At 43.5% G+C, this 57,671-nt stretch carries 36 protein-coding genes and 2 tRNA genes (2 of these 38 cut by a window edge); 20 read left to right on the forward strand and 18 right to left on the reverse strand.

Annotated features, from left to right (window positions below; genetic code table 11):
* Positions 1 to 454 carry the 5' end (the start) of an IPT/TIG domain-containing protein gene (locus AC3WS5_RS06980; RefSeq protein ID WP_492466553.1) on the reverse strand. 884 nt of this gene lie to the left of the window's left edge, so the window shows 454 of its 1,338 coding nt (coding positions 1-454); it begins with the start codon at positions 452 to 454; its stop codon lies beyond the left edge, outside the window.
* Positions 455 to 690: 236 nt separating this feature from the next.
* Between AC3WS5_RS06980 and AC3WS5_RS06985 the strand changes: the two genes are divergently transcribed.
* Together AC3WS5_RS06985 and AC3WS5_RS06990 are read left to right on the forward strand one after the other, a co-directional pair.
* Complete coding sequence (locus tag AC3WS5_RS06985; RefSeq protein ID WP_492466554.1) at positions 691 to 3,816, forward strand: ligand-binding sensor domain-containing protein; 3,126 nt, start codon at positions 691 to 693, stop codon at positions 3,814 to 3,816.
* Between the two features lie 14 nt (positions 3,817 to 3,830).
* On the forward strand, positions 3,831 to 4,607 hold the full coding sequence (locus AC3WS5_RS06990; protein ID WP_492466556.1) for a response regulator: 777 nt from the start codon (positions 3,831 to 3,833) through the stop codon (positions 4,605 to 4,607).
* An 86-nt stretch (positions 4,608 to 4,693) separates the two neighbouring features.
* Here the strand turns inward: AC3WS5_RS06990 and AC3WS5_RS06995 are convergent, their stop codons facing one another.
* From AC3WS5_RS06995 to AC3WS5_RS07005, 3 genes are all read right to left on the reverse strand, one after another.
* Positions 4,694 to 6,997 (reverse strand): glycoside hydrolase family 20 protein, encoded by a 2,304-nt coding sequence (locus tag AC3WS5_RS06995; protein ID WP_492466557.1) that lies wholly within the window; start codon positions 6,995 to 6,997, stop codon positions 4,694 to 4,696.
* Positions 6,998 to 7,123: 126 nt separating this feature from the next.
* On the reverse strand, positions 7,124 to 9,121 hold the full coding sequence (locus AC3WS5_RS07000) for a RagB/SusD family nutrient uptake outer membrane protein (RefSeq protein ID WP_492466558.1): 1,998 nt from the start codon (positions 9,119 to 9,121) through the stop codon (positions 7,124 to 7,126).
* Positions 9,122 to 9,158: 37 nt separating this feature from the next.
* The gene (locus AC3WS5_RS07005) at positions 9,159 to 12,350 is read right to left on the reverse strand and encodes a SusC/RagA family TonB-linked outer membrane protein (RefSeq protein WP_492466559.1); all 3,192 of its coding nucleotides are present in this window, start codon (positions 12,348 to 12,350) and stop codon (positions 9,159 to 9,161) included.
* Between the two features lie 875 nt (positions 12,351 to 13,225).
* Here AC3WS5_RS07005 and AC3WS5_RS07010 point away from each other — a divergent pair.
* The 6 genes from AC3WS5_RS07010 (at position 13,226) to AC3WS5_RS07035 (ending at position 22,121) form a co-directional block, all read left to right on the forward strand.
* Positions 13,226 to 14,446 (forward strand): ROK family transcriptional regulator, encoded by a 1,221-nt coding sequence (locus AC3WS5_RS07010; protein ID WP_492466560.1) that lies wholly within the window; start codon positions 13,226 to 13,228, stop codon positions 14,444 to 14,446.
* A gap of 168 nt (positions 14,447 to 14,614) precedes the next feature.
* Positions 14,615 to 15,073 (forward strand): carboxypeptidase-like regulatory domain-containing protein, encoded by a 459-nt coding sequence (locus AC3WS5_RS07015; protein ID WP_492466561.1) that lies wholly within the window; start codon positions 14,615 to 14,617, stop codon positions 15,071 to 15,073.
* Positions 15,074 to 17,944, forward strand: coding sequence for a TonB-dependent receptor plug domain-containing protein (locus tag AC3WS5_RS07020; RefSeq protein ID WP_492467448.1), 2,871 nt, complete (start codon positions 15,074 to 15,076; stop codon positions 17,942 to 17,944).
* Positions 17,945 to 17,976: 32 nt separating this feature from the next.
* The gene (locus tag AC3WS5_RS07025; RefSeq protein ID WP_492466562.1) at positions 17,977 to 19,536 is read left to right on the forward strand and encodes a SusD/RagB family nutrient-binding outer membrane lipoprotein; all 1,560 of its coding nucleotides are present in this window, start codon (positions 17,977 to 17,979) and stop codon (positions 19,534 to 19,536) included.
* Between the two features lie 68 nt (positions 19,537 to 19,604).
* Positions 19,605 to 21,044, forward strand: coding sequence for an alpha-L-fucosidase (locus AC3WS5_RS07030; protein WP_492466564.1), 1,440 nt, complete (start codon positions 19,605 to 19,607; stop codon positions 21,042 to 21,044).
* Between the two features lie 141 nt (positions 21,045 to 21,185).
* Entirely contained in the window at positions 21,186 to 22,121 is a 936-nt protein-coding gene (locus AC3WS5_RS07035; RefSeq protein WP_492466566.1) for a phosphoribosylaminoimidazolesuccinocarboxamide synthase, read from the forward strand.
* Between the two features lie 70 nt (positions 22,122 to 22,191).
* Here AC3WS5_RS07035 and AC3WS5_RS07040 read toward each other — a convergent pair whose 3' ends face one another.
* Positions 22,192 to 22,632: a hypothetical protein gene (locus AC3WS5_RS07040; protein WP_492466567.1), complete on the reverse strand. Its 441-nt coding sequence runs from the start codon at positions 22,630 to 22,632 to the stop codon at positions 22,192 to 22,194.
* Between the two features lie 254 nt (positions 22,633 to 22,886).
* Here AC3WS5_RS07040 and AC3WS5_RS07045 point away from each other — a divergent pair, with 254 nt between their 5' ends.
* The 10 genes from AC3WS5_RS07045 to AC3WS5_RS07090 all read left to right on the forward strand — a co-directional run bounded on the left by AC3WS5_RS07045 (position 22,887) and on the right by AC3WS5_RS07090 (position 34,855).
* On the forward strand, positions 22,887 to 23,609 hold the full coding sequence (locus AC3WS5_RS07045) for a YebC/PmpR family DNA-binding transcriptional regulator (RefSeq protein WP_492466568.1): 723 nt from the start codon (positions 22,887 to 22,889) through the stop codon (positions 23,607 to 23,609).
* Positions 23,610 to 23,640: 31 nt separating this feature from the next.
* Positions 23,641 to 23,988, forward strand: a complete 348-nt coding sequence (gene ytxJ, locus AC3WS5_RS07050; RefSeq protein WP_492466569.1) for a bacillithiol system redox-active protein YtxJ — start codon at positions 23,641 to 23,643, stop codon at positions 23,986 to 23,988.
* Between the two features lie 192 nt (positions 23,989 to 24,180).
* Positions 24,181 to 24,254 (forward strand) — tRNA-Met (locus AC3WS5_RS07055).
* Between the two features lie 83 nt (positions 24,255 to 24,337).
* Positions 24,338 to 25,240, forward strand: coding sequence for a DUF72 domain-containing protein (locus AC3WS5_RS07060; RefSeq protein ID WP_492466570.1), 903 nt, complete (start codon positions 24,338 to 24,340; stop codon positions 25,238 to 25,240).
* Positions 25,241 to 25,905: 665 nt separating this feature from the next.
* A complete protein-coding gene (locus AC3WS5_RS07065) occupies positions 25,906 to 27,429 on the forward strand; it encodes a beta-N-acetylhexosaminidase (protein ID WP_492466571.1) in 1,524 nt (507 codons plus the stop codon).
* A 129-nt stretch (positions 27,430 to 27,558) separates the two neighbouring features.
* The gene (locus tag AC3WS5_RS07070; RefSeq protein ID WP_492466573.1) at positions 27,559 to 28,812 is read left to right on the forward strand and encodes a TolC family protein; all 1,254 of its coding nucleotides are present in this window, start codon (positions 27,559 to 27,561) and stop codon (positions 28,810 to 28,812) included.
* A gap of 1 nt (position 28,813) precedes the next feature.
* Entirely contained in the window at positions 28,814 to 29,752 is a 939-nt protein-coding gene (locus AC3WS5_RS07075) for an efflux RND transporter periplasmic adaptor subunit (RefSeq protein WP_492466574.1), read from the forward strand.
* On the forward strand, positions 29,752 to 32,778 hold the full coding sequence (locus AC3WS5_RS07080) for an efflux RND transporter permease subunit (RefSeq protein WP_492466575.1): 3,027 nt from the start codon (positions 29,752 to 29,754) through the stop codon (positions 32,776 to 32,778). The genes AC3WS5_RS07075 and AC3WS5_RS07080 overlap by 1 nt, the downstream gene beginning before the upstream one ends.
* A gap of 308 nt (positions 32,779 to 33,086) precedes the next feature.
* Positions 33,087 to 34,094 carry a MarR family transcriptional regulator gene (locus tag AC3WS5_RS07085; RefSeq protein WP_492466577.1) on the forward strand — a complete coding sequence of 336 codons (1,008 nt, stop codon included), beginning with the start codon at positions 33,087 to 33,089 and terminating at the stop codon, positions 34,092 to 34,094.
* On the forward strand, positions 34,088 to 34,855 hold the full coding sequence (locus AC3WS5_RS07090) for a hypothetical protein (protein WP_492466579.1): 768 nt from the start codon (positions 34,088 to 34,090) through the stop codon (positions 34,853 to 34,855). Before AC3WS5_RS07085 ends, AC3WS5_RS07090 begins: the two co-directional genes overlap by 7 nt.
* Positions 34,856 to 35,014: 159 nt before the next feature.
* Here the strand turns inward: AC3WS5_RS07090 and AC3WS5_RS07095 are convergent.
* The 11 genes from AC3WS5_RS07095 to AC3WS5_RS07145 all read right to left on the reverse strand — a co-directional run bounded on the left by AC3WS5_RS07095 (position 35,015) and on the right by AC3WS5_RS07145 (position 54,166).
* A tRNA-Ser gene (locus tag AC3WS5_RS07095) sits at positions 35,015 to 35,103 on the reverse strand.
* Between the two features lie 188 nt (positions 35,104 to 35,291).
* Positions 35,292 to 36,725: a chromosomal replication initiator protein DnaA gene (gene dnaA / locus AC3WS5_RS07100; protein WP_492466580.1), complete on the reverse strand. Its 1,434-nt coding sequence runs from the start codon at positions 36,723 to 36,725 to the stop codon at positions 35,292 to 35,294.
* 585 nt (positions 36,726 to 37,310) lie between these two features.
* Complete coding sequence (locus AC3WS5_RS07105) at positions 37,311 to 37,925, reverse strand: DsbA family protein (protein WP_492466581.1); 615 nt, start codon at positions 37,923 to 37,925, stop codon at positions 37,311 to 37,313.
* A 328-nt stretch (positions 37,926 to 38,253) separates the two neighbouring features.
* A complete protein-coding gene (gene clpB / locus AC3WS5_RS07110) occupies positions 38,254 to 40,872 on the reverse strand; it encodes an ATP-dependent chaperone ClpB (RefSeq protein ID WP_492466582.1) in 2,619 nt (872 codons plus the stop codon).
* A 387-nt stretch (positions 40,873 to 41,259) separates the two neighbouring features.
* On the reverse strand, positions 41,260 to 44,403 hold the full coding sequence (locus AC3WS5_RS07115; protein ID WP_492466583.1) for a glycosyl hydrolase: 3,144 nt from the start codon (positions 44,401 to 44,403) through the stop codon (positions 41,260 to 41,262).
* 42 nt (positions 44,404 to 44,445) lie between these two features.
* Positions 44,446 to 45,951, reverse strand: coding sequence for a glycosyl hydrolase family 39 (locus AC3WS5_RS07120; RefSeq protein ID WP_492466584.1), 1,506 nt, complete (start codon positions 45,949 to 45,951; stop codon positions 44,446 to 44,448).
* Positions 45,952 to 46,111: 160 nt separating this feature from the next.
* Entirely contained in the window at positions 46,112 to 47,614 is a 1,503-nt protein-coding gene (locus AC3WS5_RS07125) for a RagB/SusD family nutrient uptake outer membrane protein (RefSeq protein ID WP_492466585.1), read from the reverse strand.
* 11 nt (positions 47,615 to 47,625) lie between these two features.
* Positions 47,626 to 50,994, reverse strand: a complete 3,369-nt coding sequence (locus AC3WS5_RS07130; RefSeq protein WP_492466586.1) for a SusC/RagA family TonB-linked outer membrane protein — start codon at positions 50,992 to 50,994, stop codon at positions 47,626 to 47,628.
* A gap of 151 nt (positions 50,995 to 51,145) precedes the next feature.
* On the reverse strand, positions 51,146 to 52,216 hold the full coding sequence (locus AC3WS5_RS07135; RefSeq protein WP_492466587.1) for a FecR family protein: 1,071 nt from the start codon (positions 52,214 to 52,216) through the stop codon (positions 51,146 to 51,148).
* A 64-nt stretch (positions 52,217 to 52,280) separates the two neighbouring features.
* A complete protein-coding gene (locus AC3WS5_RS07140; RefSeq protein WP_492466588.1) occupies positions 52,281 to 52,874 on the reverse strand; it encodes an RNA polymerase sigma-70 factor in 594 nt (197 codons plus the stop codon).
* 251 nt (positions 52,875 to 53,125) lie between these two features.
* Entirely contained in the window at positions 53,126 to 54,166 is a 1,041-nt protein-coding gene (locus AC3WS5_RS07145; protein ID WP_492466589.1) for an isoaspartyl peptidase/L-asparaginase family protein, read from the reverse strand.
* 113 nt (positions 54,167 to 54,279) lie between these two features.
* On the opposite strand from AC3WS5_RS07145, the gene queG reads away from it, so the two are divergent.
* Both queG and purE read left to right on the forward strand, forming a co-directional pair.
* The gene (gene queG / locus AC3WS5_RS07150) at positions 54,280 to 55,227 is read left to right on the forward strand and encodes a tRNA epoxyqueuosine(34) reductase QueG (protein WP_492466590.1); all 948 of its coding nucleotides are present in this window, start codon (positions 54,280 to 54,282) and stop codon (positions 55,225 to 55,227) included.
* Between the two features lie 66 nt (positions 55,228 to 55,293).
* Positions 55,294 to 55,806, forward strand: a complete 513-nt coding sequence (gene purE / locus AC3WS5_RS07155; protein ID WP_492466591.1) for a 5-(carboxyamino)imidazole ribonucleotide mutase — start codon at positions 55,294 to 55,296, stop codon at positions 55,804 to 55,806.
* On the opposite strand, the gene bshC is transcribed toward purE, so the two are convergent.
* Positions 55,803 to 57,407, reverse strand: coding sequence for a bacillithiol biosynthesis cysteine-adding enzyme BshC (bshC, locus tag AC3WS5_RS07160; RefSeq protein WP_492466592.1), 1,605 nt, complete (start codon positions 57,405 to 57,407; stop codon positions 55,803 to 55,805). The genes purE and bshC overlap by 4 nt on opposite strands.
* 219 nt (positions 57,408 to 57,626) lie before the next feature.
* Positions 57,627 to 57,671, reverse strand: partial view of a D-xylose transporter XylE gene (xylE, locus tag AC3WS5_RS07165; protein WP_492466593.1) — the 3' portion only. 1,614 nt of this gene lie beyond the right edge of the window; the window shows 45 of its 1,659 coding nt (coding positions 1,615-1,659); its start codon lies off the right edge, out of view — the gene reads right to left on this strand; its stop codon occupies positions 57,627 to 57,629.

Raw genomic sequence — 57,671 nt, forward strand, 5'->3', positions numbered from 1 at the left:
CTGTTTGATTGTTAGCATTTTTGAAACCTGCGAGAGTCCCTACAGTCGGACGAAAATAATAGGTAAACGCCTGCGGAGCAACGACTTCCTGCTGACTGGCACTGGGTCCAATCAATACTTTTACCTCGCCAGTTCCGGCCCTCGATGGCACCAGAGCAAGTATCCTGGTTCCGTCGGAGCTAATAACAGGCGCTTGTTTGCCGTTCACCAGCACCCTGATCTGCGATGTATCCGTACCAAAATTGGTTCCCCTAATCAGCATTTGTGTGGAAACCCCTCCAGATTCCGGTGAGAAGCCTTGCACCGTAACCGGTTTGGTCGCATCATAAGGGATCACAGGCCTCTGTTCGGGCGTTATATTGGAACCCTTGTAACAACTGGAAAAGGCTAAAGAGAAAGCCATTAAGAAAGCAGACAGGTAAAAAAGGATCCACTTTTTAAGTAACCATTTCATATGATCATTTTTTATGTTAAACGTAATTTGTTGGTTTACAGAGCTCATGAACAAGCCGATCTTCTCCGGGCAAAATCGTTCTTTAAGCAGATACTCTAACTCAACTAAATCATTTGCGGGAGCAAAACTATCCATATCTTAAAGAAATGTTAATACAAATCGTATCAATGTTTCATCTTTTTGTATCAATCAAGTCTAATTTGCCGTGCTTGTGTATTTTTACATGAGTAAATGCTTTGAACCATCTCAATTTTAAATACAGGATTGTTGCTATTCTCCTGCTGCTTGCAAACCGCCTTCACAGCCAGCCGGTTTATTTCAGGCAATATCAGGTAGAAGACGGGTTGTCTCATAATTCTGTTATCTGCTCTCTCCAGGATAAAATGGGCTTTTTGTGGTTTGGCACAGCTGATGGACTTAACAGGTATGATGGCAGGAACTTTAAAATATTCAGGCACAACGAAAAAGATGGTAGCAGTATTGGTAGCAATGCCATTGAATACCTGCACGAAGATGCAAAGGGATGGCTGTGGATTGGCACCGCTAAGGGAATATTCCAGTATGATGTTGCAGGAGAAAAATTTACACGTCTGCCTGGCACGCTCGGAATGTCTATCCGTGCCATAGAAGACGACTTGGATGGCGGCATATGGTTCTCTGAGGGCGGGAATCTTTATCGCTACAATACAGTTAGTAAACAAATACTTTATTACCCCTTAAGGAATGTTACCGCGATCCTGAAGGCAAAGTCAGGCAGACTGTGGTTTGGTACATCCAAAGGAGCTATCTCCGTATTTAATAAGTCAGAAAACTCATTCACTACATTTATATTAAAAAATGCCGGTAATTCCATTGAGAAAATATTTGACACCGGCGAAGGATTCCTACTCCTGGGTACATCGAAAGACGGTGTCTTCAGTTTTGATCTCAAATCCGGCCGGTTCGCTCCTTTCTTCGATGAATCGGGAAAAAGCGCAGGACTCTTTGTGAGAGATATCAATCGTTTTTCCAGGGATGATTATTTGTTTGCAACCGAAAGCGGGCTGTATAGATATAAAATATCAAAACGTATGGCCACGTGTATCCGGAAAAACACGAATAACCCCTTTGCTATCAGTGATAATGCAATTTACACTTTGTGCAGGGACAGAGAATCAGGAATGTGGGTAGGTACTTATTTCGGAGGGATTAACTATTTCTCACTTAATGGTGAGTATTTTGAAAAATTTTTTCCCCAGGCACAAAGTAACTCGATTCGGGGAAACATTATCAGAGAAATAACAAAAGACATAAATGGCAACCTGTGGATTGGAACCGAAGATGAGGGCCTGAATAAATTTGATCCGGTCAGCCAAACTTTCAGGCATTTTAAACCCGGCGGTGACGGCTGCATTTCACATACCAATATACACGGGCTCCTGGCAGACGGAAACTGGCTTTATATTGGCACATTTGAAAACGGACTTGACGTGATGGACCTGAGAACCGAAAAAGTTATTGCCCATTACATGGCAGGCGAAACCAACACGACACTGAAAAGTAATTACATCAATGCCATCTATAAAACAAATCGTGGAGATATTTATATTTGTACTTCGCGCGGCCTCTATCAATTTGAACCAACTAAAGGTCAATTCCATCTGATCAGTCAGCTCCCCCTGAACGAATTTTATTCAGCAATTTATGAAGACAGGAACAGAACTCTTTGGGTAGGTACACACAACAGTGGATTATTTTTTCTTGACAAAGGCAATTTCAAACGATTACGAGTCATGAGGAATGGATCCGACCTATTGCAGGAAAGCCGGATACTATATATTTTGAAGGATAGTGACAATTATTTATGGGTTTCTACAGAAGAAGGACTCTACAAAATCGGAAAAAATGGCGCCAGGAAAATTTCAGAAAATGATGGGCTCCCAAGCCATCTTATTTACACCCTGACTGAGGATACGCTACGGAATATCTGGGCTACCACTTCGAACGGACTGGCGAAAATAGATCACGAAACAGGCACAGTGCGCGTTTTTCAAAAAGATGACGGGCTACTTTCAGAACAATTTAATCACCAATCCCTGTTTAAGGATGACGATTTCTGGATCTACGCGGGAAGTCTTAAGGGCATGATAAGATTTAATCCATATTTACACGATGAGATCAAATTCACACCACCCATTTATTTCACAGGTTTTCAGATCCACAATAAAGATGCAACATCAAATTCTCCCGAAGCACCCTTTCTCAAATCAATTTTGTTGGCCCCTCAGATAAAACTAAACCACAATCAATCCACATTCAGTATTGATTTTGCAGGATTAAGTTATAGCGCTTCAGACAAAATTGAATTCGCTTATAAAATGGCCGGACTGGATAATTACTGGACACAACCTTCTACTAACAGGCGAGTCTATTTTACAAATCTTCATCCAGGCGAATACGTGTTCTCAATCAAATCGACTGATACTTCGGGTCAATGGGCAAACAATGAAAAACAACTATTCATTGAAATTCTTCCCCCACTATGGCGTACCAATATCGCATATTTCTTATACGTGTTAACTTTTGCAGGTCTAATATACCTGGGCTTCCGGTATTACCATAGTAGGCAAACAGAAAAAAATCAGCGAAAAATGATGCTCTTTGAAATTGCCAAAGAAAAAGAGCTGAGCGCATCGAAAATAAGTTTCTTTACACGTGTCGCCCATGAAATCAGAACACCGCTAACGCTCATTAAAGCACCGGTTGAAAAGATCCTCGAACATAAGGATTCATTGCCACAACTTGCAAATTATTTGCATTCTATAGAGCGCAATACAGACCGCCTTCTTTCACTCACTAATCAGTTACTTGATTTCAGAAAAATTGAATCTGAAAATTATCCGCTTAATTTGGAAGACACGAATATTCCTGAATTATTGCGACAGGTGTTCCTGGGTTTTAGCGCGACCGCCGAGAAAAAAGGAATTGAATTAAGTTTTTCGCTCTCAAACCAACCTACGAAGGCCAGAGTAGATAGAGAGGCTTTCACAAAAATTGTAAGTAACCTCCTGGATAACTCGATCAAATACGGATTTAGAAAAGTAGGGGTAAATATACCCACCACAGAAGATTGCCTTACCATCGAGTTTCAAAATGACGGACCGCCGATTCCGCCAGAATATCATGAAAAAATATTTGAGCCATTTTTCAGAATGCCGGATAACACAAAGGCCAAAGGATCGGGAATCGGCCTGGCCTTAGCCCGTTCACTTGCAGAACTTCACCACGGGACACTAAACCTTTTCACGCGGGACGGCTATAACAGGTTTGTACTATTCATCCCTATTGACGGAAAGGAAAAACAAAAAACAAATAATGTATAACCGAATAATCGACTATGTCAAAAACTGAAAAACCCTCATTATTGGTCATTGATGATAACGGGGAAGTTGTAGAATTCCTGGTAAATGACCTATGCGATACTTATGAAGTAATCACCAGCTACAATGCAAGCGAAGCCCTCGCGAAAATGCGGAAATGCCCCGTAAACCTGATAATCAGTGACATTATGATGCCGGGCATCGATGGCCTCGAATTATGTAGTCAGCTGAAATCCGACTTTGAATACAGTCATATTCCGATCATACTCCTGACCGCAAAAAATTCCATTCAATCGAAAATTGAGGGCCTGAATTCGGGGGCCGACGCATATATTGAAAAACCGTTTTCTCCGCAACATCTGAAAGCACAGATCGTAAGCCTGCTTAATAATCGTAATAAACTGAAAGAATATTTTGCAAAATCACCATCTGTGGATATTCAGTCAATTGCACACTCCAAATTGGATGAAGATTTTCTGGAAGTCCTTCAAAAGCATATTGAAGAGAATATTGAAAATACGCTGCTGGACGTTGACCTCCTGGCAAACCTCATGAATGTGAGCAGGCCCACTCTTTACAGAAAGATAAAGTCTATTTCTAACCTCTCACCAAATGAAATGATAAATATCTCCAGGCTGAAAAAAGCCGTAGAGTTGCTGAGTAAAGGACAGGCGAAAATATATGAAATTGCCGATAAGGTTGGCTACAATTCACTCACCCAACTGGGAAGAAATTTTCATAAGCAGTTCAACATGTCGCCCACAGAATATGCAAAAAAACTCCTCCAACAATAAGTTACCGGTTGCTTTCAGTTAAACGACCGAAACCGCAACCGGTAACACTCATAAGTTTATCGTGAAGCTTAAACCCTTGTCTTAGCTTATTCCGCGATAATCTCATCCGCAAATATCCATACCGGCTTGCCCTCACCAGGGTGACCCTTGGGAGCAGTGGGCAGTATCTTTGCAGTTACCCTGATAAACCTAACTGTCTCTCCGGGAAAATTTACGCTAAAATCCTTGATCTGCGGATTGGTTTCTTTTGGTGAAATAGTATTTTGAACGCTACCAACCTCTTTGAAATTTGTTCCGTCATTTGATATTTCAAACTTTACATCAGTCGGCAGGAATATCCAGTCCCTGTAATGTTGAAGGCAACCCAAGGTAATTTTCCCGATGCTTTTTGATGTACCCATATCTACCGTGGCTACCAGATCTTTTCCGCTGAAACCATGCCAGTACTTTCCAACAGCATAAGTCCCGCGAATACCATCCACCAACGAATTCGGACCATCAGCCTGATAATAATTGCTTACAGGATTGACGTATGTCACCTTACTTCCTACAGCTTTGTGCATCACAAAAGCCTGACTGGCGGGCTCCACAACCATGACCCTGCCGTTTTCCGTGGTGACAGCCTTCACAACTACTGATGTACTAATTTCAATAGGTGATGTGTACTTTTTGCTGTCGGCCCCTGGGAAACTTCCATCAGTCGTGTAATGTATTTCAACATCGGGCATTTCAGAACTGAGTTGCACACTGAGTTTACCATCCTGGATTAGGGGTTTGATCGCCACGGTATAGTTTCCTTTTGAGTATCGGTAACCCAACTGCCCATAGGCTGTGAAATGAGATTTGAGTCTTTGCCTGAATCCCAAAAAATCCTTTTGCTCCAGTGGTGTCCAGTCCAACTCAGCTAACGCCGCCATCCGCGGCAATACCATGTATTCTACCTGCTCACGCGTTGTAATGTATTCGGTCCATAAATTGGCCTGGGCTCCCAGTATATGTTTTGCCTGGCCCGCGTTCAGTTCTTTGGGTACCGGATTATAGTCATATACTTTCTTCAGCGGGTTAAATCCTCCAAATCCTGCCGGTTCTCCCTGCGGTCCCGCCTGGTAATGGTCAAAGTAAAGCGGGTCACCGGGCGTCATAATAACATCATGCCCCATTTTGGCAGCAGCGATGCCACCGGATTCGCCGCGCCAGCTCATGACTGTCGCTTCCGGAGCCAGCCCCCCTTCCAATATCTCATCCCAGCCAATAATCTGGCGTCCTTTAGCATTGACAAACTTCTCCATTCGTTTGATAAAATAGCTTTGCAGTTCATCCACATTTTTAAGCCCCTCTGTTTTCATACGATGCTGGCATTTTGGACATTTTTGCCAGAACGACTTGTCCAGCTCGTCTCCGCCAATATGAATATATTTGGAAGGAAACAAAGCCATTGTCTCTGTCAGCACATCTTGCAGGAACTTGAACACCTCTTCATTACCCGCGCAATAGCTCGTTTGAAAATCAGGCGGATAGATCCCGCCCGGCAGAACCGTTTGCAGTTTCTGTATGCAGGATAATTGCGGATACGCGGCAATCGCTGATTCCGCATGTGCCGGCATTTCGATCTCCGGCACTACCGTCACACCACGCTCAGCAGCATAAGCTACAATCTCCCTAACCTGTTGTTGGGTGTAGAATCCGCCATAAGTGGGCTTTTCACCGTCCTTAGCAATTTCCCGGCTACCCCAGTCTTTGTCGGTTCTGTCCACCCGCCATGCTCCAACTGACGTCAGGCGCGGATACTTTTTTATTTCCAGTCTCCAACCCTGATCATCTGCCAGGTGCCAGTGAAAGGTATTGAGTTTGTATTTGGCCAGTAAATCTATATATTCCTTTACAGTTTCAGGCGAAAAGAAATGTCTGCACACATCCAGGTGCATGCCTCTCCAACTGAAGCGCGGGTAATCCGTTACCTCCATGCATGGCACCTGCAGTGCCGCATTGGTCCGGATGGCAGGCAATGTCTGAAGTATTGTTTGAAAACCATAAAGAATCCCCTGCCTGGAATGGGCGGTAATCGTAATCCGCTGTGGAGTTACCGCCAGCAGATAACCTTCGGGTTGAGGAACTTTTGATTTGTCAATTCTTAAAACGACCTGTCTGTCCCCACCCTGATTCATTCTCAGTGTTATACCGGAAATATCTTTGATGATTGCCGCAAAAAATCTGGCTGCTGCCTGCAGATCTTTGTCAGCTGAAAACTGAAGAGATGTTCTTGCATCGATATTAAAACTTCCGTCATTTTGTACGAGAGAAACCGGTTTAGGTATGATTGGTAATGTTGTTTGTGCACTGACTGACATTGCAGCGAACAACAGAATTACCAAAAAATTTCTTTTTCTCATAGAATATTTATTTAGTAATAATTTGAATGTCCTGATGGCTCCCAAAGATAGCCTACATTATACTGAGCAGATAAAATGAAGGTCGTCCCAGAACAGAACGACCTTTCAAGTGTGAATAGTGACCTCTTATTGAGTGGCACCCAAATTAGCCTCAGTTGGCCAATAAGGATTCTGATAAATAACCGATGTTGTTGGGTCAGACGGCGTGGTTGCCGTGATCAGGAAATGTTGTATTGCGATCGGCTCAAGGTAATGTGCATAAGCCCAGCTATAGCCATTCAGGATGAGGTTGCTGGATGTCAGGTTGATCCGATAGGGCCGCAAATACAAGCTTTCAGATCTTTTTGACACGTTTGCAGTTTTTCCAGCGGTACCTGCTTCAATGAGCTGACTGCTCCCATTTGCATTTTTATACCAGTTCTGCATGGGACCCCAGAGTTTTAATCCTTCGATAATATAAGGGCTCGATTTCAACTGATCGAGTGCACGCCATCTTTTTAAATCGAAATAGCGCAATCCCTCGGCCATCAACTCACTCCTCCTTTCTCTGCGAATGTTATAGAGGGTTTTGTCGGTAAGCAGCACACCCTTTGAATAAGCGGCGAAATCATTTTTTGCTTCCTCTGCCATATTGGTAGCCGCAATAGTCTTTGTATAATCGGGATCTACCCCTGCCCTGTTACGGATGGCCTTCCAATACTGATCAGCCTTCCCATCAATCGAACCCGTTTTCAGGTATGAAGCTTCAATATAGTTCAGGTAAGCTTCCACAGCTCTGAACACAATAGAACCTGTACTACCCGCGCTACCAACGGATTGTGCGGTGAGGTAAGATAGGCCTTTCTTGACAGGATATCCCGTAACGTAACGAACTTCCGGAATTCCCAGAATGTCCGGGTTGATTTCCAGAATGTTGTTTCCATCCAGATCTTTACTGTCCGTATATCGCAGTTCGCCCGGGGCCTTCATAAACAATTGTAACCTGTTGTCCCGCCCGGTCTTTACGAGTTGCACGGAATCATCTCCCTGGTATCCGGATCCTGGTGCGTAAATTGGCAGGCCGTTTGCCATCAGAAAATTATCCACAAATCCCCTGGTGTACCCGGTATTTGCACCATTTTGATTGATGTAGTGATTCACATTATGGTTGATTCCCTTTGTTGCATCATAAGCGCGCCACAAAAGTACTTCAGGATATTTTTCCATACTAAGATCAGAGAACATGGAGAAATAAGGATTAGCTGAAGAGTTAAACCCATCGTCTTTTGTGTTATTTACCAGAGAAACAGCATCGGCTACTTTAGAAGCGGCGTCCATGGCCTGAGTCAGGAAATAGTCGATTTCCCTGTCGATGTTAATAGAAAAATTCGCCACCTTTCCCGTGCCTGGCCATCCTGGGCCTCCCGGAACAAAAGCCGTACCCTTGTGGTAAGTTAGCCAGCTTCCTTCATGCAGGCCAACCCTGGATTTCAGCAAAAGCGCGACATTCTTGGAAATACGGTTTTTACCGTTCGGAGGAGCCGTCTGCAATAATGAAATCGCTGAATCCAGGTCACTGATTACGAAACGAGCCACTTCATTACGGGGCCTCCGCTTTGAAGCATCCGTAAGGGCCAGCATTTCATCGGGGAGTGTACTTTTGACGATCGGGAAATCGCCAAATGCCTGGATCTTATTGAAATATTCATAGGCCCTCAGAAAATAAGCTTCGCCAATGTAATGGTCAATATTTGTTTTAATACCGGAAATTCCGCCAGCTTTCCATCTTGGCAGTACGGTCTCAAGGAAGTAATTGATATTCCGGATTGCACCGAAGTTCCAGTTTCCACCACTTTGCGGAACGCGCCATTCGCCGGGTGCCCAGCGGGTTGAATAATCCGTTGACGCCTGGTTATCTGTGTTGTTATCGATACTGAAGGTGCCGGCTCCCCATCCACCATGGGTGGGAAAACTATAAGCCGCCACCGTGTACGTACCCAGGTCTGCTTCAGACAAAAGAAAGTTTTGAGGAGTTACATTAGACAGTGGGGACCTGTCTAAATACTTATTACAACCCGAACTCATGAAGACAACAGCCAGCAAAAGTCCGGCCCAATACTGGCCATATTTATTATATGTATTCATTTTAATCATATTTATGCTGATTAATATACTTATTTACTTAAAAGTTTACACTCAGACCTAATGAGACAATTTTACCCAGCGGGTAAGTCTTGCCATCATTCCAGCCAGACAATCCTACTGTTTCCGGATCGAATGTTTTGATCATTTTAGTAAATGTCAAGATATTCTCAGCAGATGCGTACAACCTGATTTTAGAAAGGGTGAGTTTGGATACAATTTGCTGCGGCAGGGTATATCCTAACTGGATATTTTTCACCCGCAGATATGCTGCGTTTTGCAGATACCTGGTCTGAGTATATTGGTTTTTGCCCGTGTTGAAATAAGGCCTTGGAAAATAAGCGTCCTTATTCACATCCGCCATTCCTGCTTTCACCATGACGGAATTTTCGTCTCTGAAATAGTCCATATGAGTTTCAAAACCCGCAGATTGCCACATGCCACCTGATGCTCCCCAGAAGTACGGACCATTAGGCATCCAGTCTCTTTTCCCTACACCTTGTAAAAACACGCGGAGGTCGAATCCTTTCCAATCTGCACCCAGGTCAAGGCTGTAACGGTACCTCGGCGTACTGTTACCAATAATGGTTCTATCACCGGTATTACCCAGAACGCCTGCACCACCATCAATCTTGCCATCGCCATTGATGTCTTTGTACATGATGTCGCCGGCTTTCCAGTTACTACCCATTGCATTTTGTTTTGTTGTTGCGAGGTGGGCATCCATTTCTTCCTGAGTCTTTGCAATACCAATGGTTGTGTAGCCCCAGATCTCGCCACTTTTTCTTCCGTTGTACCAGGTGCCGATATTACCGGTAGGGTTAGGGTAATTGGTTACTTCTTGTTGATCGTCTGCCAACACTCCACGGACAGAATAACCAAAGTCGCCAATACGATCTTTCCAGCTTGCTTCTAATTCAAAACCCCAGGATTTCATATCGGTGTTATTGATATTTGGTACGCTGGTTCCAAGTATAACCGGGAGTTCGGGAGCCGGGCCTACCATATCCAGGGTTTTTCTGACAAAGTAGTCGGCATTAACAGTTAACCGGTTGCGCAAAGCGGAAACATCCAGACCGAAGTTTCTGCTGGTCACCCTTTCCCAGGTAAGCAGGGTACTGATCAATCCGGGTGCATATGCTGTATTTGTTTTATCGCCATTCAGGAGCCACCCACCGTTTGCCACATAGAAGGGTTGAGTCAGGTAGAAGGGATACCAGTTGGAAGTGTTTTGGTTACCCAATTCTCCGTAAGAAGCTCTCAATTTGAAATTCTGGATATCCCAATTCACCGGCCAGAAATTTTCTTTTGCGATGTTCCAGCCCAAAGAAACGGAAGGGAATAGATTCCATCTTTGATCTCTAAGGAATCTGGAGCTTCCGTCGTAACGGGCATTTACTTCCAGTAAATAGCGCTCCAGGTAGTTATAGTTCAGTCTGCCGAAGAAACCTGCGGTAGCCCAATGCTGATATTGACCTTCGGTAGCTTTGCTTTCATTAGTCGCTGTATTAATAGTCGGAACAAGCGGCGTAATCAGCCCGGACCTTGAGCCGCCGAGGGTGCGATATTTATTGAGTTCTGAGTTAAAACCGATCAGTGCCTTAAAATCGTGTTTGTCTCGGATCTTAAAAGCATAATCACTATAAATGTTTGAAGCAAAATAGTTTTCTTTCCTGGCGTATTCATATACGTAAGTGTATCCGGCAGAGTTCCAGCCTACAGACAGCGGCACTGGTCTTCCCAACACATCACCGGAATAAGCGGGCAATATTTCCTGGTGATTGTTGTAATTGTTTATCCGGTAGTTCGCGTCGGCAACGATATTCCAGCCCTTCTTGGGGGTGATGGTCAGTTTACCCTGCTGATAAATCCAGTCCTGCTGATCCCGGTTTACGCCACCCTGCTCTAACTGGGCAATTTCGCTGGCATCGGAATAGTATTTGCCATCAGGTGTTTTAACCGGTATGGTTGGCCACCGACGGGCAATATTATGGTAGTACAGGTCGAACATATGCGCTGCGCGCTTGTAGTCTTCACGAACGAAGCGGGACGTATAGTCGAACCTGACGTAGTTGCTGAGCTGTGAATTTATTTTCCCCGTTACGGTATACCTGTTAAAATGATCATTCCCGTGCCTGGAGAGACCGCCCTGATCGAGGTAATTGGCGGACACATAATATTGAGATTTCTCTGAACCGCCACTAACGCTGAGGTTATGATCCTGGGCGAAAGCGGCTGGCTTGTATTGTTCCTTGAACCAGTCGGTGTTAGCATTGGAACCGGTGTACATGGGCCAGTTCAGTGAGGATCCTGAGCGAGTTGTACCCGAATCGAGTGTGCCTTTTTGATAGGCAATAATTTTGTCTAATATATTCTGGCTGAATTTAGCGCCTTCCCCGTCATTTTGAGCTGCTTCATTCCAATACAAAGCAAAACGATAGGAATCCAGCATTTTTGGCAGACCAAGCGGGCTGGTCCATCTCAGGTTGTTATTATAATTAATTGTTGCTTTACCACTGCGGCCCTTTTTGGTGGTAATCAATATCACGCCAAAAGGTGCGCGCGACCCGTAAATAGCCGCGGACCCGGCATCTTTCAATACCGAGATACTTTCAATGTCCTGAATGTTAAGGGCATTCATATCACCAGCCATCCCGTCTATAAGAACCAATGGTGCGGAGTTGGAGCCAGAACCGATGGTACCCCCACCCCGGATATTGACGGAAAGATTTTGATTCAGCTCACCACCCAATCCCGCTGTACTCAAATTGAGACCCGGGATCAAACCCTGAAGCGCCTGCCCCGTGTTAGAGACCGGCCTGGATTCAAGTGATTTTGCACTGACGCTGGAGACAGCACCGGTGAGGTTCGCTTTCTTTTGGGTTCCATATGCAACCACTACGACCTCATCGATAGTTGTGGTAGAAGCGGGCTCCAGCTTAACGTTCAGTGTACCTTCAGATGCCACTTCATGAGCGGTCTTGAAACCTACAAACGAAAAAATCAGGACGCTGTTCCTGGGGGCGCTTATGGAATAATGTCCACTAGCATTTGTTGTTGTACCGGTATTGGTACCCTGAACGGATACGGATACGCTGGGCAGTGGGTTCCCCACGGTATCAGTTACTGTACCTGATACCATGACGTTTTGTGCAAAAGTGACCTGCTGCAGCAGGGAAAGGCAGATCAAGATGAAAAAGCCTTTCAAAAATAGTAGGCGCTTTGTTCTCATAAATTCTATTTAAATTTTAGTAGTTCCTTTACCGCAGAATATGGCCCTTGGAAGCTACAAGCCATATTGAGTATTTTTATTAAGTATGACATAACAAAAAGTTAACAAAAATACAGGAAAATTTGAATTACCAAAAAGTTTTACAAGTTTTATTAAATAATTGTAACTTTTTTAAAAGTTTAAAATCTTCCTAAACTTTTATTCATTTGATCCTAATCCGCTTTTAACTAACAGCCAAACCGCTCGGAAATCGAATATTTCACGAGGCAGGATTTCTGTTTATCAAAGTCTGGATAATTGATACCCAATGTTTTAGTTCAGAACGGAGTTCATGTTTGCGGGAACCGGCTATTCCTAAGGAGCAAAACTAATTTGGGCGCCTATTTTATTATCCGCAGCACTTCGGTGCGCTTCGGCCAACCTGACTCATTCTGTAGAAGCTTATAAGTACCGAAAAGCCATTTATAATTTATTTACTAACTTTTCTTTATTATTATTTATTCACAACTTGTTCATAATATTATAAACAACTCATAGTGTATAAATCTTCACTCTTTAAGTCCTCATTCAAATCTAACTACCGTTGAAACTTATATATCGCCGATCTATCCTATTACGCTCCTTTTGTCATATATCCTTATTCATCAATGTTATATATATATTAATGCACTTCCATGCACATCGCTTTTAAGTATGCTGCTTTAGACACTGGCCTGTCAAATACGGACCTTTTGACCAAACATTAAACTTGGTAAAATTTTTCTTATCTATCAGGACTAACTACATCTGTGCAAATACTTCTTAATTTATTTAAGAAAAAATTTTGATAATTAATAATTCACTTTAACTTTACTTTCTGTTAATACTCCTCAAACATGTCAAGGTATATGTTGATCAAGAAGAACAAGTTGCAAAAACTGATAATCAGAAACTTATTCTACCATAAGGATTTGTCTTGCCCTGAACTCAGCGAGTTGACTGGTAAAAGCCTTCCCCTGATAACCAAGTACGTAGACGAACTGGTCAGGGAAGGAATAGTTGTAGAAAAAGGATATGCGCAATCCAGCGGAGGCAGACGGCCCCTGATGTTCGGCCTGAAAAAGGGAACTTTTTACCTCATAGCGGTTGCCATGGATCAACTGATCACCAGAATCGCATTGATCAATGATCAGAATGAAATTGAAGGTGAAATTGGCGCGTTTGACCTGACGCTGGCTAACAACCCTGACGCGTTGCAGGAACTAACCGAGATGATCAGCTCATTTATAACTGATCATGAAATTCCGGTCAAGAAAGTTTTGGCCATTGGAATAGGAATGCCCGGTTTTGTGGATGCCGTCAAAGGCGTCAACTACAGCTTCTTGCCGGTTACCGACGGAACCATTGTTTCAAATATTGAAGCAGCATTAAGCATTCCGGTGTTCATTGACAACGATTCCAGCCTGATCGCCCTGGCAGAACTGAAATGGGGAGTTGCCAGGAAAAAGCAACAGGTCATGGTCATCAACATCGGCTGGGGAGTAGGTCTCGGCATCATTTCCGATGGAAAGCTTTTCAGGGGACACGATGGCTTCGCGGGCGAGTTTAGCCATATCCCAATTTTCGACAATCACAAACTCTGTACCTGCGGCAAGTACGGTTGTCTCGAAACAGAAACGTCACTCATCGTGGTCGCCCAGAAGGCAATAGCCAAATTGAAAGATGGCGGGCCAACACTCGTCAGTGATATTTCTGAAACAGATTATGAAGATGCTGCCAAAAGGATTATTGAGGCAGCCAGAAAAGGTGACAAATTTTCCATTGAAGTATTGTCGGAATCGGCATATAACATTGGACGGGGCGTAGCCATCCTTATACATTTGCTGAATCCTGAACTGATCGTCATCAGTGGCCGGGGATCGCTCGCGGGTAAAGTGTGGATTGCACCGATTCAACAAGCGATCAATGAACACTGTATTCCGAAAATAGCGGAACACGCGGAGATAAAAATATCCACGATTGGTCAAACTGCGGAGCTGATTGGCGCAGCCGCGTTGGCCATGGATAATTATGAAAAAATTCAAACGACTCCAGAGCGGTCCAGACAAATGACGTAAAAATCGGTTCCCTGGGCCCGGATTGGTTTTATGGTAGTAAAGTTTGCAGATCGTTTCCCGCTGCCGGGAGGCGGGATATATGTGTACCCCCGATGGTGCCGGATCCCTAAAAACAAAACAAATTCTTCCACTTTGGACAAATAATTTCCTAATTCAAAATGCACAAATATGAATCAAGTATTGCAAAAACTACTGTTTTCAGTGCTGTTTATTTGCGTTGCAACGTTAACGTATGCACAGCAAAGAACCGTTACCGGAACAGTGACTGATGAACAGGGGACACCACTGGCCGGTGTTTCGTATACGCTCGTGGGTCTGAATGCCGGAGGTACGACCAACGAAACGGGCACCTTCTCGGTAACTGTCAGAAACAACAACACGTCTGTTCAGTTCAGTTACGTAGGTTATCAGACTCAAACCGTGAATATTGGCACGCAAAGCCGCGTATCTGTCACGATGAAGAAAAGCGAAGATCAATTGGAAGGTGTGGTTGTGACCGCCTTGGGTATCCGCAGGGAACAACGGAAACTCGGTTATGCAACTACAACCCTCACCTCCAGGGATATTATCAAATCAGCACCTACAAACTTTGCATCTGCACTCTATGGTAAGGCTCCCGGGGTATAGATCAATACGAACCCGGGTGGGGCGACCAGCGCAGTTGCGATCCAGATCAGAGGGCTGTCCTCAATTACAGGGCAGTCACAGCCTCTATTAGTAGTCGATGGCGTTGTAGTCAGGAACGGAGATGCAAACAACGAAGGGTACTGGGGCGGTAACCAAAAAATAAACGGAAATGGTCTGCTGGACATCAACCCTGAAAACATCGAAAGCATCAACATTCTCAAAGGCGCCGCCGCCTCAGCGGTCTATGGCTCAGATGCCAATTTCGGCGTCATCGTGATTACCACCAAGAGTGGAAAAGGTTTGAAAAAAGGTCTGGGCGTGGATGTAAACCTAACCGGAAGCCTCGAAGAAGCTTATATCCCCAAAGGTTATCAAAATGAATTCGGGCCAGGGTACGACCGGGGGACAAACGTAAATTCTTTCGGTTCCGACGACGAGGGATTCATACATCTGACCGTTGACGGCAAACAGGTAATACGGCCCATTTTCAGAGCTTATGCCCAATTTGGTCCAAAAATGGACGGACAAAATGTGTATTGGTGGGACGGCCAGATGAGATCTTATTCTCCGCAGGGTACCATCTGGAAAAAATTCTACCGCACAGGCAATAACACCAATGCAAACATTGCCATCAGCAACTCGTCAACGAATTATAATTACCGCTTCTCCTATACAAGGAACGACTACAAAGGCATCCAGATTGGCGGCGATCAGCAAAAGAATACGTTTAACCTGAACACTTCTTACAATATTGCCAAGAACCTGACTTTTGATTTGATCTCTACCTATATCAATGAAAAAGTCCATAACAGACCCAGGCAGGTGTATTTCCTGACCAATAACTACGGTGGCTTTATAAGCCCCGCTGACCGCTGGGATGTTTACCTGAACAAATATCAGACAACGAAAGGATATAAATGGGTAAGCTATAACTCAAACCTCGATCCTGATGAAAGATTAAAGTACCATATCCGGGGATATGATTTCCTGGACTTTTTATGGAATCAACTGGCAAACAGCTACGATGAAAGCACCAACCGCTTGATCAATTCTATGACCCTGAACTATAAAATAATGCCAGGGTTGACATTACGCGGTAGATATGGAAACGATTTCACAAGTTATTTTCAGGAACAAAAACAAAGAAGTACTCAACCCCTGTCATTTGGAGCTTCCGGCTATTACGGAACAACCCAAAACAGGTATATGTTCACTTATGGTGATCTGCTCTTGTCCTACCAGGGAAAGATTACTGATAAGTTGACTGTATCTCCGTCCGTGGGTTACCAGGCCCGGGTGGAAGATTACAGGTACAATAGTGCGGGCACGAGAGATGGACTAACCACCGAAAACTGGTTTAGCCTGAATGCATCCAAAACTTCGCCGCCCTCCGGTTCTTCGTCCAGAAGAAAACTGGTAAAAGACGGTCTATTTGGTATCCTTAACTTTGACTTCAATAATTTCCTTTTCATAGAAGGTACAGTAAGACAGGAAAGATCTTCAACGCTGCATCCGGATTTCAATACCTATTATTATGGTGGCGTAAGCGGAGCATTCGAACTTAGCAACGCTGTTAAGTTGCCCACTTTCTTTACCTATAGTAAACTGAGAGCAAGCTGGGGAACTGTTGGTAATCCACCCGGCCCTTACCAGGCAAACGTTGTATTCAACGCGGGCAACGCGCAGGGAATTCCCACGCTTTATCCCCCAAACAATTACGGGAATGAAAAATTGAAAAACGAGAGAAAAGATGATATCGAACTGGGTTGGGAAAACAGGTTCCTCAATAACCGGTTGGGTTTTGATTTTACCTGGTACCGTGACAAGATAGTCAATCAGATCCTTCCTCTTTCCATTCCTGCTTCAACAGGGGCCAATTCCGTATTCGTGAATGTGGGTACCATGCAAAGTTCGGGTTTGGAATTGAGCCTTTATGGCACTCCTGTGAAAACTAACAACGTAACCTGGGACTCCAGACTAAACTTCGCGGCTAACACAAATAAAGTAACTGCGTTGATGCCAGGCCTCGGACAGAGTTATCTGACCTTATCCAATATTGACAACGGATCCCTGATTGTGAAGGCGGAGAAAGACAAAAAAGCAGGGGAAATATTTATTTATAAGAGAAAAAAAGATGCTGCCGGCAATTACCTGATTAACGGCGATGGTTATTATATCGTAGACTATGATAAGCAAGTGTATGCGGGGAATATCCAACCCAAGGCTGTAGGTGGCTTTATAAACAATATAGCCTACAAAAATCTGTCCCTCAACCTTGTTATGGATTACAGTTTTGGTAGCCAGGTTGTTTCTGCCGGATTGTTATATGGAACTGGTGCGGGTATGTATGAAAACTCACTGCCCGGAAGAGATGCTGCTCACGGGGGTCTGCCTTACTACGTAGATTCAAAAGGTAATTTTGTTGGCGTATCTACCGGAACCTCAAAAGGTCCAAATGGTGAAAAGATCTACAACGACGGTATGATTCTGAACGGCATGACAGAAGCGGGTCAGAAAAACACTAAAATCATCGATGCCCCGAATTATTATCTGAATACGTACACCTGGGGTTCATGGCCCGGTTATGCATCCGGTAGCCTTTATGAAGGTGCCGTATTTAATAATGATTACATAAAAATGAGGGAAGCTTCTCTTTCATATGTTCTGCCCGTTCGCTTGGGTGCCAGGATGAAGATGCAGAATTTAACGCTGACGGTTTTCGGAAGGAACCTGTTCTATTTCCACAAGACACTGCCTTATGTAGATGCCGAAGACGGTGCAGGAACCAATTGGGTTAGCAGAGCTACTACAACCGGTAGTGCAAATGCTGCCACAAGATCTGTTGGTGCAAGTCTGCGTTTATCTTTCTAAATCATGAAGAACTTAACAATTAATCAAATAATATGAAATATAATATGAAATCGGGCATTTTATTACTGCTTATCGCCACGGTGATTCTGGGCAGTTGTAAAAAATCTGCATTTGATACTAACTTTTACAACCCCGAGAGTGCAGTCAAAGCAGATGTTCCCAGGCTTTATGCCGGACTATTTGCCCACGAGAAAGTTATGCCCCGGTATTGGAACCTGTACACTTTTCTGGTCCCGGTAATGGGTACATACAGTCAGACGGCCGGATATACAAATACCAAGGGCGTCTATGAACAACCAACTAACTATACTGGTAACAGGTGGGATTATTTTTACACCCACGATATAGCTATATTCCGTGAACTTGAAAAAGCATATGCCGCTCTTACAACGGATGGAGACAAGGAGGGTTATAAATTGTTTATGGAGACCGCCAGAATATTCCAGTATGATCAGGCTACGCAAATGGTAGATATGTGGGGCGATATTCCTTTTACCACCGCCGGAGGTCTGAACGCGACCGGTAATATCGTGCTCCCGGTATATGATAAACAAGCCGCCCTGTATACCCAGGCATTAACAGATTTGAAAAGAATATCAGATTATCTCACCTCAGTTAAACCCAGTGCATTTTATTCAAATCAACTTAAATCATACGATTTCGTCAACGGAGGAGATCTCACCAAGTGGAGAAAATATTGCAATTCTCTGATCCTTAGGTTAGCAATGAGGATTTCTTATAAGGATGAGGCAACAGCCAAAAGCGCGATCCAAACCATTTTAGGTAACGCGACAAACTACCCGCTTCCAAATACCGCATCTGAAAGTCTCGTTATTCAGGCCAATAGCCTGACCAGTAGTCTGTTGCCGAATGACAAAAACGAAGTACGAAACGGTTTTGGCGTCAATCCTTTCGCACCCGGCAAAATGGTCAACGATATAATGGCACCAGCAAATGACCCCAGGCTGGCGGCTTATTTTACCAAAAATGCATCCGGCAACTATAAAGGCATTGCTAACACTTTGACAGAAGCTCAGGTTACTGCCGGCGTTACAGCCAATGATTTTTCCCGTTGGGACTCTACAACCTTCACTGAAAACTATATGCTGCCTGGGATGCTGATTTCTACAGCCGAAGTTCAGTTTTTGAAGGCTGAAGCTTACCAAAGATGGGGAGGAGGCGATGCTAAAGCCGCTTATGAGAATGGCATCCGACAATCCATCGCGTTCTGGTATGGCGTAAACGCCAATAGTGCTTATGCGGCGGGCAAAAAAACTGCGCCGTCTGAAGCAGATATTGAAGCCTACCTCAGCTATCCGGATGTTGCTTTCGGCACAAATAATCTCAAAAAGATCGCCACGCAGAAATGGATAGATTTTAATATTTCACAGGCCAACCAGGCCTGGGCAGAATGGAGAAGAACCAAACTACCGGATTTATCTTTCCCAAGAGACAGCCGGTCCGTTATTTCTCCGGATGTCCCTACCCGCTTGTTATATCCAGGGACTGAAAAGGACCTGAATACGACGAATTATAACGCGGTAAAGAGCGCGGATAACATAACAACAAAAATCTTCTGGGATGTTAAGTAATAAATAGAGCCTTTGCAAAACCGCCTCAAAACAGAGGCGGTTTTATTTTTGCATCAAACTCCAATATCATGAAATACAGAATCCTTTTAATAGTCCTTTTCTTTTTTGTTACCGGATTAAACGCGCAGGAGAACGTCCACCCAATGTCATCCGGTTACCAGTGGCCCACAGATCCCCTGGTCAAAGAAAAATTGGAGAAATGGCGGGACCAGAAATTCGGCATTATCATCCATTGGGGACTGTATGCCGTCCCGGGAATCATTGAATCCTGGTCGCTCTGCTCCGAAGACTGGATCACCCGGGATAGCAATTCCTATTATGGCGACTATAAAAAATGGTATTGGGGACTTGAAACAGCATTTAACCCCGTTAACTTCAACCCCGACCAATGGGCGCAGGCCGCCAAAAACGCGGGAATGCGTTACGTTGTTTTTACCACCAAACATCATGATGGATTTTGTATGTTCGACACCCGGGAAACAAATTTTAAAATCACAGCAGGACCATTTAAAACCAATGCCAAAGCGAATGTCGCCAAATTCGTTTTTGAAGCATTTCGTAAACAAGGTCTCATGACCGGAGCTTATTTCTCAAAACCGGACTGGCACAGCGAATATTACTGGTGGCCCATGTACGCCACGCCCGACAGAAATAATAATTACGATATTCGCAAGCATCCCTGGCGCTGGGAAAAGTACAAACAATACACTTTTAACCAGATCAGGGAACTTATGACGGAATACGGAGCCATGGATATATTATGGCTGGACGGTGGATGGGTCAGACCACTGGAAACCGTCAACGCTGAAGTCCGTTCCTGGGGCGCGAAAATACCCCAATGGAGCCAGGATATCGATATCCCGAAAATAGCCGCGATGGCCAGAAAGGCGCAACCCGGTATCTTGGTGGTAGACCGAACTGTTCACGGCACCTATGAAAACTATCAGACACCTGAACAACAAATTCCGGCAAAAAAACTGGAGACCCCCTGGGAAAGCTGCATCACTCTCGGAAACAATTGGGGTTATGTTCCAAATGATCAATTGAAACCGGCATCTACAGTAATCCGCAAACTCATTGAGATCGTTGCCAAAGGCGGTAACCTCCTGCTTGGAGTTGGACCTGCCGCCGACGGTACCCTGCCAAACCAGGTTGTCAGTCGGCTTTCAGAAATTGGTGACTGGATGGCTAAGAATGGTAAAGCTATTTACAATACGCGCTGTGCTGAAAATTACCAGGACGGCAACGTGTTTTTCACAAAGTCAAAAGATGGCAAAACGACCTATGCGCTCATCCCCCACTCCCTGAAAGAAAACAAGGATAATCCGGCGAGGATACAATGGTCGGGCAACACGCCAAAACAAGGAACTACAATCACCTGGCTTGAGACCGGGGAAAAGATTAAATGGCGGCTGATTGACGGAAAGGTAAATCTATTACTTCCGAAAGCAATTTTACAAGACAAGTCACCGGCTCTCGCATTTTCTTTTACACCTGCATCTCAATGAAAGAATGTAATCGAAAAAGAACTCTCGTATAATGAGTAGTTAACCGCAACAGGCACTCCATTAGAACCGGCTAATGTATAAGCATACAAAAGGTTCAATGAAAAAATATCCGGTTTTAGCCATCTTTATTAATTTTGCTTCATGTCATCATTCAAATTTCCCGGGCAATCTGCCTTTTACCAGGGTAAAGTACGCGATGTATATACTATTGAAGACAGGATCCTTGTGATGATCGCTTCTGATCGTATTTCGGCTTTTGACGTGATATTACCCCGAACCATTCCCCATAAGGGTCAGGTGCTTAATCAAATCGCGGCAGACATGCTGAAACGCACCCAGGATATTTGCCGAAACTGGTTATTAGACACTCCCACTGCCAGCAGTTCTGTCGGACTGAAGTGTACCCCGTTCAAAATCGAAATGGTGGTAAGGGGACATTTGTCGGGGCATATCTGGCGTACCTACTCCTCAGGCAAACGTGAACTTAGCGGAGTGATTATCCCTGAGGGACTAAGAGAAAACGATCCGTTTGACCACCCTTTGGTCACGCCATCCACTAAAGCAAATGAAGGTCATGATGAAGATATCAGCCGGGAGGAAATCATCAAATCCGGGTTGGCCACGGCCGAAGAATGGGAACAGCTTGAGAGTCTGGCATTGGCCCTGTTTAAACGCGGTCAGGAACTGGCTCAACAAAGAAATCTGATCCTGGCGGATACAAAATATGAATTTGGGAAGTACAGGGGCGAAATTGTTTTAATGGATGAGATCCACACACCAGACAGTTCGCGATATTTTTACGCTTCGGGATTTGAATCGCGTCAAGAGCATGGCGAAAAGCAAAAGCAATTGAGCAAGGAATTTGTAAGGGAGTGGCTCATCAGCCATGACTTCATGGGCAAGGAAGGCCAGCAATTACCTGCGATGTCTGACGAATGGGTAAACACGATATCCGGCAGGTATATCGAATTGTACGAACTGCTGACAGGCAAAAAATTTCAACCGGAAGTTATGGAACCAGGTCCGATGTTCGAGAAAATTTCACAGTCTGTTGAAAATATCCGGGAAAAGTTCTGATCCCCAGGTTAAAAAAAAATGGGCCGCTTCTCAGCGGACCCATTATATATAGGGAACGGACAAACTACTTTTATTTTACAACACCACCTCTTCTGGATCCCTGTGATTCAAGAGATAGCGGATTAACTTTTCCTGAAATTGCGTACCGGCTGGCGTAGTAATCCAGCGCCTTATAAGCTTCTGTTTGTGTCGGTACATTTTCCACTACATTGATATTGCAGTAGAAACTGGCGGTAACATTGTATACACGCCGGGTTTGCCCGACATAAAACGTGCCATCTAAAACATCCCCTTTTTCAGGCCACAACGTCGTACTTGCATCCATACTTTCAATTACTGCATAGGTCCCGTCGTAGCTATACTGGATTATAGAATACGGGGTACCATTCCGGTAATCGAGCACGGTAGCACGCTCCTGATCCGTATTTCTATAGTAGTCACTTTTAGAACAACCGGCTATCAATAATGTAACCGCTATCATCGTTATTGATAAGTACAGGACTCTTTTCATTTTGCATAATTTTTCTGGTTCATAAATTATTGCCTCACCATTGACTTTTCAAATAATAGAAGATTTAGTAGCCGATAGGATTGCATGACAATTGTTAAAAATCCGATAAAGAAGGTATTGCGGCTAGTCTACTCCGTTTTCGAAAGTCGGCGAGGCTCGTTCTATCCGTCATTTTTGACAGGTCTGTTTCGGTAACACGTTAAAATTCCTGCAGGAAATCGTACCTTTGCGCTCTCAAAAAAATCGTTTTTTCTATGGGAAGGATTTTTGAAGTTCGCAAAGCTACCATGTTTGCCAGGTTCGACCGGATGGCCAAACAATTTACCCGTATCGGTAAAGAGATTGCTATAGCCGTGAAAGCAGGTGGCCCCGACCCTCATACCAACGCAGCCCTCCGAAGGGTCATGCAAAACGCGAAAAGCGTCAATATGCCCAAGGATCGGGTTGAGGCTGCTATTAAAAGGGCGCAGGGTAAGGAAATGGAGAATTTCGACGAAATACTATACGAAGGATATGCGCCGCACGGAGTGGCGGTATTGGTAGAAACAGCCACTGATAACCATGTCAGAACAGTAGCCAATGTAAAAATGCACTTTAATAAGGGAGGCGGTGCTTTGGGTAATAGTGGTAGCGTGTCTTTCCAATTCAACAAGATGGGGGTTTTTAAGCTGACGCCCCAGGGTCTCAACCCTGAGGAGCTGGAACTCGAGCTGATCGATTATGGATTGGAGGAATTAGGGGAAAGTGTGGACGATGAGGGGAACGACATTATTGTGCTGCGTGTTGGCTTTACAGACTTCGGGAATATGCAAAAGGCTCTTGAAGAAAGAAATATTGTTCCCATCAGTGGGGAAGTGGAATGGATCCCATCCACGACTGTCCCGGTTAGCGATGAGCAGGCTGAAGAAGTCAGCAAACTGATAGAACGGCTGGAGCAGGATGAGGATGTGCAAAAAGTATTTCACAACATGGGCTGATGGGATTTGTAAACCTTTAAATTTTATAAGATTGTCCTGGAAAGATTTAAATAGTGAAGAACAGCTGGAACAGATAAAGAAAGATTCCGGGCTGTATCCGCAGGTTATCTTCAAGCATAGCGTGCGTTGCAGCATCAGCGGGCTTGTAAAGAATCGCTTATTCAAAGGTGAACTACCGGATGACCATGCTGGCTTTTATTACCTGGACCTGATCAACCACAGGTCGCTTTCGAATCAAATAGCAAAAGATTTTGGCGACCGGCATGAGTCACCTCAGGTATTGGTGGTCAAAGACGGCAAATGCGTTTACACCAGCAGCCATCACGCCATTCACTTCGACGAGCTGCTGGAGAATACCCGGCAATTTTCCGGGAACTGACACCTTTGTTGACCCGTTTTATTCGTTTTCGTCTACCTCAAAAAATCATTTCTCTTTTTGGCTGGGAATGCCTATTTTTGCGGCCCAATTGCCGCTTTTTCCCGCTGAGCTGAGCCTTTAGCAGGATGTTTTATCACTCTAAAGATTAGAGAATCCAGATTGGGCAAAGTTCTTGTTTTAAAAGTATTATTTGGCGGGGTAGCTCAGGTGGTTAGAGCGCAGGATTCATAACCCTGAGGCCACGGGTTCAACTCCCGTCTCCGCTACGAAACTCCCGCTTTGGGAGTTTTTTTTTGAAATATTCTGTTTATGTCCTCTACTCCGAAACGCACAAAAAACTTCTTTAATAATGAAATTCGGACAGGTATCAGACCCATCAGCAATGGATTTCAGTTTGCCAACAACTCCCCTGGTCACTCTTGAGCTTCTGAATAAGAACAAAACAGACAAACCTATTGAAGTTTTCGTTGGTTGTGCAAAATGGAATAAATCTGATCTTAAAGGTTTCTATCCCCGTTTTACTAAAGACGAACTGGCTTATTATTCAACACAGTTTAATTCGGTTGAGTTAACTGCAACATTCTACAACTCGCCGTCTAAAGAACAAGTGGAAACTTGGAAAAATAAGACTCCGAAGAATTTTAAATTCTTTCCTAAAATACCTCAATCTATTAGTCATTTTAAAAGATTGCTTAATGCCGAGGAAGAGGTTAAGGCCTTTGTCGATGCAACTGTGTTATTTGAAGAGAAGTTAGGAATGGCGTTCCTGCAATTAATAGATAACTTTAAGCCCAAAGACTTTGACCGTGTAGAACGTTTCTTAAAGGATTTTCCAAAAGGCTATCCATTAGCCATTGAAGTAAGAAATGAAGAATGGTTTAAATCAGAAGTAGCTGAACATTTCTACAATTTATTGGAAGAAACGAATAAGACAAATATTTTGGTTGATACTGCTGGTCGTCGTGATATGATACACATGCGTCTTACCACTCCAACAGCTTTTATTCGGTATGTGGGAGCCAACCATCCTTCTGACTACGGTAGGCTGGATGAGTGGATCAAAACAATTGTAGAATGGAAAGAAGCCGGTCTACAGCAACTTTACTTCTTTATTCATCAAAACATTGAAGTAGAATCACCTCTTTTAGCTGCTCATTTCATTAAGAAACTCAATAAAGCTATTGGTACAAATTTACATATTCCTAAAAACCCGGATGAAGGAAAACCTGAAAAAGGTCCAACCTTGTTTTAGACACTCACATATTTCCCATTAGGCAGCTTTTTGATTACAAAAGTGATAGGCCAACAGAATTTAAACCAGGTCGTTCACAGGTTTCAGTAAACTAATTCGCTCTATATCACATCAAATATAGAGATCGTGGTTTTCGAAATGTTTGGTATTCTTATCAAATATCCGTGAAGAATCCTGATCAGATAAGCCTTTCAAGAGAGGCATACTGAAAATTAATAATAAGCGATTATTTATATGAATATATAATAATATAAATCCAGTAACCTGAATAAAAGCTTATAAGTTATCGACTCCTTTCCATTTAACCATCATGTACTTACCTGCTCTTATATTTAAATAATTTTAGGGCAAATAGCCTGCACGACCTATCTTTAAAAATAAAAGCAGAGAGAAACTTGCCTTATTCTTCAGACATCATGTTTATATTTCTTATTTTCTCGGGAGTGCGCACGCAAAACTCACAAAAAGTTGAAAGGCCCAGCCACCTTATTTTTCATAAAAGGATGTCTCTGAATCTCCTCGATATTGTCGCCGCTGGATATAATACTCATTTTCACAAACATATTTCAATTATGAAAAAAAATGCCGTTCACCGAGTTTTTATTATCCTTTTAGCACTAATTTGTAACAATTTAAACCAAGGTATTGCACAAAATATTTCAATATTGCCCAAACCTAATTCTGTTAGAGATTTAGCGTTTGTAATAAGCATTGAGGGATCTGCTCCCGTTTATATATCAAAAAAGTCGGGACTTGACAAAGATTACGTAACCGTTGTTTTGAGTGAGGTGGGTATCAGACCTAAATATGTAAAGAACGAAAGAAAAGCTGTCATTATATTCAAAAACGATCAGTTAGAACGTAAAATCCAACAAGGAGGTTACTCACTTTTTGCTGGCAAACAGAATATAGAAAATAAAATTGTAATATCGGCGCGAACCAGGGAGGGCTTTCTACACGGACTTCAGACATTGCGCCAGATTACAACGAAATCTGATAACGGCTGCGCAGTAAAAGCTTGCATGGTTGATGACGCCCCAGCCTTTCCATGGCGAGCGTTCATGCTGGATGAAAGCCGTCATTTTCATGGCATGGAAACGGTAAAAAAAATACTGGACGAAGTAGCCAGGCTCAAAATGAACGTTTTTCACTGGCATTTAGTTGACGATCCCGGGTGGAGAATTGAAATAAAAAAATATCCTCTCCTAACTAAACTCGGCTCAAAACGAGATAATTCAAACGCTCACCTCACACCCGCAAAGTGGGACAGTCTCAATCCAAATAGGAAAATGTTTTACACACAGCAAGAGCTAAAAGAAGTTGTCCGTTATGCAAATGACCGGGGCATTACGGTTATACCGGAAATCGAGGTACCAGGCCATGCCTCTGCTTCAATTTTCGCCTATCCGTGGCTGGGTTCTTCAAGCACCCAACTCAATCCCGTGTATGGAGACCTCTATAACATAACCGATCCAAAAGTCAGGCAATTTATTTATGATGTTTTGGACGAAGTCCTTACCATTTTTCCTTCACGCATCATTCACATCGGTGGCGACGAAGCAAATTATAGTCACTGGGAAAATTCCAAACAAATTATTTCATTCATGAAGGAAAATAATATCCCCACTTGTTCCGATCTGCAGGTGTGGGGTATCAATCAGATTTCGCGATACCTGGCTTCTAAGGGAGCAAGGATGATCGGGTGGAACGAAATAACGGGAGATAATATTCGCGAAGAGGCCCACATAAAAGCCAGCACTTCGGAAAAACTCGCGCCCGGTACAATAGTGCAGTTTTGGGATGGGTCAGTTACGCTCGTAAATAAGGCTATTGAAAAGGGATACGATGTGGTTAACTCCAATCGTCATTTCACGTATCTCGATTATTCTTACTCCACAATCCCATTAACTAAAGCATATTCGTTCAACCCCATTCCTGATGGGCTAACTCGTGAAGATCAGTCAAAAATTCTGGGATTAGGTTGCCAAATGTGGGGGGAATTCACACCAAATACAGACCGTTTATATTTTCAAATTTTTCCCAGACTGGCCGCATATGCTGAATGCGGTTGGACTCCAGCTCAAAAAAAGGACTATAACGATTTCAGGAACAGGTTAAAACCGATTGAAGCGATATGGGGAAAAAAGGGCTATCTGAAAAATCAGCCTGCTGATGATCAGGCTAATTAAGGCTTAGGCATCATATTTTGAGAGATTGAGTCGCACCAGACGGCAGCTCTCCCTCTCTAACACGTTAATCAGTAATTCAAATCCTATTCAGGATTGTTCTTTATCTTAGCTTCTCACAAAGCTGAGCGAATGAAGCTGAAACTTTATCTACTCATAATTATTTTATCTTGCTCAGGTTCCAGCCATGAGTTGGCGGCTCAGAACAAAAAAGCACTTGACTACTATATTCGGGCCGCCGAGAATAACAGTCCACTCTTAAATGACTATAACAATCAGGTATTCTCAGCAAAGATCGACAGCTTAAAACTCAGAGCAACTTATGGCTTTATCATTTCCGGGGAAAGTTCCGCTGCTTACGCACCAGCCATTCATGGATGGGGATATGATAATGTGCTGTCTAACGGACAATCGCTTTTCGCCGGTGTGCGAGTTGTTAGGGAGTTTATTAGCCGGAACAATCTTTCAACCCGATTGACTAGTTACAATCTCACCATTTCGCAACTTTTGGCGCAAGCCGCGATATCCAGGCAAACATTAAAGAAAGGGATCACTGACCAGTTTATTGCGACTTATGCCAGTCAGCAACAACTTGAACTGGCAAGGGAGATCATCCATCTGTTACAACAAGAGGATATTGTACTTAAAAAGCTTACAGAGGCAACGGTATTCAAGCAGACGGATTATCTTAACTTTAAAGTGAACCTTCAACAAAATGAATTGGCGCTGGAACAGCACCGGGCGGAGTGGAAAAGTAATTTTACGCTGCTCAATTATTTGTGCGGACTAACTGACACAAGTTTTCAGAGTCTTCAGACACCATCATTCCCGGACTTACGCATTATTCCATTTGAATCGTCAATTTACTCGGATGCGTTTATCGCAGACAGTGCAAAGCTGGCCAATGAAGCTGCCATCATACATTACGACTACAAATTAAAAGTTTCTGGTTTTTCGGATGGAGGATTCCAATCGTCTTTTGCACTTACCCCTTACAAAAATTTTGGCACCAGTGTTGGTCTCGCAATTTCACTGCCTTTGTATGATGGGCACAGAAAGCAAATGCTGTTAAATCAAAACAAAATTCAGCTGGATACCAGAAAAAAGTATTACGACCAGGCCAGACGCCAATATGACCAGCACATGTTTCAAATTCATACACAATTGAGCCAGTTTGAACAAATGATCAGGTTGGCGAACGAACAAATCATTTACGCCAAAACGCTTACGGAAGCCAACGCCAGGCAGTTGCCGACCGGCGATGTAAAAATGGTGGATTTTATCCTCTCTGTTAGCAACCTTTTAAATCTCAGAAGTAATATCATTACCTATAACACGACGATCTACAACTTAAAAAACCAGTTACAATACCTAATTATTCAATAAAGTGCAATACAGGAAACTAATATATCTATGTATTTACGGTGGTTGGCTGGCTGCCCCGGGGTGTGGGAACAAATCTGCTACTCAACCGGATACTGTATCAGCCGTAAGCCCCAAAACACAGGTAACCATCGCCAATGTAGTAGACACCCTAACCCTTAACGATGACGTAACCTTGAATGCAACGGCTTCTTATCTCTTAAAGTCGGACGTAAAAGCCAATACTACGGGTTATATAACCAGGGTGACCATAAAACTGGGGGATCGGGTCCGAAAAGGTACTGTATTATTTGGACTGCAAACCAAGGAAGCCAGGGCTATTGGAAACACCATTAATGAATTGGATCCATCGTTCAGATTTAACGGGAGCACACAGGTGTTAAGCCCGGCGACAGGTTATGTTGCCATGGTCAATCATCAGATTGGCGATTATGTATTGGATGGTGATGTACTGTCCACTATTACCGATGCCAGTAGTTTTGGTTTCGTGATGGACGTTCCTTATGAATACTTAAATATTTTCAAAACTAAAAAGTCTGTACTTCTTTCCCTTCCTGACGGTAGGGAACTCACGGTTAAGGTTTCGAAGGTTATGCCGTCAGTTGATCCGGTGGCCCAGACTGTGAAAATCCTGCTAAAGGTCCCACCTTCAGAAAACATCCCCGAAAATCTGATCGGAAATGTTACTTTTTCCAAACAGACTGCCTATGGCCTGGTTGTGCCTAAAACAGCTGTGGTAACGGACGAAACTCAGTCTTCCTATTGGGTCATGAAGCTGTTGAATGATTCGACAGCGATAAAAACGCCTATTGGCAAAGGTTTGGAAGTGGACAGATGGGTTCAGGTCAGATCAGGGAACCTATCAACCGCGGATCGGGTAGTGACTTCAGGTAATTTTGGAATGGGAGATACCGCTGCTATCATCATCCAAAAACACAGGTAATGAAAAAGGCATTCTTTGTCAGGTACAAAGCTCCGCTATTAGTGTTGATATTACTTTCTCTTGCAGGGGGAGTTTACTCATATACAAAAATCCACTCTTCTCTATTTCCTGAGATCACTTTCCCAAAGATAAAAGTGATAGCCGATGCGGGACAACAGCCCGTCAGCCAAATGACCGTATCTGTCACAAGAGTACTGGAAGCCGCCATCAAGCAGGTGCCGGATCTCGAAGTTCTCAAAAGCACCACCAGTAGGGGCAGCTGCGAAATTTCGGCTTTTATGTCCTGGAAAGCAAATATCGATATGTCGCAGGCCCAAATTGAAGCACGCATTGGTCAGGTGCGTGATAAATTGCCGCCGGATGTGAGCATTTCCGTGGAGAAGATGAATCCCTCCATACTGCAGGTCATTGGCTATTCACTCAAATCGGGCCATCGCGATCCTATTGAATTAAAGCAATTAGCGCTCTACACTATAAAACCTTTTCTATCCCAGGTCCCCGGAGTCAGTGATATCCGGATTATCGGCGGGCAGGACAAAGAATTCTGGGTAGTTATGCACCAGGAAAAAATGGCGAGATTAGGTATTACAACGGCATCTGTGGAGCAAGTGATCAACAATACCAATTTCATAAAATCAAATGGATTTTCTTCCGACTTCAGATATTTATACCTCACACTTACTGATGTGCAGCTTGCCAATGAAGAACAGCTAAAGAATCTGGTGATCAGTAATAATGGCAATCGGATCGTTCAACTCGAGGATATTGCTGAAATCAATATTCACCCTGCCAAGCAGTATATTAAAGTAAATGCGAACGGTGAGGAAAGCACGCTCATCGCAGTCATTCAACAGCCCAAAGCAAACGTGATTGATCTTACCAAAGCGATGAATGCCAAAATAATTGAATTACAAAAAACATTACCCTCGGATGTCGAATTGAAGCCATATTATGTACAGGCGGATTTTGTGAATGATTCGATAAAGAGTGTCACAGATGCCTTGTGGATCGGACTTTTACTTGCCATTGTCGTGGCGATCATCTTCTTACGATCCTGGAAAGCGAGTAGTGTAATATTGGTCACTATTCCCGTCACCCTGGGGCTTACGATGCTTGTATTATATGCGATGGGGCAAACATTTAATATAATGACATTGGGGGCTATCGCGGCGGCCATCGGATTGATTATAGATGATGCGATTGTTGTAGTGGAACAAATACACCGGACACATGAGGAACACCCTGAAGAAAATTCAAACACCCTTGTGCAAAAGGCCATCAATTATTTGTTAAAAGCGATGGTAGGCTCGTCACTTAGTACGATTGTAATATTTGTCCCATTCATGTTGATGAGTGGCGTGGCAGGCGCCTATTTTAAAGTGATGACAAACACCATGATCATCACTTTGGTTTGCTCATTCTTTGCAACCTGGATATTATTGCCTGCCATTTATTTGTTATTTACCAATTCAAAAAAGGCTTCGGGCTTCAGACATCACGAAGTAAAAGAAAGGAAATGGGTAGGTTTCTTCGTTCGTAGGCCTTACCTAAGTTATATATTTATCGGATTATTAGTCTTGATCACCGCTTTGGTCATTCCACGTTTGAGCACGGGATTTTTACCGGAGATGGATGAAGGCAGCATTGTACTGGATTATAATTCACCACCAGGCACTTCCCTGGAAGAGACTGATCGGGAGTTAAAGGAGGTGGAGAAAATCATTACATCAACGCCTGAGGTGGACGCTTATAGCCGCCGTACGGGAACGCAAATGGGATTTTTTATAACCGAGCCTAATCGGGGCGACTATCTGATTCATTTACGAAAAAACAGAAAGAGAAGCACCAGGCAGGTTACCGATGAGCTGAGGAAAAAGATTGACATGTCCGGCCTGCCGTTAACGCTTGATTTCGGGCAGGTTATTACAGATATGCTTGGCGACCTGATGAGTAGCGTTAAGCCGGTAGAAATAAAAATTTTTGGGCCCGATCAAAAAGTTATTGAAGACTATTCAAAAAGAATCGCCCAGGTTGTTGAAAATGTGAATGGCACGGCTGATGTTTTCGATGGGATCGTCATTGCCGGTCCTTCTATCGTCGTCGAGCCGAATCTGCGAACGCTGGCACAATATAATATACCGCTAGCTGACTTTCAGAGCCAATTGCAAGCTCATCTTGATGGAAATGTAACAGGCAGTATTTTTGATAAAGTACAATACACGCCCATCAGGCTTTTGTATAATTCGAAGAGTAACCAGTCGATGGCGGAACTCAGAAATAGCAGGATTGCTTTACCAAAAGGTACGCTAAAACCCTTATCTGAATTTGCAACAGTGTCCATAGCAAGTGGTTCAGCAGAAGTGAACCGAGAGGATCTGCAAACTTTGGGGATTGTCACAGCCCGATTGGACAATGCCAACCTGGGAGGAACGATGAAAGCTATTCGGAAAGAGATCAGTCAGAAAATAAAACTTCCGGGGGGCTATGCGATCGTTTATGGGGGGGCCTATGCCGAGCAGCAGCAATCATTTAATGAATTGCTGACTATTCTGCTGATTTCGAGCTTGCTTGTATTCACGGTGATTCTCTTCCTTTTCAGAAATATCAGGGTAGCGTTAATCATACTCCTGGTGGCCGTTTTAGGAATATCAGGAAGTTGCATCTTGTTATATCTTACAAATACGCCGTTGAATGTAGGCAGTTACACGGGTCTGATTATGATGGTTGGGATCATTGGCGAAAATGCAATTTTTACATACCTGCAATTTCATGAAAGTCTTGCGAGCAAAACGAAAGAACAATCCATTATATATGCCATAAGTACCAGGTTGCGGCCAAAGCTAATGACGGCTATAGGAGCTATTTTTGCGCTGATGCCGTTAGCCGTTGGCATAGGCACCGGCGCACAAATGCACCAGCCTCTTGCCATCGCTGTGATCGGTGGATTTATTATTGCCCTTCCATTACTGTTAGTCGTGCTTCCTACTTTGCTCAATAAACTCAGGCTGAAAGACTTATTGTCGTAGTGACGGGGTGTCAATAAAATACCAATTAGCCACCAAATCATATATGATTTGGTGCTTAGTCACAACTTATTTTCCAAAAAATCAATTTTTTTTATGGAGGGTGAGGATTTGCAGCTATCAGATTGACTTATAAAAATACTTCTACTGGCAATTCTCAAATCCTGAAATAATATAAAATCAGGTATTTGACTCGTTTGTCGATTTATTGGTATTGCTTTAAAAATCCACTCTACTAGTAATAATAAACGTATATTTGCACAATAAACAGCACATGTATATTATGCATTATTACGTTTATTATGCTAATAATGAGGCAATTAACAAAATATATAGAAGATATCCTGGGTATTAATATTTTACCTATCCCCCTTAAACGTGATCGTCTGGGAAAACTGCCGGTATACCTGGCCCAGCGATATCAGTTTTATACAGCTGATTTGATGGGTAAACCAGTTTTACTCGCTAAAGTAAAGCAGGAAAATGAGTTAGGGATTTTACAGATAAGCAAACACAAAGCGCTTATAGAAAAAATTATCGGACAAAATGTTGTATTTATAATAGAGCACCTGCCAGCATTCAATCGCAAAAGATTAATTGAAAAGCATATCAGTTTTGTTGTACCCGGGAGGCAACTCTATATCCCGGAAATGATGATGGACTTGAGGGAAACATTTGTCCGCAATAAAACCCGCCAGGAAAGAGAAAAACTTCTGCCGACATCTCAATTTTTGCTATTGTACCAAATTTTACACCATGGCAACGATAACTCTATTGAAAATTTCTCTTTCAAAGCGCTGGCCGAAAGACTGGGATATACACCCATGGCCATTAGCAAAGCGGTAGAGAATCTAAAAAGCCATCAGCTCATTGAGGTCCACGGAAGCAAAGAAAAGCAAATTCATTTCTCTAAGCAACGGGGAGAGCTATGGAATACTTTGGAGCATCAGAATCTTTGGATTAATCCGGTCATAAAACAAGTATTTGTTGATCAGCTGCCAAAACAGGCAACATTAAGATCTAACACTTCTGCGTTACCAGAATATACAGATATGAATCCAAGCCGCCAAAAGTACTATGCTATAGAGAAAACAGCCTATTATGCGCTGCAGCGCAGTAACAAATTAGACAACGCCAATGAATATGAAGGAGCGTATTGCCTGGAACTATGGAAATACAACCCGCTGCAACTGACACAACAATTGGACAAAAACAAAAAGGTTGTTGATCCGTTATCTCTTTACTTGAGTCTCAAAGATGAACAAGATGAACGAATCGAAATGGCGTTAAATCAAATCATTGAAAAATATATATGGTAAAAGGGCTTGAAAAATTCAAAAAATATTTTGCTCGATACCCCTACAATTATGTCATTATTGGAGGAACAGCTTGCGACATCCATATGGAAAACGCTGCGTTCAATCCACGTGCTACCAAGGACATAGATATCATATTAGTGATAGAAGCGTTGAGTACAGATTTTGTGGCGGCTTTCTGGCAGTTTATCAACGATGGGCAGTACAAGCGACAGGAAAAAAGTACAGGTGAGCGAAAATACTACCGCTTCCTGGAGCCTAATAATGAGAAGTTCCCCTTTCAGATTGAACTATTTTCGCGGACACCAGATAATGTAGATTTACAGGAGCCGTCGCATCTTACCCCGATTCCGGTCGATGATAACCTTTCAAGTTTATCTGCTATCCTGCTGAATGACGATTACTATCACTACATGCTGGAACATAGTGTGATAGAAAACGAAATTCGTTTAGCAAACCTTGAAGCGCTCATCTGCTTGAAAGCAAAAGCATACCTCGAAATCAAACAACGTATTGAAGAGGGAGGTTCAGAAGATGCAAAGCATTTGAAAAAGCATAAGAATGATGTATTTAAGTTGGCAATAATGCTACCTGAAGATGCCAGGCTTCAACTTCCTGTAAGTATTAATGAAGATCTTTCAACTTTTCTGGAATTGGTAAAAAACGAACTGCCCGGTAAAATGATCTACAAAAACATGGGGCTGCCTGCAATCGATTCTAAAATTATTTTGGAGCAAATAAGAAAGACATTTCCCGCGCAGTAAGGATAATCATTTTAGCAATATTCTGCAACGCCACTCCTTAAATTTGCGCCCGAATTACGATGGTGGTAACTAATGGACGAAGGGATACGTTTCGCACCACACCCTTCAAACAAAAAGAGCCTAAACATTGATAATCAATTATTTAGACTCTATATATTGCGGTGAGGGCGGGATTCGAACCCGCGGTACAGTTTAACCCGTACGGCAGTTTAGCAAACTACTGATTTCAGCCACTCATCCACCTCACCGGCCGAAACTCTCCCGTTTAAGGGTCGGCAAAAATAAAGTTTTCAGGCTAATAAAACTAATGTTCAACGACATATTTGTACAAATTCCTGATGTGGCAGCAAGCTTCGCCAAGCGTCGGCAGGCTTTACATCGCAGCCAGTTGCACTCCCGGCTGTAATGCCACGATGCAATTCTGCATTAAGCTACTTTACATCGCAGCCAGTTGCACCTTCTGGTGCAACTCCAGGACATTCTCTCTGAAAATGGAATCTGTATCCATCAGGTCTTTTACAGTCTGGCAGGAATGAATGACCGTGGTGTGATCCCTACCCCCAAAATGTTCTCCAATGGTTTTCAGACTGTTCTTTGTAAACGCCTTCGCCAGGTACATCGTAATTTGCCTCGCCTGGACAATCTCGCGCTTTCTGGTCTTCTGTAGCAACTTATCGTACGGCACCGCAAAATAGTCGCAGACCATTTTCTGAATGGTGTCAATCGTGATTTCTTTGCTGGAAGATTTGATAAAGTTTCTCAACACCTTCTTAGCCAGATCGAGATCGATTTCCCGGCGGTTCAAAGATGATTGCGCCAAAAGCGAAATTAACGCCCCTTCCAGCTCCCTGACATTGTTGTTGATATTATACGCAATATACTTTACAACTTCCCTTGGCATCTCCAACCCATCGGATTTCATCTTCCTCTCCAGGATCTCTATCCGGGTTTCATAATCCGGAATCTGAAGATCAGCGCTAAGCCCCCATCGAAAACGGCTCAGGAGACGCTCCTGTACCCCGTCCAGATCTTTGGGTGACTTGTCGGAAGTCAACACCAACTGCTTCCCGGATTGATGGAGATGATTAAATATCGCAAAAAATGCTTCCTGCGTCTTCTCGGCCTTACTGAAAAATTGTACGTCGTCCACAATCAGCACATCAATTAACTGATAAAAATGTATAAAATCATTGATGGCACTATTCCGGCTGTGATCCATGAACTGATTAATGAACTTCTCCGAACTTACATACAAGACAATTTTATTAGGATGATTCTTTTTGACTTCATTTCCAATGGCCTGAACAAGATGCGTTTTTCCAAGCCCTACACCCCCATATACCACTAAAGGATTAAAAGAATTTGCTCCCGGTTTCTCCGCCACCGTTTTCCCGGCACGCCTCGCTACCCTATTACAATCACCCTCAATAAATGCGTCAAAAGTGTAATTCGCATTTAACTGCGGATCAATCTGCATTTTTTTGATGCCGGGGATTACAAAAGGATTTTTTACCGGGTTATTAATCACAAGCGGAAAGTCCATTTCATTGTTAGAAAATATTTTGTAACCCGCACCTGGCACGTCAACCGTGAGTGGCTTGTCCGTATGACTGCCACTATCCACCATTATCCTGTATTCCAAACGGGCTTCCTTACCTAATTCACGCTTCAGTGTCTTCGCAAGTAAATTTACATAATGCTCCTCAAGATACTCAAAAAAGAATTGACTGGGTACCTGAATAACCAAAACATTATTCTTTAACGAAATTGCCCTGATGGGCTCAAACCAAGTTTTATAGTGCTGCCATTCTACAATATCCTTTATTATTTTTAAGCAATTAGCCCAGATTTTATCGGCATTTTTATCCATCAGAAATAAAGAAATTTATAATGCAGTTCAAAATCAGTTTATCAAAAGTTGCCGACTTAATTTGTTAACGACAGGGTTTATTAAAATTTAGTCGGACAGCGAATATCCACATTTATTCAACATAAAAAAAATTTACCCGGACAATTTTTTTTGAGATGCCAGAATTGAAAAATTTGTGTTGAAGTTTGAAATTATTTCAAAGAATCCAATAAAAAATTCAATAAAAAAAAGCCCGGAAAAATATTCTAACCCAAAAAAAAATCGTATATCATATGACTGCCTCGATACAAAGCATATGAACACAAAAAGCAAAAATAATTTTACCACTTTGCTCTGAAACTCAGTGTCCACGGCATTTTCAGGCGTCAAGACTAAATCCGACCTTATCATCGACCCGCTTCAAAACATCAGGTAGGTTATATGAGGTGATGAGTATCACCTGATAAGAATCCTGAGAAAATTTGAAGCAATCATCACTTGTCGGCATTGATTACAATGAGAAGTCTTTCAAGCACTCAATGTCGAGTATATTCAAAATACTACTTCGCAGCTTGTTGTAACTAATATTAGTGATGGAATAAGCAGCTACTTCCCTTTCGGTCTGGACACCGCAATTCCGTAAGTCTTTAATTTTGGCTTTGCTTTGGAGGCAGGTTTCTTTTTCAAACTTGCCACAGCTTCTTCAATAGCTGCAGACAAACCGGCAAAAGTGGTCTTCCCTTTATACAACTGTCCATTTACAAAAAAAGTAGGAACCTCTTTAACACCCAGGTTAATACCTTCTTTCAGGTCGTCCTGTACCTGCCACCCATAAGTACCGTTAACCAACTCATCCAGGAAATTCTTATTCTTCACTCCGGCATCTTTAGAGTGCAATTTCAGGCTGGTCGTGCCCAGGTTCCTCCTGTTCTGAAACAGCACATTATGCATTTCCCAAAACTTTCCTTCCTGAGCGGCTGCAATGGCAGACTCCGCTGCTTTGAGGCTGCGCTGATGGATCCTGGTCTGCGGAAAATGACGAAAATTGAATTTCATTACACCGTCATATTCCGTAAGCAACTGTTTTACGATTTCGTTCGCCCGGGCACATTCTTCACTTTCATATTCACCAAATTCCATCAAAACCACAGGGGCATCTTTTTTCCCCACAAATATGTCCCGGGGTTCAATAATTTCTTCCTCTTCTTTCTTCGCATTCATAAACAAATTTCAATTTTGTGCCTGATATAAGCCAGTCTGGCAGAACTATTTATCAATCGATTATTAAAGTCAATCTTTTGATTCAGTGGTTGAAGATAATTTTTTTTTCTATCCAACAAATTTTTTCTTAAAAAATCATTTATTCGCCAGTCGGGAATCATCCCAAAAATCTTTACTGAGTTTATAATCATCTTATAATCACTCTATTACGCATAAACGGAATAAAAACGTAGATCCGAAACCCGCGCGCATTTTTTGCCAATTATTTCGTATCTTTATAGTATAACAAAGTCCGCGTTGGCAGGCTTAAACGCCATTACGAGCGTTTTTAAATTTCACTTGCTCTTTTTTCGGGTGTTTCATTCAGAAAAACCACTGTATTGTCAAATACATCCACCAACACCGGTCTCGACTTGTCGATGTCTCCCTTCAAAAGCCTCTTGCTCAGCGGGTTGATGATTTCCTTTTGGATCAGCCTCTTCAAAGGTCTAGCCCCAAACTGAGGATCAAAACCCTGATCCGTCAGAAAATCAATGGCATAATCGCTGAAATTTAACTGGATTCCGACCTCGGCCAACGTGTTTTTGAGCGCTTTCAGTTGAATTTTTACAATACCCAGTATATCCCGTTTGAGCAGAGGATGGAACATAATTATTTCATCTACCCTGTTCAGGAACTCAGGCCGTACCGTTTCTCTTAAAAGGCCCATTACTTCCGTCTTAGTCCTTTCAGTGATTTCGTCGACATTCTCTTCGTTGACACTCTCAAATGCCTCTTGAATAAGGTGACTTCCGATATTACTGGTCATAATAATAATAGTATTCTTAAAATTGACCACCCGCCCTTTATTATCCGTCAGACGGCCATCATCCAACACCTGCAGCAGAACGTTCCAGACATCAGGATGAGCTTTTTCTATTTCGTCCAAAAGCACAACACTGTAAGGTTTTCTCCTTACGGCCTCAGTCAGCTGTCCACCTTCATCATAACCCACATACCCCGGGGGCGCTCCGATCAAACGGCTTACCGTATGCTTTTCCTGGTACTCACTCATGTCTATCCGCGTCATCATACTCTCATCATCAAAAAGATAGGCTGCCAGCGCTTTAGCCAGCTCGGTTTTACCTACTCCCGTCGTGCCCAGGAAAATAAAAGAACCAATAGGCTTTTTAGGATCGGCTAACCCTGCTCGGCTCCTCCGAATAGCATCCGCAACAGCTGTAATCGCTTCATCCTGGCCAACCACCCGCTCATGCAGGTGTTCCTCCAGGTGCAATAACTTTTCACGGTCGCTTTGCAACATCTTGCTAACGGGTATGCCCGTCGATTTTGCAACGACTTCAGCAATATCCTCAGCATCAACTTCCTCTTTAAGTAACCTCTTTTCGGTATTGTCTGCCAATTGATTGGTTAACGACGTGATATTTGCCTCTTCTTCTTTGATCTTCCCGTATCGGATTTCCGCCACCTTTCCATAGTTGCCATCGCGTTCGGCCCGTTCCGCTTCCAGTTTCAAACTTTCTATCGTCGCCTTGGCGTTCTGAATCTGTTCCACCAATTCCTTTTCTTCCTTCCATTTTGCTTTCAGCGTATCTCTCTCTACGGATAAATTAGCAATGTCAGTATTCAGTTGCTTCAGCTTCTCTTCATCGTTTTCCCTTTTGATAGCTTCCCTTTCAATTTCCAATTGCCTGATCTGCCTGTCCAGCTTATCCAGCTCTTCTGGCATGGAATTCATTTCCAGCCTAAGCTTAGCTGCACTCTCATCAATAAGGTCAATCGCTTTATCAGGCAGAAACCGGTCTGAGATATACCTAGACGATAGTTCTACCGCGGCAATGATCGCCTCATCCTTGATTCTCACGTGATGGTGTGTTTCGTACCTGTCTTTCAGACCCCTCAATATCGAAATCGCATCTTCCACAGATGGCTCGTCCACCATCACCTTTTGAAACCGGCGCTCAAGCGCTTTGTCTTTCTCAAAAAATTTCTGATATTCATTTAAAGTCGTGGCGCCAACTGCCCTAAGTTCACCCCTGGACAAAGCGGGCTTAAGAATATTAGCAGCATCCATGGCTCCTTCTCCACCGCCGGCACCCACCAGGGTATGGATTTCATCGATAAACAAAATAATTTCCCCGTCGCTACCACTCACTTCTTTCACAACCCCTTTGAGCCGCTCTTCAAACTCGCCCTTATATTTCGCACCCGCGATCAGCAACCCCATATCCAGCGCATAAATGACTTTTGATTTTAAATTCTCGGGGACATCGCCATTAATAATACGATGTGCCAACCCCTCCACGATAGCCGTTTTACCAACGCCAGGTTCGCCCACCAGGATAGGATTGTTCTTGGTACGGCGACTGAGAATATGCAGGGTACGGCGGATCTCTTCGTCCCGCCCGATTACCGGATCGAGTTTGCCCTGCCTGGCAAGTTCATTCAGGTTTTTTGCATATTTGTTTAATGCGTTGTATTCCTGCGACTGGGTCTGCGATGAAACAGTCTCCCCCTTCCTCAATTCCTTAATTGCAGCGACCAAGCCTTGCGCTGACAGTCCCGCGTTTTTTAGCAGCTTACCTGTATCGTCATTTCCTTCAACAATTGCAAGCAACAGATGCTCGGGCGTTATAAACTCATCGTTGAACTGTTTAAGTGCAGCTCCTGCTCTTAAAATAACATTATTTGCCTCCCGGCTGACCATCTGCGCGGGTTCCCCGCTTGTCCGCGGGAGCTTTTGCAACAAATCCTCCAGCTTGCTCTGCACCAGGTTAACCGTAACGTTATTTTTCTTGAGCAAATACTCCACAGGAGAATCTTCCTGTTCCAGCAACGCTTTTAATATATGTTCTGTTTCGATATTTGGATTCTGTGCATTAAATGCCAACTGTTGGGCCTGCTGAAAAGCTTCAGCAGCTTTAATGGTAAAATTTCCTAGATTCATAATTCTTTTTTTTAGAAACCTTGTCCGTATCTAAGGTCGATAATTCTCCCACCACAACCAACCTTTTCCGGAACATTTTAGATGCACAAAACAAATTCCAAGCCACTGTTTCCTGAAAGCCTGGCAGAATCCCTTCATCAAATATGCCCAAAATGCAGTCTGGAAGCAGGTTTCATGCTATTTAGTCAGATTTTCGGAATACCCGGTTATCAGGTTTCTCCGCGAAAATTCCGAGGCTCACCATGTCCAAACAGGGATAAGGGTCCTAAGAACATGTCCATTCTTGCGAGATCGTATACAAAAAATACGATAATAAGTCAGCATAATGCGCAAAATTCTGCTTACGAATTAACCGTGTTCTTTAGCAAGAAGGTACCGTTAATACGCTTATTTTCTAAGAATCAAAATATCAAAATCATCCAAGCCGTAGTCAAATAGGTTGAACTGACTGCCGGGAATCATCTCTTTAATATTACTCCAGCTATCTGGTCCCATGTAGCCGGGGCGGGGTGTCCCGTAATGTGGGCCCAAAAGGTTTCGTAGGCTTCCCACTACCGTCACTTCTATTTTGTTCTGCCCATTCTTTAAAAGACCCGTCAAATCTAACGAATATGGTTCGCTGTAAATAATGCCTGCCTCTTTACCGTTGACCTTAACTCCGGCCACGGTTCCTTTAAATCCACGTAACTGCAGCAGAAACACTTTTTTAGAATCGATGATACTGATATCTTTCTGGTATGCAATACCGTTACCATATGTAGGCAAACCCTGCTCCTTCCATATACCAGGCTTCAGCAACCCGGGTTTTATGATGTTCCAGGACTTCGTCCCTGATTCGAGATTAAAATCTCCCAAAATGTAAACCGGCCCCACTTCTGCATAAACACTCATGGGATCAACAGCCAGTGTAATCTCGTTTTCTCCCGCTCTCAATAACCCTTCCAACCTGAGAATGCCAAATTTCCTGTCCATCCACCAGTCAGTCGCGAGGGGTCGAACTTTTTTTCCGTTTACTGCAATCGAACTCCAAAGATCCTTCTGCTCTATGGCAGCTCTGAAATTTCGGGAATCCACTCCTTCCCCAACATAAAATTTGTAGGTGGCAGTGTATCCCGAGCCCTTAGAAAAAGTGTCTCGTTCAACGAAGGATTGGCGAAACTGCATTTGGTGCTGCCAGGGATTGCGGCTAAAGCCATGCTCCTTGAATACAAGGTCAGAAGCCTTCCAGACATGTGTTTCAGGTAAAATCTGATCCCTTACCTTCAAATCACAGAAATCGATCATGAGTGTGTTTTCTTTAGGGCGGTTGACCGTCATTTGAGAGGCCGGTACTACTGATTTGCCTGTAAAAACAGTCTGACCCGAATGAGCGCCTTGTTGGTTGCTGAATAACAACAGGATGCTTCCGGCAGAAGGAATATCAAAATCAATTGTAACTGCGCTTCCCGATTTCCGGGCCGCATAAGGGCGAGCATTACCCGTGGCCAGATCCAATTGTAACACGCTCTGAACTCCTTTTACGGTAATTTCACCACTAGATGGGTGCTCCATGTCCGCGTTGGAAAGAAACAGCAACTGCCCGTCACCCAACATTCGCCGGTGATGGTACAGGTTACCTTTCTTGCCCTGATCAACATTCAAACGTACCCTGAAGCTATCCGATATAAATAAACGCTCCAGTTCTGAATCCTCCAGGATATCACTTTCAATAATGTTATTTCCCAATGACGAAAATGTTGAGAACGAGGGATCAGAAGCGCCATCAACCGTCTGCCATTTCTCCAAAAAAACCAGGTTGCCCCCATTTTGGGCAAATTGTTTTAATAAACTGAACACAGCTTTATTAACGTTTTCCATCCCCGGCGGGATCACGACGGTTGAATAGGCTGCGGCCCCCACTTCAAACTTTTTACCATCTACCCTGGCATGGTTCTGTATGATATTCTCCGAACCCAGGTCAAATTCAACATGGCTCTTCTGCAGCCGGGTGATGAACTGCTGAAATTTGTTTCCGATCTCATAAAAGCGGTCATCGCTTCGTTTCGCATGTGTGTAGTACATCCACGCCGAAGAGGTCGGTTCAATCACCAGGATATCATTTTTTTGTTGTCCCCGGGACAAGGCATAGGACAACCGGGTAAAATAGTCGTTCAGGGGCTTATAGTATTCCCACCAGGAATTCTGGTAAGAAAATGTAGGCGGATAATCATATTTGCGAACTCCGGCCATCGTCATCCAGGATAAATGCTGGTTCATGAAGTTCACGCCCAGCGCAAATTCCCAATCGCCCAGCCTCTTCATCTCTTTAAAAGTAAGATCCCATCCGGCACCCCCATAGGTCTCTGATAGTGTCCTTTCCCGGTTGAACTGATTGGCCACGCTGGATAATTCCTTTACGGAACGGATATTACCGAATTGAGCGTTGGGGCTTTCCTCATTGAACTGGTTAAATAGCATATCTATTCCGGGCATCTGGTGCCAGGCGTACATGGCCATATTATCTGGTCCCTCGGTAGGATCAGGCCATCCATGCTCCCAATAGTGACCCGTCCAGGCCAGTTTATTCTGTTCAGCAAAACGATGCATGGGTTTCGACCAGCGGTCAATAAACATTTCAAGCAGTACCTGCTGATAATTGTGCCGTACTTTTTTCCAGTCGCCGGTTTCTTCAAATAAAGACACCAGATTCGGTACCAGGTCATAACCCCATCGTTCACGAAAAGCCTCAAATAAGTCCGGTGTCCACTTCACTGTATATCTGCCATGAGCAGGGATACTGGGCTCATCTGAAAAAGTTCCGGCGATAGTTTTCCCAAATTCATTTCCAAAAGCCCGTTTATACTTCTCCAGGGTCACTTCAATAAATTTTTCAGTAACGCCTTTTACCATCAGGTCTACCAATGGAAAATCGGGTGGGCCCACCATACCGGCCTGTTTAGCGAAGTATTGTTTTTTGAAAAGGTAGTAGTCCCCGGTTTTCCCCACCTCACTGTTCATACGCGAAGTAATGTCTTCATATTGCTCGCCTTTTTTTTTCAGGCAAACAAATATATCAGCTTTGTTATCCGGGATCTCAGTGGCTGTTAACAGCGTCAGCATCTGTCCCTGATTATAGCTTTCGGGCATCTGAGCCGGAACAAGCCCTCCTGCAAAACCCGTGGGATAAGAGTTCTCATCATAAATCCACACGTTCATATCAAGCTCTTTGGCTTTTTTGATGGTATGTGCATACATACTCATCCACTCAGTTCCCAAATATTCCGTGATGAGCCCTGGCCGTGGGTGAATAAATGCCCCTCCGAAACCTTTCTTTTTAAAATCGGTCATCATTCTGTCAATGATTTCGGTAGTCACTTTGGTGTTCCAGACCCAGAGTGGTGCTGATCCGAAAGCTTTTCCGGGATTCTTGAATTTATTCGTGATCTGTGCCAGCGATTCACTGGCACGCGTGGCTGACAATTGCTGAGCATCACAGATACTGGTGAAAAACAAAGAAATCAGTGCTGTAAGCAGTAGAAGTTTTTTGGTCATGTCTTTTAGTTATTTTATGCTGAACCGTATTGCTGAAAAATACTACTTTTTACTTACAACAACCACCGAATAGGGCTGCAAGGTAATTTTTAAATCAGTCATTTGCCCCCCAGAGGGCGGGTTATCACGCGTGTTAATGTCCACCGTTGACAAAGATCCTCCCACTATGTCCGCAGGTAAAATAATTTCCGAGGTTTTTCCCCTGCGGTTGATCAGCAGGATTTTCCGCCCGCCCTTTGTACTAAATGCCTGGGCATTCACTCCATCCGGCACAGCCTTTTCAAACCTGGTTGAGACCAACTTATCACCTGGTCCAAAATTTTTGTGTAATAACCATAATGCCCAGTACCTGGCATTTGGGTTCCCTGTCTTCCAATTCATCATACTTACGTCAGGAAATTGTGTGGGATAGCCTACCAGTTGGGATTCCCCGGTCACATCAATTCCGATTTTTGTCATTTCAAGAAACATATAAGCAAAAAGACTTGCAGCAACATTCCAGTAATCCTCTTCAGCAGGCTCTCGCCCGAGAATGACTCCTATTTCATTGATGGTAGTAAATACTCGGGGAGCCAGCCTTTTTCGGATATTCTCGATATACTTTACCTTATCGATAAACGCATCGGCCTTTTCAAAAAAGGTGTACTGATACGCCGAAAGCGGTTGTCCGGCCCAGGAGGGTGTTGAATAATGATGGTACGAAATACCCTCAGGCACTATTCCGAAGCGATGATTCTTCGCATTTAAGAAATATTCAAAGTACTGCGGATTGCCGACATAAGCCAGAGACAAGCCAATGAATTTTGTGCCTGGCGATATTTTTTTTAATTCCCTGACAATCATATCGTAGGCTTTCGTATATAATTCGGGAGAAATATGGTGTTCCAGGTCCGGCTCATTCAAAACCTCCCAATACTTTATTTTGTAAAAATGTCCTGATTTATGAAACCTACCCAATTCGTCAGTAAACCCACCTTTTGTATACCAGCTAAACAGCCTGGTATAATAGTCGGCTAACTCTTTTCCGGTGGTATCCCTGAGTTCATTGCCTTGATTATAATCCCAAAACACTTGGTACGGGTCTTCGGGGTAAACTACCGGCTTTTCGGTTTTCCACATCCAGGCCGGTGTAGTGCTGAAGTTTATGACCGTTGAATGTCCTTCCGTAGCATCCATGATCGCTTTCATAGTACTGTCCAGATAGGTAAAATCCCAGAAAGTCTCCGTGGCCGTCGGTGGCTTTAATTCTGCTACCGCCATTTTTGGGTAGGGAAACCAGGGAACATAGCGTACATAGTCCGCTCCCAGTTCCTTTAAGGCCCGAAAAGTATTTTTATGTATCGGGGATGATGGTCTCACCATCGGATTTTCAACAACCTGAAGTGTTGGAGTGGTTTTGGAAACAAAAATCACTTTATTCCAGTCCACGCTGAGCTCCGGAACGCTGTTCTGAGCATTTGCAGGATGACAAACACCTAATATAAGCGCCGTCAGCAATGAATGAACCAACGATTTACGGATTCCATAAAATAAAATAATGGGATGCATCGTTCTAAATTTAATGTGTCAACAAATATAGTTATAGAGTCACGGTCACCATATCGGTACTGAATCAATAGAATCAACAAAGCATTTCTACCGGTAAGGTGGGAAAGTAAATTTCAACCCGGCCGTAGTCGGGTTGAAATAAAAGTGCCGCTGGTTATCCCTAATATCCCGGGTTCTGGGTTAGTTTACTGTTCACAATGATTTCATTCGCCGGGATTGGGAATAGCACCTTAAATGCTTCAAATTTATAATCCTGGTCCGACAAGGGCACACCCTGCCTCGGAACCGTTGGATTTGCCCGTTCCCTGGCTCCGTGGGCATTTAAGAAAGTCGTCATTTCCGCTGGCGTCATGGTCCGTTTCAGGTCAAACCAGCGCCAGTTTTCAAAGGCCACCTCTATCCTTCTTTCTTTGAGAACAGCATTTCTGAAACCGGCCTGACTTAACCCTACCAGATCACTTAGTCCCGCCCGGGCTCTCACCGCATTGATATAACTATATGCCTCCACGGTGGGCCCACTCTGCTCATTGATAGCTTCTGCCAACATCAACAATACATCAGCATATCTGAATACCGGCCAGTTATCATCGGTGCGGCCATAAATAGCATGAGTATGCTGATATTTTTTAATATATGGGACCACCACGTTTGTAACCGGGCTAATAAAATTCATCCCAACGGAAGCTTCAAATCTTTTGTCACTGGGTTCATAAGCAGCGATGATATCCTTGGAAGGGATATTCCATCCACTGGGATTACTCTGGGCCCAGCCTGTCACAGCTCCCTTTGAAGTTCTGGGTGCAAAACTATAAATGAAATTACTCCATTCTCCGAGGTCGTTACCTCCCTGAAACTGTACTTCAAAAACGGATTCGGAGCCATTTTTCTTTTGAGGATCAAAATTATCCGCATAATTGGGCAACAGGCTATAGCTTAAGGTTGTAACCTGTTTTAAAGTGCTCACCGCATCAGCATATCGCTTTTCCGTAAGGTACACCCGGCCTAACAAAGTCAATGCAGCACCCTTGGTGATTCTGCCTTTCTCAGCTGGTGAATAGGACTGTGGCAAGTCGTTCACAGCATCATTCAGGTCAGATTCAATCTGCAGATAAATGCTGTCCGGAGATTTGCGGGTATAACTCCAGGCATCAGCTGGCTTTTCAAGGGGCTTGGTGATCAAAATCACGTCACCAAAATAGTTCGTAAGCTGATAATAAAAATATGCCCTCAAAAATTTCAGCTGCCCTTCATTGACCTTACGAACACCATCCGTCAGTACTGCATTCTTCATTTTCGCCAGCGTATTATTGACATTATAGATCGCAGCATAATGCGCAACATACATGCTATTCACATTGACGTTGTTCGGATTCAGGGTCCAGGTCTCCAGCGCTTCGGTACGGTCTGCCTGTCCCCGGTCGGCCGGGTAAAAATCAAAAGTCGTATTATCTGAAGGGAATTCATTAAACTGCCATTGGTTTAGTATGATCCCCTGTAAAGTAGAATAAACGCCATTTACTGCCTGCTCTACCTGGGTCGAGTCTTTATAGAACAAGTTTTCTGCCAGTCTTGTCGGATCGGTCTTATCCAGGAAATCCTTATTACAGCCAATGGTAAAAACAACCAAAAACAAAAACAAGGTATGTAAAATATATTTTTTCATTTTCATTGTTTTTATAAGTTAATTTTAATCCCAACGCTAAAGGTTCTAGCAAGCGGGTAGGTACCATCATCCTGCCCGGGGAAAAGCGTATCGTTGGTCACAGAAGCCTCGGGATTGGGTCCGGGGTACTTGGTAAATAGTATAAAATTGTCAATACTAGCAGAGATCCTTGCTGACCTGAACGGAAGATTTGGCCTGGAGAAATTATAACCCACGCTCAGGTTCTTAAACCATAAATAATCTCCCCTATACACATACCTTGAATTTGATTCCCGCTCCCACTTCCACGTGTTAGTCGTTGGTACAATCCCGCCGCCCGGATTTTGTTCATCGCGGTACCGGTCCTTAGCTTCTACTGCAACATTGAAAACCCCGTCCATATTCAGGATTGATTTCAATATTTCCCGATTGATATCAAATCCATAAGCGCCATTGAACAACATACTGATGTCGAAATTCTTAAAATCGCCACCCAGTGTAAAGCCATAAGTAAATTTGGGCCAGGGGTTACCGATTTCCACCATATCCTGCATGTCATAGGTGATTACGCCATCCCCGTTAGTGTCTGCATATTTATAAACGCCCGGGATTGCACCATCCTGCTTTGGCGAAGCGTCAATTTCAGCCTGATTCTTAAAGATACCAAGGTTTTTGAATCCCCAAAGCATGCCGATGGGTCTGCCGGGTTTTGAAACACTGTAAACACCATAGAAATCACCCCTTCGGATCATATCGGTCTCACCCCGCAATTCCAGTACTTTATTTCGATTAATGGAAAAATTCAGGTTAGCAAAAACGCCAAAGTCATTCTGGATGCGCGTGCGGAAAGTAGATCCCAGTTCCAGACCTTTGTTCTCCACTTTTCCAATGTTTGACATATAACTTGTGAAACCTGAAATAGCTGGTACTTGTACCGGCAACAGCATATCGCTGGTAATTCTTCTATAGTAATCTGCAGTGAATGTTAACTTATTCTGCAAAGCCGACAGGTCCAGACCCGCATTAATTTGCTTTGCCGTTTCCCAGCCCAGGATGGAGTTAGGCAGTGAGCTTACGGTGTACCCCGGGGCAAAAGCATTCCCGATAATGTAGTTATTATTGTTCATGAACGCCAACTTGGTGTAGTTACCGATATTATTGTTACCGGTCACACCCCAGCTCGCCCGTAACTTCAGATCATTCAGCCAGGTGATGGTCTTCATGAATTTTTCCTCAGAAATACGCCAACCTGCAGACAACGCAGGGAAATTCCCATATTGATTCTGCTCGCCAAACCTGGAGCTTCCTTCCCTTCTGAAAGTTGCTGATAAAAGGTACCTGTCAGCGAAAGAATAATTAATTCTGGTGAATAAAGCTGCCAGACTCCAGCCATACTCGGTATTGGATGGGGTTTTATTGGCAGCTGAATTAAAGAACGGAATGAGGTCATTGGGGAATTTACTTCCATTGCCGGAAAGGCCCCTGACCGTTTCTTCCTGCGACGTGTAACCGAGCAAAACATTCACCTGGTGCGATCCAAAATTATTATTATAGGTAAGGAGCTGATCCAAAGCCCAGTTCACCGTGTTGTATGATTCCTGGTATAAAGAAGCGTCTCTCGGCGGCGGCGCCCAAGTGCCCGCAAGTGTGGAAGGCCTGAAGGATTTCCTGTCCGAATACCTCAGCCTTGTATTTGCTGCGGATTTGAATGTGAAATGCTTTAAGAACTTTAATTCCACGAATCCGTTCGTTATCATTTCGGTTACCCTCTCCTTATTATAATAAGTCTTCAGGAATTGTACAGGATTAGGATATCCGAATACCCCATCATGGCCCCCAATAAATGTATCATAAGAACCGTCATCATTATATACGCGGTCCCTTGGGTCCATAATCCAGGTACTGCCCACCAATCCATCCCTAAATTCAGTGCCCGGCCCCAAATTGGAATTAGCATGAAAGCCATTCAGATTCAGACCTACTTTTACATAATCATTGAACCTACCTTCTACGTTGGCGTGTGCGGACACTTGTTTAAAATCAGTATTGATCAGAACACCCTTCTGATCGATATAACCTATAGATAATAACGATTGAAAATCCTGTCCTCCCTTGGCATAGGTGAGATTATAGTTCTGGAACGGTGCATTCTTATGCAGGATTTCGTCAAACCAGTTAGTAGAATACTTAGTTTGTTCGGGATACCTGAAATCCAGGGGTACCTCATTAATGTCTGGTTCCCTCTTTTGGAAATACCGGATCTTATCCATAAAAGATTCTTTTTTGAACTGAGCAAACTCGGGTCCGTTCAAAACCTTGGTCTTACTTTTCTCTGCAACGTCCTGGATTCCATAGTTTGCCGAGACTTCCATAGAACTTCTTCCGGCCTTACCCTTTTTGGTGGTAATCAGCACGACTCCGTTGGCCCCCCTTGCCCCATAAATGGCCGAGGAAACGGCATCTTTTAAGATCGAAATACTTTCAATGTCCGATGGATTGATACTATAATCAAGAGAATTTCCTATTGGCATTCCGTCAATAACGTAAAGCGGGGCACTCCCTGCACCAAGTGAACCCACTCCCCTCACGATCACTTCAAACTGCTGGCCGGGGCGTCCCGTTCTTTGCTTTACCGAAACACCGGGAATTTGTCCTACTAATAATCGGCTGGTATTTGAAGCAGGAACATCCTTAATCACGTCTAAATCCACGTTTGAAATGGCCCCCGTGATATCCCTTCGTTTCTGGGTACCGTAACCCACCACGATCACTTCATCCATCTTATTTTCAATAGGTGTCAGCACGACATCAACACTTCCTCTCCCGCTAATGGCTACTTCCAGGGTCTGAAAGCCCACATTAGAAATGACCAAAACTGCATTTCCATTTGTAACATTAATTGTATAGTATCCATTTTCATCGGTAGTAGTTCCATTTTTGGTCCCCTTTTCTATCACACTCACACCAGCTAAAGAAGCGCCGGAGACGGCATCTGTTATCCTCCCGGTAACCGGTATAAGGCTGTTGATCTCTTCCGTACCATAAATAACAGTCAGCCCTGAACTCATCCTTCGAAAAGAAAAATAGGTGTTGTGCAGGAGTTTCTGCAGGACATAATCAATAGTGGCATTCCTGGCGTAAAGATCAACTTTCCTATTACTAAGGGCCACACTGTCACTGTACACAAAACGATAAGAATACTCATTTTCGATCTTTTTCAGCACGGAATGAATCGTTTCGTCAGTCAGCTTTAAATTAATTCGTTCCTGAGAGGAACTGTTAAATGCAATTGCCTGAAATGAAGTAATCAAAATCAAAAAAACAGACAATTTCATTATTACAAGGTATTTAACAATGATCATACCCCGGTTTCTTATACCCGGACTCCAGTTTTTTTTCATAAATTTGTAAAGATTTAAGATGAGGAGAATCTTGCCGTAAGGCAATTCTAACAGTCTTGTTTGGCGGAGAATGGTCGCAACATTTTCCGCCTTTTTTGTTCAAATGGCTACGTCATATTTTTTATTTTTTGGTAAACAAATATTTTTTTGATTAATTATAGAGCGAAACAATATTATTATCAATCCTATACTGAAATCTCATCGCGAGTTTAAACGATTCGAGCACTTCTTTGAGACCTTCGTTTTCAAATCTTCCCGACAGCCTCCTATTTAAAAGTGAACTATCCTTCACCTCAATGGCCACCCCATACCATTTTTCAAGCACCGGAACAATATCAGCCAGGCGATCCTGGTCGAACGAAAGCCGGTTTTTAAGCCACTGCGTTTCCGGTGTAGTGGAATCTATTTTATCCGGAAGTACATTTACAATGGTAATTTTCGGAATATTTACCGTTTCTTTTGAAATGGTCGTCTTCTTCGAATAATCATTTCGAACAATGACTTTCTCATTGGGTTTTAAAAAAATCCGTTCCTTATGGTTTCTTTTAAAAACGATTTCAACTGAACCTTTTAACAGAACCGCTTGGGTGCTGCTCTCATCTGAATATGCCCTTACATTAAAGACCGTTCCCAGCACCCTGACATCAAGTGCATCTGTATGAACAACGAACGGGCGATTACTGTCTTTCACCACATCAAAATAGGCTTCCCCCGAGAGTCGGAGTTCCCTGGAGGTCCTGCCAAAATCCGACTTATAGGTAATCCGCGAATCTGAGTTAACCCAAACTTTGGATCCATCAGGCAGAAGAAGATTGGTTTTGGCCCCCTTCTTCACATCCACAATATTATCAGTGGGATACAGGGAAGGACGGCCAATGAACAGAATCCAGGAAATACCTGCCAATACCAGCAATAAAGCTGCAACCGAAACAATGACTGCGATCCCTCGCCGCCTCAAAAAATTAAATTCCTGCTGGTCTCTTTTTCGGAAGCCATCTGTTTCAATAGCACAATTCAGTTTCTGATGCGATTCTTTCAGGGCAGTTTCAATAGATGGAATATCCGGTACAAATCTAATCTCATAAAACTCATCCATCATCTGGCTCATCGCCGCCGCATCTCCGTCTTTTTTCAGCCACTCGTCCAACTCTATTCGATCCGCAAGTGTAATGACCCCGGTTTTTTTTTGAATTAAAAGCTGGATTATTTTCTCCTTAGTCATATGTCTCTATAATTAAGTCAGCTATCCTGACCTTTTACCCCCAAACAGGCTCCGTTTTTTTTAATCAGGCTTTTTTCCGTTCGTACTTGCGGGCGATCTCAGGAAGGCCCTCATTGAGAACTTGAAAAATTTTCTTGAAAGCAATATTCATCTGGTTTTCGACGGTTTTGACGGACAATTCCAATAACTCTGCTACCTCATCGTACTTCATCCCTTCCTCCTTAATCAACCGAAAAATCAGCCGGCAACGTGGAGGGAGGGTGTTGATAGCCTCACTTACCTTATTTAAGCTTTCCTTTGAGATGAGCCTGTTATCAGGATTCTCATTGCCCGACGCTTGTAATGTAAATTCATCACCAAACCTCTCGGTCAAAGAAAAAGCGTTATTTTTTTTTGAGGCATTGATGGAAGCATATTTTGTAGCCGTATAAATATATTGCTGAAAATTTCTAATTGTTTTAAGCATCTTTCGTTGATCCCATAACCTGACAAACACATCCACAACCACCTCCTCGGCTACCTGCCGGTTCCGTGTTATCGTGGTTGAAAATGAAACGAGGCCGGCAAAATAATCGGAAAAAAGACAACCAAAGGTTTTCCTGTCATCGCAGTCAGCAATAAGATTTAGCGTCTCGTTTGTCACTTGTTTATTTATCATATAAAGTTCTTTCAATTGTTATCAAAGATTCCTTTATAAACAAGCGTGACAAGAATGAGATCGAATTCGATCTCGGAAATTCCTAGAATAATTCATGCCTGCAAAATCATTTCGCTACTTCCTTGGCTGGGGTCTCTCAGTTTTAAATCAGGCCTCTATTTATTTTCAGCAATACTTTCGTATTCATTTTGACCGGCAATAATTTCAAAATCTACTGATCAAATATAATTAAAATTACCGTTCACAAAAATTTACCGGAATATATAAATCTCAACTTTCCCATCTCTTGTGATAGCGCCCCTATACATACCAGCGGTGTTAAAAGGCATAGCCACATTTCCATCTTTGTCCAGCGCAATCAGTCCGCCTGTACCCCCGCTCTCGCCAAGTTTCTCAATGACAGCATCTCCGGCAGCCTGAACGGAAAGATGCTTGTACTCCATCAGCGCACAAAGATCATAGGCGATCACATTTCTGATAAAGTATTCCCCCCAGCCTGTACAGGAAACTGCCGCTGTTCTGTTGTTAGCATAGGTTCCGGCTCCGATGATTGGCGTGTCACCAATCCTGCCATATTTCTTATTGGTCATACCTCCCGTGGATGTGGCTGCAGTCAGATTTCCCGATTGATCCAGCGCCACAGCTCCAACCGTACCAAATTTTTGATCAACCCCGCCCGGTTTCGACGGCACGTGATCATGATCCAGTTCAGATTTTGACGTATCTTTTTTTCTTGCTTCCAGCAGGGCCCTCCAGCGTTCCTCTGTGAAGAAATATTCGGGTTTGACAATTGTCAGACCGCATTGCCTGGCAAATTGCTCAGCGCCCTGACCAGCCATCATCACGTGTTCTGACTTTTCCATCACCGCTCTTGCGGCATCTACAGGGTTTTTGATGATCGTGACGCCAGCCACAGCACCAGCTTTCAGCGTCTTCCCATCCATGATAGCCGCATCCATTTCATTGCGGCCGTCATGCGTAAAAACGGCTCCTTTCCCAGCGTTGAAATGCGGATCATCTTCGAGAATGTTGATGGCTGCCTGCACAGCGTCCAGACTTGATCTTCCCTGATTAATCAGATCGTAACCGGCCAATAATGCCTTTTCAAGCGCCTTTCTGTAGATGGCCTCATTCTCCGCAGTCATCCGTTCCTTCAACAATGTTCCAGCGCCACCATGAATCACCAGCACATAATTGCCTTTTTTGCCTGATTGTTGTGAGAGCGTCTGTGACGTAACAGCTCCTGAAAGCATACTCATAATGAACAAAATAGAGATGATCTTTTCCGGCATGGTCTTAAATTATGAAATTTATACGGAAAGGTAACAAAGAAGCTGTTAATTTTAACCCCGCTCTATTCTTTCCGGACAGTTTAAGAATACGATATCAGCAAACATTTCTAAAAATGAAAAACAGTCATCATCGTCAACTGGTAAAATCACTTGCTTCCGCTCTGGGATTCGACTATTGCGGGATTGCACGTGCCGAAAAACTGGATGAGGATGCAAGGAGACTGGAAAACTGGCTCAATCAGGGGTTTCACGGGAAGATGAAATATATGGAGAACTACTTTGACCTCCGGGTGGATCCCACCCAGCTGGTTCCCGGTGCAAAATCTGTGATAACCCTGCTTAAAAATTATTACCCTCAAGAACTTCAGCAGACCGATGGGCCCAAAATATCTAAATATGCCTACGGGAAGGATTACCACGAAGTAATCCGCGATCAGCTCAACCAGTTTTTATCACTACTTAGAGAACAAATCGGCGAAATAAACGGGCGCGGGTTTGTAGACTCCGCCCCAGTTCTTGAGCGTTCCTGGGCGGTACGATCGGGACTTGGATGGGTGGGAAAAAATGGCAATCTGCTCACCCGTAAGAGCGGCTCTTTTTATTTTATTTCAACCCTGGTTACGGACCTTGATCTGGAACCAGACGACCCGTTTGCGGGTGATTTTTGCGGTTCATGCACCAGGTGTATCGACGCCTGCCCCACCGATGCCATCCTACCCAACCGGGTCATTGACGGCAGCAGGTGTATTTCCTATTTCACGATCGAGTTAAAAGATGAATTACTGCCTTCGGAATTGTCGGGCAGGTTTGATAACTGGATCTTTGGTTGCGATATCTGCCAGGATGTTTGTCCCTGGAACCGCTTCAGTAAACCCGCCAGTGAGCCGGCTTTTCAACCAATTCCGGAAATTCTCCACCTGAATACCCTCGAATGGGAAGAAATGACGGAGGAAGCTTTTAAAAAAATCTTTAAGCACTCACCGCTCAAGAGAACGAAGTTCACCGGGATTCAGAGAAATCTGAAATTTGTACGTTCAGGACTAAACAATACCGTTGAATAACGCCGCAAGAGAATTCCACTTTTTTAATCATTTGCTGACCAGCTATTTTTATCTTTCCTTTGCAATATGGCAATAAGGGTAGGTATCATCATGGGCAGCGAAAGTGATCTTCCAATCATGAAGGCCGCTGCCGATATTCTGGAAGAATTCGGTATAGAATACGAAATAACAATTGTATCGGCACATCGTACACCATTAAGGATGGTTGAATATGCGCAGACTGCGAGAAAAAGGGGCCTCCATGTCATCATTGCAGGCGCGGGCGGTGCAGCTCACCTCCCGGGAATGGTGGCATCCATCACTACCCTGCCTGTGATTGGCGTGCCCGTAAAATCATCCAACTCCATCGATGGATGGGATTCTGTTTTATCCATTCTGCAGATGCCTAATGGTGTGCCTGTGGCCACGGTTGCACTGAACGCCTCGAAGAACGCTGGTATTTTGGCGGCCCAGATCCTGAGTAGTTCAGACGGAAGGATGGGACGAAAAATCCAGGCGTACAAAGACAAGCTCAAAAAAGAAGTTTTGAAGAAAGCTAAATTGCTGAAAGATTCCGGTGTTGCCAATGCCTTCGACTAATCGGATTCTTTCAAGATGACAAATTCATGTTCGATGGCAAAGGAGTTTTCATAGATCCTTTCAACAAATTGATTTCCCCACCTGGCGTAACTGGGTACCAGATTTTCAATTCTTTCCTGCAGATTATGATGTGGAAAGAGTTTTTCCTTAACACTGATTATCTGACGCATCGCATCCGCATAATTTCTCTTTTCTGCCCGAAGCATCTTTTTTGCTAATTGGCGGATCTTCTTTGTTGAATCAGACTTCAAAGCTTCGACGTGACGGGAAAGCGTTGGATCCACAGCTTTGGCAATTCTGTTCAACTCCCCGTAAATTTTCTCAATCTCCGCAAGGGGCGCATCCACCTTTGTCAGCTTACTGCTGTTCCTGTCAATCCAGGCTTCCTGTAACTCCTGCAATGGCCGGAAAAAATCCTTCACTTCGAAACCCAATCTTTTGATTTTTCGTACCACTTCCTTGTCTGCAACCAAAAATGAATTTCTTAAAAAAAGAACGGGGTAAGGCACTTTGAAGTGTTCAAAAAGGCCCTTCAACTCAAACCAGTAGGCGAGTTCACCTCCACCACCGATAAAAGCAATATTCGGCAACAGTATTTCCTGGAAGAGGCCCCTCAGAATAACATTCGGGCTGAACCTGTCGGGATGATCTTTGAGTAACTGAAGTATTTCTGTTTCCCCGAAAGACTCCCTGGTGCCATTGACTTTCCAGGTATCACCTTCCCGCACGATCCTTTCGCGTTTGTCGTCTTTCAGATAAAAAAGATTAATTTCCCTGCTGTAAGCCTGCGCCTTGTAACCTGCGTTCTGAAGATCAACAGCAGTCTTTGCAACTATCGGAGCCGATACCTGGTTTAGCAATTCTTCCCGGAACATATCCGTAGTGCCGGCTTTCAGCAGCGGATTATCCGGAATAAGGACAATCAATCCATATTTACCGAAAAGTGCATTCACAAATCCAAGTGTAGCATCCTGGATGGTTGTGCCTTCACTGTAGAACTTGCGAATGAGGCCGACGATTTCTTCACCAAATGGATAAATCCCAAATTCTGATCCGATCCGATCGATCATTTTGAGAAACGGCCGGTCAACTTTCATTCTGCCCACGGCGCCCGTCTGACGGGTTTCCCAGTTCAGTCGCTCGCCATTCAGGTAAGTATGCCCCAGCTCTTCCAGATCTGCATCTTCACTACCCATAAAAAATACAGGAACAAAATCAAGCTCGGGAAATTTTTCCTTGCAATGCGCCGCCAGCCTGACCGCATGCAGGATCTTGTAAACGAAATACAGCGGCCCCGTGAAAATATTCGGTTGATGGGCAGTCGTTATTGTGAACGTCGTAGAAAGGGAAAGCAGGTTCAGATTTTGCTGTACCAATGGAGATTTTTCAACCTGCTCGTATTGTTTTTGTAATGCGCCAACTAACAGGTCCCGGTCCGTTTTAAAGTTGCGACGTTCCTGAATGGATGCTTCAAGCCCCTGGTCATCGGAAAAATGTTTATAAAAAGGGCTCAATTCCGGAGCTTTGTTCAAATAGTCGATCACCAGCCTGGAGAAAAAACCGGTCTGGTGATAGGGAATACATTCAGCCTGAACATCCATACTGACAGGGGTTAAAATCAAGAATGAAAATACAATAACATTTTTAAATACAAATAGTTCGGTGTCCCGGGGATCATTTTTTGAAACCGGTCATTAAACTTCAAACCTGTCAAATAAATAGCAGCCGGTCAATGGATTTTCACACTTGTTCAGTACTGAACTAAGTCGACTTAATCTGCCGATCTGGCTGAGTGTACACAGGACCAATCATGTAGTTCACTACTTTCCTTTTTTCCAGAAAATTTCGATTTCTTCCAGCGTCTT

The sequence above is a fragment of the Niabella sp. CPT15-335-S11 genome, from assembly GCF_058792415.1.

Bases quoted from the DNA above. Each gene is read 5' to 3' on its own strand.
- AC3WS5_RS06990 (WP_492466556.1), top strand. From the start codon at position 3,831: ATGTCAAAAACTGAAAAACCCTCATTATTGGTCATTGATGATAACGGG.
- AC3WS5_RS06995 (WP_492466557.1), bottom strand. From the start codon at position 6,997: ATGAGAAAAAGAAATTTTTTGGTAATTCTGTTGTTCGCTGCAATGTCA.
- AC3WS5_RS07000 (WP_492466558.1), bottom strand. From the start codon at position 9,121: ATGAATACATATAATAAATATGGCCAGTATTGGGCCGGACTTTTGCTG.
- AC3WS5_RS07005 (WP_492466559.1), bottom strand. From the start codon at position 12,350: ATGAGAACAAAGCGCCTACTATTTTTGAAAGGCTTTTTCATCTTGATC.
- AC3WS5_RS07010 (WP_492466560.1), top strand. From the start codon at position 13,226: ATGTCAAGGTATATGTTGATCAAGAAGAACAAGTTGCAAAAACTGATA.
- AC3WS5_RS07015 (WP_492466561.1), top strand. From the start codon at position 14,615: ATGAATCAAGTATTGCAAAAACTACTGTTTTCAGTGCTGTTTATTTGC.
- AC3WS5_RS07025 (WP_492466562.1), top strand. From the start codon at position 17,977: ATGAAATATAATATGAAATCGGGCATTTTATTACTGCTTATCGCCACG.
- AC3WS5_RS07030 (WP_492466564.1), top strand. From the start codon at position 19,605: ATGAAATACAGAATCCTTTTAATAGTCCTTTTCTTTTTTGTTACCGGA.
- AC3WS5_RS07035 (WP_492466566.1), top strand. From the start codon at position 21,186: ATGTCATCATTCAAATTTCCCGGGCAATCTGCCTTTTACCAGGGTAAA.
- AC3WS5_RS07040 (WP_492466567.1), bottom strand. From the start codon at position 22,632: ATGAAAAGAGTCCTGTACTTATCAATAACGATGATAGCGGTTACATTA.
- AC3WS5_RS07045 (WP_492466568.1), top strand. From the start codon at position 22,887: ATGGGAAGGATTTTTGAAGTTCGCAAAGCTACCATGTTTGCCAGGTTC.
- AC3WS5_RS07060 (WP_492466570.1), top strand. From the start codon at position 24,338: ATGAAATTCGGACAGGTATCAGACCCATCAGCAATGGATTTCAGTTTG.
- AC3WS5_RS07070 (WP_492466573.1), top strand. From the start codon at position 27,559: ATGAAGCTGAAACTTTATCTACTCATAATTATTTTATCTTGCTCAGGT.
- AC3WS5_RS07080 (WP_492466575.1), top strand. From the start codon at position 29,752: ATGAAAAAGGCATTCTTTGTCAGGTACAAAGCTCCGCTATTAGTGTTG.
- AC3WS5_RS07085 (WP_492466577.1), top strand. From the start codon at position 33,087: ATGAGGCAATTAACAAAATATATAGAAGATATCCTGGGTATTAATATT.
- AC3WS5_RS07090 (WP_492466579.1), top strand. From the start codon at position 34,088: ATGGTAAAAGGGCTTGAAAAATTCAAAAAATATTTTGCTCGATACCCC.
- dnaA (WP_492466580.1), bottom strand. From the start codon at position 36,725: ATGGATAAAAATGCCGATAAAATCTGGGCTAATTGCTTAAAAATAATA.
- AC3WS5_RS07105 (WP_492466581.1), bottom strand. From the start codon at position 37,925: ATGAATGCGAAGAAAGAAGAGGAAGAAATTATTGAACCCCGGGACATA.
- clpB (WP_492466582.1), bottom strand. From the start codon at position 40,872: ATGAATCTAGGAAATTTTACCATTAAAGCTGCTGAAGCTTTTCAGCAG.
- AC3WS5_RS07115 (WP_492466583.1), bottom strand. From the start codon at position 44,403: ATGACCAAAAAACTTCTACTGCTTACAGCACTGATTTCTTTGTTTTTC.
- AC3WS5_RS07120 (WP_492466584.1), bottom strand. From the start codon at position 45,951: ATGCATCCCATTATTTTATTTTATGGAATCCGTAAATCGTTGGTTCAT.
- AC3WS5_RS07125 (WP_492466585.1), bottom strand. From the start codon at position 47,614: ATGAAAAAATATATTTTACATACCTTGTTTTTGTTTTTGGTTGTTTTT.
- AC3WS5_RS07130 (WP_492466586.1), bottom strand. From the start codon at position 50,994: ATGAAAAAAAACTGGAGTCCGGGTATAAGAAACCGGGGTATGATCATT.
- AC3WS5_RS07135 (WP_492466587.1), bottom strand. From the start codon at position 52,216: ATGACTAAGGAGAAAATAATCCAGCTTTTAATTCAAAAAAAAACCGGG.
- AC3WS5_RS07140 (WP_492466588.1), bottom strand. From the start codon at position 52,874: ATGATAAATAAACAAGTGACAAACGAGACGCTAAATCTTATTGCTGAC.
- AC3WS5_RS07145 (WP_492466589.1), bottom strand. From the start codon at position 54,166: ATGCCGGAAAAGATCATCTCTATTTTGTTCATTATGAGTATGCTTTCA.
- queG (WP_492466590.1), top strand. From the start codon at position 54,280: ATGAAAAACAGTCATCATCGTCAACTGGTAAAATCACTTGCTTCCGCT.
- purE (WP_492466591.1), top strand. From the start codon at position 55,294: ATGGCAATAAGGGTAGGTATCATCATGGGCAGCGAAAGTGATCTTCCA.
- bshC (WP_492466592.1), bottom strand. From the start codon at position 57,407: ATGGATGTTCAGGCTGAATGTATTCCCTATCACCAGACCGGTTTTTTC.